The 52,069-nt window shown below is 41.1% G+C and carries 34 protein-coding genes, 1 pseudogene and 3 riboswitches; of the genes and pseudogenes, 29 read left to right on the top strand and 6 right to left on the bottom strand.

Going from position 1 to position 52,069, the window contains the following annotated elements; genetic code table 11:
* Positions 1-253 precede the first annotated feature (253 nt).
* On the bottom strand, positions 254-601 hold the full coding sequence (locus tag ACFRAK_RS23370) for a hypothetical protein (protein ID WP_387604987.1): 348 nt from the start codon (positions 599-601) through the stop codon (positions 254-256).
* Positions 602-1,997: 1,396 nt separating this feature from the next.
* Between ACFRAK_RS23370 and pbp4b the strand changes: the two genes are divergently transcribed.
* The 4 genes from pbp4b (at position 1,998) to ACFRAK_RS23350 (ending at position 7,765) form a co-directional block, all read left to right on the top strand.
* Complete coding sequence (pbp4b, locus tag ACFRAK_RS23365; RefSeq protein ID WP_394572582.1) at positions 1,998-3,371, top strand: penicillin binding protein PBP4B; 1,374 nt, start codon at positions 1,998-2,000, stop codon at positions 3,369-3,371.
* A 593-nt stretch (positions 3,372-3,964) separates the two neighbouring features.
* Complete coding sequence (hutP, locus tag ACFRAK_RS23360) at positions 3,965-4,414, top strand: histidine utilization transcription antiterminator HutP (protein WP_387604988.1); 450 nt, start codon at positions 3,965-3,967, stop codon at positions 4,412-4,414.
* A gap of 115 nt (positions 4,415-4,529) precedes the next feature.
* Complete coding sequence (gene hutH, locus ACFRAK_RS23355; RefSeq protein ID WP_192207589.1) at positions 4,530-6,047, top strand: histidine ammonia-lyase; 1,518 nt, start codon at positions 4,530-4,532, stop codon at positions 6,045-6,047.
* Positions 6,048-6,367: 320 nt separating this feature from the next.
* Positions 6,368-7,765 carry an amino acid permease gene (locus ACFRAK_RS23350; protein ID WP_260288112.1) on the top strand — a complete coding sequence of 466 codons (1,398 nt, stop codon included), beginning with the start codon at positions 6,368-6,370 and terminating at the stop codon, positions 7,763-7,765.
* Between the two features lie 585 nt (positions 7,766-8,350).
* Here ACFRAK_RS23350 and ACFRAK_RS23345 read toward each other — a convergent pair.
* Both ACFRAK_RS23345 and accD read right to left on the bottom strand, forming a co-directional pair.
* Positions 8,351-9,304 (bottom strand): acetyl-CoA carboxylase carboxyltransferase subunit alpha, encoded by a 954-nt coding sequence (locus ACFRAK_RS23345; RefSeq protein ID WP_387604989.1) that lies wholly within the window; start codon positions 9,302-9,304, stop codon positions 8,351-8,353.
* A complete protein-coding gene (accD, locus tag ACFRAK_RS23340; RefSeq protein ID WP_260288113.1) occupies positions 9,301-10,098 on the bottom strand; it encodes an acetyl-CoA carboxylase, carboxyltransferase subunit beta in 798 nt (265 codons plus the stop codon). The genes ACFRAK_RS23345 and accD overlap by 4 nt, the downstream gene beginning before the upstream one ends.
* Positions 10,099-11,868: 1,770 nt before the next feature.
* Between accD and ACFRAK_RS23335 the strand changes: the two genes are divergently transcribed.
* From ACFRAK_RS23335 to cuyA, 11 genes and pseudogenes are all read left to right on the top strand, one after another.
* Positions 11,869-13,074: a quaternary amine ABC transporter ATP-binding protein gene (locus ACFRAK_RS23335; protein WP_192207592.1), complete on the top strand. Its 1,206-nt coding sequence runs from the start codon at positions 11,869-11,871 to the stop codon at positions 13,072-13,074.
* A 4-nt stretch (positions 13,075-13,078) separates the two neighbouring features.
* Positions 13,079-14,806 carry a glycine betaine ABC transporter substrate-binding protein gene (locus ACFRAK_RS23330; protein ID WP_387604990.1) on the top strand — a complete coding sequence of 576 codons (1,728 nt, stop codon included), beginning with the start codon at positions 13,079-13,081 and terminating at the stop codon, positions 14,804-14,806.
* Between the two features lie 836 nt (positions 14,807-15,642).
* Positions 15,643-15,744: pseudogene (locus ACFRAK_RS23325) on the top strand (thioredoxin-disulfide reductase); the annotation flags it as partial.
* A gap of 51 nt (positions 15,745-15,795) precedes the next feature.
* Complete coding sequence (locus tag ACFRAK_RS23320) at positions 15,796-16,137, top strand: thioredoxin family protein (RefSeq protein WP_144553213.1); 342 nt, start codon at positions 15,796-15,798, stop codon at positions 16,135-16,137.
* A gap of 71 nt (positions 16,138-16,208) precedes the next feature.
* Positions 16,209-17,408, top strand: a complete 1,200-nt coding sequence (locus ACFRAK_RS23315; RefSeq protein ID WP_387604997.1) for an NAD(P)/FAD-dependent oxidoreductase — start codon at positions 16,209-16,211, stop codon at positions 17,406-17,408.
* Positions 17,409-17,458: 50 nt separating this feature from the next.
* Positions 17,459-18,871 (top strand): MBL fold metallo-hydrolase, encoded by a 1,413-nt coding sequence (locus tag ACFRAK_RS23310; RefSeq protein ID WP_387604991.1) that lies wholly within the window; start codon positions 17,459-17,461, stop codon positions 18,869-18,871.
* Positions 18,872-19,110: 239 nt separating this feature from the next.
* Entirely contained in the window at positions 19,111-20,286 is a 1,176-nt protein-coding gene (locus ACFRAK_RS23305) for a MalY/PatB family protein (RefSeq protein ID WP_387604992.1), read from the top strand.
* Between the two features lie 55 nt (positions 20,287-20,341).
* Complete coding sequence (locus tag ACFRAK_RS23300; protein ID WP_387604993.1) at positions 20,342-21,787, top strand: sigma-54 interaction domain-containing protein; 1,446 nt, start codon at positions 20,342-20,344, stop codon at positions 21,785-21,787.
* A gap of 182 nt (positions 21,788-21,969) precedes the next feature.
* Entirely contained in the window at positions 21,970-23,448 is a 1,479-nt protein-coding gene (locus tag ACFRAK_RS23295) for an amino acid permease (protein ID WP_387604994.1), read from the top strand.
* Positions 23,449-23,539: 91 nt separating this feature from the next.
* Positions 23,540-23,917 carry a RidA family protein gene (locus tag ACFRAK_RS23290; RefSeq protein ID WP_387604995.1) on the top strand — a complete coding sequence of 126 codons (378 nt, stop codon included), beginning with the start codon at positions 23,540-23,542 and terminating at the stop codon, positions 23,915-23,917.
* Positions 23,918-24,236: 319 nt separating this feature from the next.
* Positions 24,237-25,229, top strand: a complete 993-nt coding sequence (cuyA, locus tag ACFRAK_RS23285; RefSeq protein ID WP_394572581.1) for a D-cysteate sulfo-lyase — start codon at positions 24,237-24,239, stop codon at positions 25,227-25,229.
* Positions 25,230-25,585: 356 nt separating this feature from the next.
* Here cuyA and ACFRAK_RS23280 read toward each other — a convergent pair whose 3' ends face one another.
* A complete protein-coding gene (locus ACFRAK_RS23280) occupies positions 25,586-25,768 on the bottom strand; it encodes a hypothetical protein (protein ID WP_387604973.1) in 183 nt (60 codons plus the stop codon).
* Positions 25,769-26,148: 380 nt separating this feature from the next.
* On the opposite strand from ACFRAK_RS23280, the gene ACFRAK_RS23275 reads away from it, so the two are divergent.
* The 7 genes from ACFRAK_RS23275 (at position 26,149) to essA (ending at position 37,581) form a co-directional block, all read left to right on the top strand.
* Positions 26,149-27,063 carry a nucleoside hydrolase gene (locus ACFRAK_RS23275; protein WP_387604974.1) on the top strand — a complete coding sequence of 305 codons (915 nt, stop codon included), beginning with the start codon at positions 26,149-26,151 and terminating at the stop codon, positions 27,061-27,063.
* Positions 27,064-27,649: 586 nt separating this feature from the next.
* Positions 27,650-27,940, top strand: a complete 291-nt coding sequence (locus ACFRAK_RS23270; RefSeq protein ID WP_034306171.1) for a WXG100 family type VII secretion target — start codon at positions 27,650-27,652, stop codon at positions 27,938-27,940.
* Positions 27,941-28,036: 96 nt separating this feature from the next.
* A complete protein-coding gene (yukD, locus tag ACFRAK_RS23265) occupies positions 28,037-28,276 on the top strand; it encodes an ESX secretion system protein YukD (RefSeq protein WP_387604986.1) in 240 nt (79 codons plus the stop codon).
* A 71-nt stretch (positions 28,277-28,347) separates the two neighbouring features.
* Complete coding sequence (gene essB, locus ACFRAK_RS23260; RefSeq protein ID WP_387604975.1) at positions 28,348-29,679, top strand: type VII secretion protein EssB; 1,332 nt, start codon at positions 28,348-28,350, stop codon at positions 29,677-29,679.
* Positions 29,680-29,710: 31 nt separating this feature from the next.
* Positions 29,711-34,192: a type VII secretion protein EssC gene (gene essC / locus ACFRAK_RS23255; RefSeq protein ID WP_387604976.1), complete on the top strand. Its 4,482-nt coding sequence runs from the start codon at positions 29,711-29,713 to the stop codon at positions 34,190-34,192.
* A complete protein-coding gene (gene esaA, locus ACFRAK_RS23250) occupies positions 34,185-37,112 on the top strand; it encodes a type VII secretion protein EsaA (protein ID WP_394572580.1) in 2,928 nt (975 codons plus the stop codon). Before essC ends, esaA begins: the two co-directional genes overlap by 8 nt.
* Positions 37,099-37,581 (top strand): type VII secretion protein EssA, encoded by a 483-nt coding sequence (gene essA / locus ACFRAK_RS23245; RefSeq protein WP_387604978.1) that lies wholly within the window; start codon positions 37,099-37,101, stop codon positions 37,579-37,581. The genes esaA and essA overlap by 14 nt, the downstream gene beginning before the upstream one ends.
* Positions 37,582-38,422: 841 nt before the next feature.
* Here essA and ACFRAK_RS23240 read toward each other — a convergent pair.
* Positions 38,423-39,373, bottom strand: coding sequence for an ABC transporter substrate-binding protein (locus ACFRAK_RS23240; protein WP_387604979.1), 951 nt, complete (start codon positions 39,371-39,373; stop codon positions 38,423-38,425).
* Between the two features lie 3 nt (positions 39,374-39,376).
* Complete coding sequence (locus ACFRAK_RS23235; RefSeq protein ID WP_394572579.1) at positions 39,377-39,922, bottom strand: hypothetical protein; 546 nt, start codon at positions 39,920-39,922, stop codon at positions 39,377-39,379.
* 157 nt (positions 39,923-40,079) lie between these two features.
* A riboswitch (cobalamin riboswitch) is annotated at positions 40,080-40,299 on the bottom strand.
* A 190-nt stretch (positions 40,300-40,489) separates the two neighbouring features.
* On the opposite strand from ACFRAK_RS23235, the gene ACFRAK_RS23230 reads away from it, so the two are divergent.
* The 7 genes from ACFRAK_RS23230 to ptsG all read left to right on the top strand — a co-directional run bounded on the left by ACFRAK_RS23230 (position 40,490) and on the right by ptsG (position 51,711).
* Complete coding sequence (locus tag ACFRAK_RS23230) at positions 40,490-41,446, top strand: AAA family ATPase (protein ID WP_387706015.1); 957 nt, start codon at positions 40,490-40,492, stop codon at positions 41,444-41,446.
* Positions 41,447-41,478: 32 nt separating this feature from the next.
* Positions 41,479-42,639, top strand: coding sequence for a DUF58 domain-containing protein (locus ACFRAK_RS23225; protein WP_387604982.1), 1,161 nt, complete (start codon positions 41,479-41,481; stop codon positions 42,637-42,639).
* A complete protein-coding gene (locus tag ACFRAK_RS23220) occupies positions 42,636-44,828 on the top strand; it encodes a DUF4129 domain-containing transglutaminase family protein (RefSeq protein ID WP_394572578.1) in 2,193 nt (730 codons plus the stop codon). Before ACFRAK_RS23225 ends, ACFRAK_RS23220 begins: the two co-directional genes overlap by 4 nt.
* 36 nt (positions 44,829-44,864) lie before the next feature.
* Positions 44,865-44,966: riboswitch (purine riboswitch) on the top strand.
* A 142-nt stretch (positions 44,967-45,108) separates the two neighbouring features.
* A complete protein-coding gene (gene guaA / locus ACFRAK_RS23215) occupies positions 45,109-46,665 on the top strand; it encodes a glutamine-hydrolyzing GMP synthase (protein WP_311202594.1) in 1,557 nt (518 codons plus the stop codon).
* Positions 46,666-46,890: 225 nt separating this feature from the next.
* Positions 46,891-46,992, top strand: a riboswitch (purine riboswitch).
* A gap of 106 nt (positions 46,993-47,098) precedes the next feature.
* Positions 47,099-48,430 carry an NCS2 family permease gene (locus ACFRAK_RS23210; protein ID WP_260288108.1) on the top strand — a complete coding sequence of 444 codons (1,332 nt, stop codon included), beginning with the start codon at positions 47,099-47,101 and terminating at the stop codon, positions 48,428-48,430.
* Between the two features lie 153 nt (positions 48,431-48,583).
* Entirely contained in the window at positions 48,584-49,426 is an 843-nt protein-coding gene (gene glcT, locus ACFRAK_RS23205) for a glucose PTS transporter transcription antiterminator GlcT (protein ID WP_394572577.1), read from the top strand.
* A 215-nt stretch (positions 49,427-49,641) separates the two neighbouring features.
* Positions 49,642-51,711: a glucose-specific PTS transporter subunit IIBC gene (gene ptsG / locus ACFRAK_RS23200; protein WP_394572576.1), complete on the top strand. Its 2,070-nt coding sequence runs from the start codon at positions 49,642-49,644 to the stop codon at positions 51,709-51,711.
* The last annotated feature ends 358 nt before the right edge of the window (positions 51,712-52,069 follow it).

Genomic DNA, 52,069 nt, shown 5'->3' with positions numbered 1-52,069 from the left:
AAATTAAAAGGCATGAGCCCGGTAGATTACCGGGTTCATGCCCTCAAGGCTGCCTAAGTAAATAAAGTGTCTAACTTTTTGGGTTCACTTCATTTTGCAGCTCTTTTTCTTATGTAACAAAAGGGGGGTTGAGCGAGACTCCGGGCGGGAAAAGCCTATCCAGGGGAGACCTCAAATGCTGTAGACAAACTCGATTTTCATCGAGTTTGTCTACAGTCTGGAAGCCTCTAATTAAAGAGGTTGGAAATATTAGTTATGGCATTTTAATTGGTACATTTAATTGATGATAATCCCTATATGATCGATAAGATACCATTTTTTTATCCTGATAATGTCCATCCAACTGCAAAATTTTAGATCTATTGGTTTCTAAATAATAATTATACCCGTTTGTTTCTAAGTTATGGAAGGTATAGGGAATTCCAAGCATTTGTTTCTTGGTGACTTTTACATCAGGGTGATGTTGTATATAATAGGCCAATTGTTGTACAGATGTTGATGGATTGTCTGTGATATTAAATAATGTTTCCTTAATATTAGTTTTTAAATTATTCAAAGTAGTTTTTGCTTTATGTTTGGTTTTGTTGGAACGCCTTGTCATAAATATCACTCCCTACTCTGATTTATAGTTAAAAGTTGTATTATGTTATTACCAATCAGCAAACGGAGTAAACACAAATTTGAAACCTGGGGGGAACTTCTGCTAAAAGAGAAAGTCTTGGTAGAAAAGATAATGTTTTTTGGTAGGTTTAATGCCCATTTTAAGTGGTATATGAAGGATATAGTTTTATAGCAGTTTATTCCCCTTACTCCCTTTATTATGTTAGGAATTTTTTACGAAAGAATATCTTTTCAAGAATAATGTCGAACAAGTAGCACATATTCTTCTTTTGATTATTACTAATTATTTCCATATACTAAAGGAGTGATATATCATGAGGCAAATGTGTATTTACTGTTTTAAATGGGCTGACATAGATACGATGACACCAATTTTTGAACAAGGTAGGGAGTTCGTCAATTTTTATTGCGAAGATTGTGTTACTGCTGTTATGGATAACTTATTTAAGCTCCCATACAAACATGGCCGTTCCTATTCCGATGTATGCGAACAATCAAGAATACACTAGCATCAAGCAAAGCCTTTTAAAAGTTAAGCGATTGCTCATAGGCCATCTCAAAAGAGAAGGGCTTTTTTTGTTCGGTTTGTTCTTTTCTTAATAATATTGCATTTGCTTACTTTATTTAATATAAATGGGGTGCATGATACAAACATCCCTAGAATCACTTAATATAGGGGGACGGGGATTCAGAAATGAGTGCTCACCCAACATATGAATATCATTAGAGTTGAAGGCCTCCCACAGTTTATGTGGGAGGCCTTTGCATACTCACCGTTATTGTATTTTCATGGTCGCGTTTAATCGCTAGTTCTCACTTACAACATGTAATGCTTGAAGCACATATCCTGAGGGTCATATTCACTGAAGTACATTGTGCAACGGAAAGCTAGATTTTGATTTGATCTTACTTTCTATTTTAATGAGCGGCATAGGAGGCAAAATTCTTGCTGTTCGATAGGCACTTTCCACAATGCCAACCAGACGAAACGCTGGAATTTCGCCTGCTGTCTTTGTTTCCAGTGTGTTGCTTGCTTTTCCTTGATGAGCGCAAGATTTTAATAATCGATTTTCCTCTTTGAAATGTAATTTTAAAAATATAAATATCAAATTGAAATGATGCTCGAAATCATATATACTGAAAATTGAGAATTATTGGTAAATATTAGCCAGGTTTGGAAAATATCCGCATTTATCAACTTTAGAATAAGATACCCAATCGCTACCCGGAACGGAAAAGGATACACGATTTATTGCATTAGGGGATTGTGATGCCTGGTGAAAAAAGAACGGAATGAGAAATTGTCTTTCGATAGGTGTCAAAAGACAAAGTTGTTCCTTAGTTACTAAAGTGCGATTTTAAAGGGGTGGAAAATGATGAATATATGGACAAGCTGCACACTTAGTTCAATTCTGGCTCTTTCCTTACTAGCGCCATCCGTGTCCTTGGCTAATGAAAATCCAAATCAGGAAGCCGCTGTGAGTAAGGAAACTGCCAGCCAGTATCCCATGTTAAAGAAAGCAAAAAAACCTGAAGAAGCGGGCTTTTCGTCTGAAAAGCTGGAAAAGGTGGATCAGCTTATTGAAATGGAAGTGGCTGCGGGTTTTCCTGGTGCTGCCCTGATTGTCATAAAGGACGGAAAAATCGTCAAAAATGAAAGTTATGGATACAAACAGAAATATAATGAACATACACCTCTTAAGAAGTTTAAGAAAATGGAAAATGAAACGTTATTTGACCTTGCTTCAAACACGAAGATGTATGCAACCAATTTTGCCATTCAGAAATTGGTCAGCGAAGGAAAGCTAAATATCCAGGCAAGAGTCCACCAATACATTCCTGAATTCAAAGACACAAAGGAGGATGTGATCAAAGGAAAGGACAATCTGAGGATTATTGATGTTCTCCATCATACAGCAGGCTTTAGACCTGATCCCCAATACCATAATCCAAAGGTTTCGAAAGAACTCTACTCCCAGGAACGGGATAAAACCATCCAGTTCATTTCCAAAACACCGCTCACATATGTACCCGGAACACAGAATGTATACAGTGATGTCGATTATATGCTGCTTGGCGCCATTGTTGAAGAAATAACAGGTAAGCGGCTTGACACCTATGTTGAAAATGAATTGTACAAGCCGCTTGGTTTGAAAAATACAAAATTCAATCCTCTTCAAAAGGGCTTTAAGCCAATGGATTTTGCTGCAACTGAATTGCTTGGTAACACCCGGGACGGCGTGATAGATTTCCCTAACATCCGCACATACACACTTCAAGGGGAAGTACATGATGAAAAAGCCTTTTATTCGATGGGGGGAGTTTCAGGGCATGCTGGTCTTTTCTCCAATACGCAAGATATGGCCGTCCTCCTGCAGGTGATGCTGAATGGCGGGGGATACGGTAAACATAAGTTGTTTGATCAAAAAACCATCGATGAATTCGTCGCACCTTCCGCAATGAATCCTACATATGGACTTGGGTGGAGGCGAAATGGCGATGCTAGCATGGAGTGGATGTTCAGCCCTTATGCGAGCGACAGTGCCTACGGCCATACTGGATGGACTGGGACGGTCACGATCATTGATCCGGAGAAGGATTTAGGGATTGTGCTACTAACCAATAAAAAGCACTCTCCGCTCGTTGACCCTGTAGCCAATTCCAATCAGTTTTTTGGCGATCTCTTCAAAACAGGAAGCTATGGAAGTGTTGTGACTGCGATTTATGAAGCATTGGAAACGAATGAATGAATATCTCCATAAAGTAAAGGCCTCCGATTAAAGTCGGGAGGCCTTTATTCTTGTTATATGAATGTGTGGATTTCTTTTAGACAAACTTTAATTTTTTACACAGTTTGGGCAAGGATTAGATTTTTGTATGCTCCGTCTTGATGGAGCAAATTATCATGGACACCTTTTTCGATGATTTCCTCATTTTGTACAAACGATTATGCGGTCTTCCTTTTTAATTGCGGTTCTCGTGGCTATACCAGGTGTAAATTACCTAGGTTTAATGATGTTCTCTTTTGTAGGGGCAGGTTTAGGTGCTGCATTGGTTTTCGGGATTACATCGTTTTCGAGAGGTGGCATTATATCTGTAATGCTCGCGTTGGCGGGCTCGGCCGTTTCGTCCTTGCTTAGCTCACTTTCTACCGCTTTCTTGCATTCACTGGTTTTCAAAGAATATTGATGAGGGCTGTATAGGTAGAAAGCTGCATTGGGGAGTGATGAATCATCCCCTGAAAGATTTATTTTCAAAAAATATATTGACTGAATAGCTTGTATCCGCTTACAATAATATTTAGTTATTAGTGTATTTAGAAAATTGTAAAAGAGGTACTTGCATGACAAAGGAATTCGACAGAAGAATCGGGCGCCATGCAATCATGTACGCGTTTGCGGACGAAGAGGAAGAAGCCATATTGATGAATGATCTAAAGCGGATGGATTGGCTTTATGGAAAAGGTAAAGTCGGTTCAATGGAGCTGCAGAAAATAGTTGCGGCCATTGAGACATCAGCGAAAAGACTTGGATTAGTCAATCCCGATATGTATCGTGAAATGCATGCGCTGTATCATGCGATCATCGAAGCACTCCAAGGAGTGACACGCGGCCAAGTCGAGCTTGGCGGCCTTTTGAGGACTGCGGGCCTTCGGTTTGCAATCGTTCGGGGCAGGCCGTTTGAAAACGGGGACGAAGGTGAATGGATTGCTGTCGCAGTGTATGGAACGATTGGAGCACCTGTTCGGGGATTTGAACATGAAGCCGTTGGCTTGGGAATTAACCACATTTAAATAATTAAAAGCCTATAGTTATTTTAGTGAAATAGGGGGCTGTATTGAAAGACTGGATAAGTCTGTCAATATGGCCTCCTTTTGTGTGTTTAAAAAAAGAATAGGGGTGCAGGAAATGATAATGTTAACAGGTCAAACTTTAACGATTGAAGAAGCGAAAAAAGTATTGTATGGAGAGGCATTTGTCTCGGCTTCTGCCGAAAGTGTTAAGAAAGTGGAAAAAAGCCGGGAAGCGGTTGAAAATATCGTGAAACAAAAGAAAGTCGTCTATGGCATCACAACAGGTTTTGGAAAGTTCAGCGATGTATTGATTGAGTCTGAGGACGCAGAGCAGCTACAGTGGAATTTGATTCATTCCCATGCGTGCGGAGTCGGGGAACCGTTTCCAGAGGTGGTTTCGAGAGCTATGGTCCTTCTCCGTGCCAATGCGCTATTAAAAGGGTTTTCAGGTGTCCGTCCTGTCGTCATAGAACGTTTGATCGATCTTTTGAATGCTCATATCCACCCGGTCATCCCTCAGCAAGGTTCTCTTGGTGCAAGTGGGGACTTGGCGCCGCTTTCCCATTTAGCGCTAGTATTGATGGGAGAAGGGGAAGTGTTTTATAAAGGAGAGCGAATGGAGGCCATCGTAGCTTTATCGAAGGAAGGCATTCTTCCAGTGACACTTAAAGCAAAAGAAGGTCTTGCATTAATTAACGGAACACAGGCCATGACGGGGATGGGCCTAGTAAATTACATTGAAGCTGAACAGCTGGCCCATCAAACTGAAGCGATTGCTTCACTGACTTTAGAGGGATTACGCGGCATTGAAGATGCCTTTGATCCGGATGTTCATCTTGCACGCGGTTACCGCCAGCAAACAGAGGTCGCGGAACGGATCCTTCGCATGATCAGCGGCAGCCAGCTCATCACCAAGCAAGGAGAACTGCGGGTACAGGATGCTTATTCGCTCCGCTGCATCCCGCAAGTGCATGGTGCATCATGGCAAACTCTTGATTATGTAAAAGAGAAATTGGAGATCGAAATGAATGCGGCGACGGATAATCCGCTTATTTTTGACGATGGGGAAAAGGTTATTTCAGGGGGTAACTTCCATGGCCAGCCGATTGCATTTGCGATGGACTTCATGAAAATAGCTGTTGCCGAGCTTGCGAACATTTCAGAGCGCCGCATTGAGCGACTCGTCAATCCTCAGCTGAATGATTTACCGCCATTCTTAAGTCCGTCGCCTGGCTTGCAGTCGGGAGCGATGATCATGCAATATTGTGCAGCTTCACTCGTCTCTGAGAATAAAACACTCGCACATCCTGCAAGCGTGGATTCCATTCCATCTTCAGCGAACCAGGAAGATCATGTAAGCATGGGAACGATTGGGTCCCGACACGCACATCAAATCATTCAAAACGTTCGCCGCGTTTTGGCGATTGAACTCATTTGTGCGTTACAAGCGGTAGAATACCGCGGAATCGAAAAGATGGCTCCGTTTACAAAAGAGTTTTATACGGAAGCAAGAAAGCTCATTCCAAGCATTACACAAGATCGTATCTTTTCAAAAGATATCGAAGCAACGGCGAGCTGGTTACATCAAATCGATTGGAATTCATTTATTAATAGGAGTTTGCCTACAACTTAATATGAAGTGCGGAATATCCGAATAAACGTTAGGCTTATAGCCCTTTGACTTGGGTTTTAAGCCTAACATCGTTATGTAAATGCAACATAGATCCCAGAAATCCAAAAAGGTCCCGGCATTAAAATGACCTTTAAATAGTAATAAATGCAGGAAATGACCATTGATGGAATGATCGGCTTTACCTATTCGTGCTCGATTAAATATGCATTTTTGGAGGGGAATCTAATTTGGAAAATCGGCAATTGCAACCACCTGTCATAAATGAACAAAACCAGCCGTCAAATACTTTACAAAGGAAGCTGAAAGCGCGCCACCTTACGATGATTTCGCTGGGCGGTGCAATTGGAACAGGACTGTTTCTCGGAAGCGGGCCGGCCATTCACTCTGCAGGGCCTGGCGGTGCTCTGGTCGCCTACGCCGTAATCGGTATAATGGTGTATTTTATTATGACAAGCCTCGGGGAACTGGCATCATTTATGCCAGTCAGCGGAGCCTTCAGTACCTATGCTATACGTTTCATTGATCCGGCATTAGGGTTTGCGCTTGGTTGGAACTATTGGTTCACTTGGGCGATGACTCTTGCCGCGGAACTATCTGCGGCAACGATGGTAATGAAGTTTTGGTTTCCTGACAGCTCGTCTTTTTTATGGAGTTCTTTGTTTTTAGTTTTGATATTCTTATTGAATTACGTATCTGTTAAAGGATATGGCGAAGGGGAATATTGGTTTTCCCTCATTAAAGTCGCAACCATCATCATTTTTATCGTTGTCGGAATATTGATGATATTCGGAATTATGAATGGAGAAGCGATTGGTTTTAAAAACTTCACAGTTGGTGACGCTCCGTTTGCCGGTGGTTTTTTGGCAACATTGGGCATCTTCATTGCTGCTGGATTTTCTTTTCAAGGTACAGAAATAGTCGGTGTTGCAGCCGGTGAAAGTGAAGACCCGGCAAAAAATGTACCTCGTGCAGTTCGCAGCATTTTTTGGAGAATCTTCCTCTTTTACATCCTGGCCATAGTTGTTATTGGATTGATCGTTCCCTATACGAATGGCAATCTGCAGGGACATACAATCATGGTTAGCCCGTTTACGATGGTGTTTGAAAAAGTGGGACTGGCATTTGCTGCTTCCGTGATGAATGCCATCATTTTGACAGCCGTATTATCCGCTGGTAATTCAAGTCTTTACGTGACAAGCCGAATGTTGTACTCAATGGCAAAAGAAGGCCTGGCACCGCGGATTTTCGGGAAGCTTAACAAGCGTGGCGTTCCCATTTGGGGACTGATTGTCACTTCACTTGTAGGGATGTTGGCCTTTTTTGCTTCTATTTTCGGTGATGGAGTTATTTATATTTGGCTTATGAATGCGGTTGGAGTCACTGGATTTATATTTTGGCTGGGTATAGCGGCAAGCCATTATCGGTTTAGAAAGGCTTACATAGCCCAAGGGTATTCGCTGGACGATCTTCCCTATAAATCAAAATGGTTTCCTTTCGGACCGATATTTGCCTTTACACTTTGCTTTTTCGTTTTATTGGCGCAAAACTATCAAGCCTTTCTTGGCGATGGCATAAACTGGGCAAGTGTGATTGCTGCCTATCTTGGCATCCCATTCTTTTTGATAATGTGGCTTGGATATAAGTTCATTAAGAAAACAAAAGTAATTCCGCTGGAGGAATGCCAAATCGATTTTGATGAACATAGGAATGCAAAATAGACATAAGACTTCTTTAATAATTTGTTAGGATTAATTATTGAAAAATACAGCTTTTCTTTTTTAAGAAAGTTAGCAGCCTTGAAATGACAAGGTTCCTTACCGCCAAAGAAACAAAATAAACAATTATTTGAAGTTGATGCCAGTTGATTGAGCCGAAGTAACTGTTGGAGATGATTGAATCAATACGCATATTATCAATTTCATTTAAGGGATATGCCTTTTTTATCTCCTCCTAGATAATCTACCTAGGAGGGGATTTTTCTATTGGTGAAAAGGGACAAACATTTAAAACGTGAAGTAGTTCGATTAAAGTCGGAGGAGGTTCATTGAATTTATGCTTTGTTAAAAAGGCAAGAGATTTCCTTGATATAGCCTAGTTAACGTTTTTGTAAAACAGAGATAAACCCTGAAAGGGTTTGGAGGGTTATTTGGCATGGCCATGAATAATGTAACAAAAGGATATAAAATAATTCAGGTGTAATTGGGGAGGAAAGAATGGACACTATAATTTGCATTACAAAATGTTGAGTCTAACGTCTATATCAAATGGTCTATGAACATGTTCGGAATTAATTGTTCATCTACTTATTTAAATGTCCTTTCTTCTATATACTCACCGATTTTTCGGAACTTATCAAAACGTTGTTGGCGTAGTATGCGTTTATCTAATTGACCAAGTTCTTGTAATGCTTTTCGTAAGGTTTCTTTGATAAAGTGCGATTGAAGTGGGATGTCAATATGTGCTCCTCCTACAGGTTCTTTGATGATCTCATCAATCACCCCTAGTTCCATCAAATCCTTAGCCGTAATTTTCAATGCTTCAGCTGCTCGTTTTGCTTGTGTGGCATCCTTCCATAATAGTGCTGCTGCTCCTTCAGGTGAAATAACCGAATAAAATGTGTTTTCTAGCATATAGATTCGATTGCCGATACCAAGAGCCAATGCACCACCACTCCCACCTTCACCAACTACAAAACAGATGATAGGCACTCCAAAACTTGCCATTTCACGAAGATTGAGGGCGATAGCTTGAGATTGTCCGCGTTCTTCGGCTTCACGACCCGGGAAGGCTCCTGCCGTGTTGATAAATGTGACGATGGGGCGATTGAACTTATTGGCTTGTTGCATAATTCTTAGGGATTTTCTGTAGCCTTCAGGTTGCGACATGCCAAAACGACGATAGATATTGTCTTTAGTATTTTTACCTTTTTGATTTCCTAAGACAGTTATGGGCATTCCTTCGAAGGTAGCTATTCCTGAAACCAATGCAGGATCTTCCCCATAAAGTCTGTCACCATGAAGTTCAATAAAGTCTTCAAAAATATGGTGGATATAATCTAAAGTAGTAGGGCGTTGTTGAATTCTGGTTAGTTGAATTTTATCCCAAACTTCCATATTCTCGTTAAGATGAATTTTGATTTCATTGACTTTTTGCTCAAGATTATTTATTGCTTCGTTAAAGTCAAGATTATGCTTTGTAGACACCTCTTTCAATTCAGCAATTTGATTTTCAAGTTGTTTTAATACTTGCAAGTTCATCGTTTAAAACACTCCCTGAAGTCGAGATGATGGATTTTTAAAATGGTTGTTAATGATTGTTTTAATTCACTCCTATTTACAACCATATCCAGTTGCCCATGCTCCAATAAAAATTCAGAGGTTTGGAAATTTTCCGGAAGTTCTTCTCTTATCGTCTGTTCAATTATGCGTCTTCCTGCAAAGCCAATTAAAGCTTGTGGTTCGGCAATATTGATATCACCTAATGAAGCGAAGCTAGCAGAAACTCCACCCGTTGTAGGATTCGTTAAAACGGATACGAAAAGGATTTTTTCGTAGTTTAGTTGTTCTAAAGCAACACTCGTTTTAGCCATCTGCATGAGGCTAAGAATTCCTTCTTGCATACGAGCTCCGCCGCTTGCCGAAAACAATATAAATGGTTTTCGTGTTTTTATTGATTCCTCAATGGCTCTTGTGATTTTTTCGCCGACTGCTGAGCCCATACTACCCATACGGAAACGAGAATCCATGACACCAATCACAATTGGATAGCCACCTATGGAAGCTTCCCCAGTAATAACCGCATCATTTAATGCAGTCTTATTCATATCAGAAATTAATTTATCTTTATATTCAGGGAAGTTCAGCGGGTCAACGGAAATTAAACTTTTATTGAATTCCGAAAAAGAACCACTATCTGTAAGCATTGAAATGCGGTCATAAGCTGAAACCGGGTGGTGATAATGGCATTTCGGACATACATTCAATTCTATTTTCATAAGAGATTCATCAAAAGTTTCCCCACATGATTTACAAGTAAAAGGGATTGGAGTCATGCTTTTGTCTATTTCAAAAAAAGAATTCGATTCTAATTTTTCTCTCTTTAATGGATAAATCTCCATCAATCCTCCTTTGGTAAGACCGCTTTTTACAAGTTACGCTCACCGTTGCGTTTTTTAGCTTTTCATTAAAAAGTTTTATACAATCAGCAATCATCCAAGAGAATGAAGATTTTATTTGGTGGGTCTTCATTATGAAATTATCTATTCCTGTATGAATGCATTTTTACTTGGAAAATCAGAACGATTTTATCAGGGAAATACATAGGCTTGTATACAAATCGAGTATACAAACATTAAAAAACACTTATTATCTTCTATATGGAGAACAAAGGTTATCGATTGCTTCACCATTGATCCAGTTTCGATTTACCAAATAGCAAGGGGTCGTTTAATAAAGCGAATACTCCCATTAGTTAGTGTAAGCTCATAATATGCAATTACTAATATAATTGAATGGGTCATTCTTCCATGGATAATATTTTATTGACACATAATATTCAAGAGGACAATCTTGGAATGTAAATGAAACTTTAAGAGCTGTATATTTGTATAAATTGATAGAGATTTAATTGAAAGTAGAATTATCAGACTAATGGAAATTAAAAGAGAAATGAACCAAATGTTTAAGAAGTTTATGGCTAAGTTAGGGAAAAGTGCAGCAACTGTTGATTTACGCTACGAAAAACGTGCTTATTATGCTGTTCATCCATGCTCCTGAGAATCGTTACGTAGTGATCCAGGATGTCAGCCAGGGGCAGCAGGTATTTCATGTCCATGGTTTTTCCCTGCTGTTAGATTAGTGATGATATACAAAAAAAGAGCGACTGATTGTGTCAAATTGTAGCTGGTTTCACCAAGCGAGCCAACGATTCTGTCGTACCGTGCGCTTCACGCTCTTTTTCGTACTTCTGGTTTTGTTCGTAAAGAGTATTCAATTGTGAGATAATTTCACATTTATAAAAAAATGATAAATCGTGTGTCTGGAAATATATTTTCAATATCGCATTTTTTGCTTTAACCGTTGATAAATCAATGTTTATAGAAGGATGGTGCCACTTTCATATGAGGCACGATCTTAACATATATACTCAACAATTCCGCCGCACATCATTTGAATTTATATTCATTGTTTGTTAAGGTAATGAAGTGCTTTAGAGAGAACGGTTTATTCCGTGTGATGGGGATGGCCAAAACTCTAAAAAATAAAAACCATTATATTTCAGTTGATATATGCTGTGCCTGTTAGTTTCCTCAGTTGTATTGCACCCTCTTTCCCTACTTGAAATGCTCAAATTAGACACATTGGGAACCCATAATCATATTTCTATGCGTTTTGGTGTTATACTGCACTGCAAGTATCATTCTACCTGGTTAAGGAAATGAAGTACTTTAGAGGGTAGTCGTATGTCCATCATCCGGACAAAACTCTAAGTGGAAATCGTTTATATTACAGTTGGTATAGGTTGTGCCTGCTAGTTTCCTCAGTTGTGATTGCACCTCTTTTTCCCTACTTGAAATGCTCAATTAATCACACATATATAATCCAAGTAAAGAACTGCTTCTTGGGAATAATAAATATAGATTATTTTTTCTATGCACGTTATGCCCTGTGCCACTGAGTATGTGTCACTTCCGCTTTTAAAAAGATAGGGGTGGAATTTCGTTATTTCAAGGTACTTGTGCATTATTAATCCACTCGCATAAAACGGGGGAATTCAGCAAAACTGAATATCATATGGGCAACTATTAGAATGAGGTGAATTGATGAAGCCGTATGTAGAAGTCAGAAATGTCTCGAAAATTTTTGGCAAATCTCCAAAAGCAGCAACAGACTTATTGAAGCAAGGCAAAACGAAAAAAGAAATCTTGAAAGAAACAGGACAAACGGTCGGAGTGAATAATGTTAATTTCGAGATTTATCCCGGCGAGATTTTTGTTATCATGGGCTTGTCAGGAAGCGGGAAATCCACTTTGATCCGCATGTTCAATCGTTTGATCGATCCGACATTGGGTGAAATCTTAATTGATGATGAAGATATCGTGAAGATGAACGCGGCCCGCTTAAGGGAAGTCAGACAAAAGAAAATAAGCATGGTCTTTCAGAACTTTGCTTTATTTCCGCATAAAACGATATTGGAAAACGCCGAATTCGGGCTCGAAATTCAAAAAGTGGATCCAGCGAAACGTCATGAAAATGCGATGAAGGCACTTGAGGCCGTTGGATTGAAAGGCTACGAAAATCAACTGCCATCACAGCTTAGCGGCGGTATGCAGCAAAGGGTTGGGTTAGCCCGGGCGCTCGCAAGTGATACGGACATATTATTGATGGATGAAGCCTTCAGTGCCCTTGATCCATTGATTCGCAAGGATATGCAGGATGAACTGATCCAAATCCAAGATCAGTATAAAAAAACGATCATTTTCATTACACATGATCTTGATGAAGCATTAAGAATAGGGGATAGAATTGCCCTCATGAAAGATGGAAGTGTAATTCAATTGGGAACCCCTGAACAAATCATGATGAATCCAGCCAATGAATTCGTCGAGAAGTTTGTGGAAGATGTTGATCTATCAAAAGTATTGACAGCGTCTCATGTGATGATACGCCCAGAGAAGATCGCGGTGGACAGAGGTCCGAGGGTTGCCTTGGAAATCATGCGTAAACAAGGGTATTCCAGCATTTTTGTTGTGGATAGAAAGCAGAAGTTATTGGGGGCCGTGACTGCTGAACAGGCTCGTCAGGCAATGAGCAATAACCAATCGATCTCAGAAGTGATGTCAACTGATATCCCAACTGTAAAAGAGGATGAATTACTTGGAAACCTCATGGATGTGATGGCGACTTCAAGCTTGCCAATCTCAGTCATCGATGATCAGAACAGAATTAAAGGAATCCTTCTTCGCGGTGCCGTTATTGGTGCTTTGGCCGGGAATAAAGATTCCTTGAATGAAATGGAGAGTGAATAATTCAATGAATATGCCGAAAATCCCACTAGGAGCTTGGGTCGATTCTTTAGTGGATTGGATAACTATTGTATTTGCTGGATTATTTACATTTATTACGGATGTAATCGAGGGTCTTTTGAATATCTTGGTCGATGTAATGAGTGCAGGACCTTCGATTGTTTTAATCATCGTCCTGACCCTTTTAGTTACTTATACAAGCAAATGGCCATTAGGAGTATTTGCATTCATCAGCTTGCTATTGATTGATAATCTGGGTTATTGGGAATCAAGTATCCAAACTCTGGCAATCGTTATATTGTCAGGAGCTTTAACGATAGTGATCGGGATACCGATCGGAATATGGTGTGCACAAAATAAAACCGTGCGCAATATCGTAACCCCAATCTTGGATTTCATGCAAACGATGCCTGCATTCGTTTATTTGATCCCTTCGATATTATTCTTTGGAATAGGGGTAGTGCCTGGGATCATTGCGTCATTCATTTTCGCTATCGCACCGACGATCCGAATGACCAATCTTGGGATTCAGGAAGTGCCTAATGATTTGATCGAGGCATCGGATGCTTTTGGTTCCACCAGCAGCCAAAAGTTATTCAAGGTTCAAATACCATTGGCTACTCCAACGATCATGGCAGGAGTTAACCAAAGCATCATGCTCGCACTGTCAATGGTTGTTACAGCCTCATTGGTTGGAGCACCCGGACTTGGTGCTGATGTCTACAGGGCTGTCAGCCAAATTAATGTTGGGCAAGGATTTGAAGCAGGATTATCCATCGTAATCATTGCAATCATTTTAGATCGTATCACGCAAAACCTTCGTAAACCAGCTTACGAACATATCGTTAGCAGGAAAATCATTTTTACAATATTGGCTTTACTTGTTGTGGGTACTGCACTATTCGGTGCTTTTACAAAAGAAAAAGCTGTGAACGGGGATGAAAACAGTCTTGCTGCCAAGGCAAATTATGAAATCATCGGAATTGAACCTGGAGCAGGGATAATGAAGTTGACTAAAACGGCAATGGATGATTATAAGCTGGATGATTGGAAAGTGGTTGAAGGGTCATCGGCAGCGATGGTTGCAGAATTGAAAAAAGCAATTGATAAAAAAGAACCAATCGTCGTTACAGGATGGTCACCGCATTGGATGTTCTCGAAATATGACTTGAAATATCTCAAAGATCCGAAGGGAGACTTCGGTAAAGCTGAAAATATTAATTCGATTGCCAGAAAAGGCCTCGAACAAGATGCCCCTGGCGCTTATAAAATTCTTGATCAATTCTTCTGGGATACTAAAGATATGGAAGATGTAATGGTCAAGGTTACTGAAGGTATGACTCCTTCAGAAGCAGCAGAAAAATGGATAAAGGAAAATCAGGACAAAGTATCCGAATGGACCAAGGGTGCTGAATCAGGAAATGGTAAAAAAATCAAACTGGTTTATGTTGCTTGGGACACTGAAATCGCCAGTACGAATGTGATTGGCAAGGTACTGGAGCAGAATGGCTATGATGTAACATTGAGTCAGGTCGAAGTGGGGCCAATGTTTGCTGGCGTTGCAAACGGAAGTGCGGACGCAATGGTAGCTGCATGGCTCCCGGGAACACATCTTGAATACTATAATAAGTATAAAGATGAAATAGTTGACCTTGGACCTAACTTAAAAGGAACAAAGCTTGGTCTGGTCGTACCGGATTACGTCGATATTGATTCGATTGAAGACTTGAAATAAGAAAACGCGGGAATTTGTATGATCCCCTACAGGTAGGCTGTTCTTAACAGTTTACATGTAGGGGATTTTTCTATGGCAAAAAAGCGGCAAAGAATTTATGCGAGAAGTCAAACGTTTTAAGTTGGATTAAGGGTTAGTCATATAGTCAGCTTCGTGAGCGATAAAGAGTGATACCAAAAGGAAGATGTCCAATATAGCTTTTTGAAGATAAAGGTGATGTATGGAAGCAAGTCAGAAGTTAGCCGCAAATTCTGTTCATATAAGACCTATCCAGCTCAATTTTGTCCTGGCTTAGGATTGAACTGAAGGACGACAGTATACATCCAGCTTTAAAATCTACAATACCAGTAACGTTAAATCGCCTGAATAAATTGAGGGCGATTTTTTCTTTCATCAGAAGTAACACAATAACATTGTTTATGTATCCTTTTTCAGTTAAACGATAACCGATATGTTAATGAACCATTTTATACAAGTTGATTTTATTACAGGTGCAAAAGTAGTTCCCATTCTTAAGAAGGCATCAAGCTTGATGAGAAAGTCTTTTTAAGGGGAATGGTGGCAAAATTGAGAATTAATAAAGTGCGGGGTGTGTAAAACAAGCGGTTTTACAGGAGAAATTAGTTGGCATGGTTTTTGCTTATATAAATAAGAGTAAATCAAGAAAGGAGGGAGAGCTGAATAGCCAACTATTTGGTAAGAGTCTCGGAGAGAATGACGACTATTAAAGTACTCTTCTCCATTGTTTCAGGAACTATTGTCGGATTCGTACTAGGTTTGATCTGCGGATATGGATCAATTTACGGACGGTATGGAATATATCATCGTGAATCCTGGTACAAGATCATAAATACGGCCATGCAATTACTGATGCAGGAAGTGGTTGTATGGCTGCTCTGGATTGCGAAAGATATCTTGATGCAAGAGCGATCAAGTAATGGAGACAATCAGTATAACGTTGAGAACAAAATATAGGGAGGATTGTAATAATGAAAGAGATCAAAACTGAGCAAGAGTTTGATGAGGCGATTTTATCAACAAAACCGGTTGTAGCCAAATTTTATGTTGAATGGTGCCCGGACTGTCAGAATACCAATTTATTCATGCCAATTGTAGAAGAAGCGTATAAAGAAAAAATAGATATGATCGCAGTAAATCGAGACCATTTTCCGGAACTATTAGAGAAGTTAGATGTGTATGGAATCCCAAGCTTCATTGCTTTTCAAGAAGGGAAGGAACTTAATCGCTTTGTAAGTAAAATCGGAAAAAGCCAGGAAGAGGTTGAACAGTTTCTCAATCAAATCGTAGAAAGTGGGAAATTAAAAAGATAATCATTAATGCTGAAGGGTTAGATTGGTGAGCTACTTTATAAAATTGAGATGAGGTGCTTAGAATGGCAAAGATGAAGGATGAAATCCATTACAAAATTTTGATTGTAGGGGGTGGCAGTGCCGGGATTACGGTCGCAGCTCGTCTCTTGCGTGAATCACGTACTCTGAGCGGAAACATTGCAATCATTGATCCTGCGACGAAACATTATTATCAGCCATTATGGACACTTGTGGGAGCTGGCGTAGCTGACAAAACCGTAACACAAAGGGAGGAAGCATCCGTTATTCCGAGCGGAGCAGTGTGGGTACAGGATGCGATAACCACTTTTGAGCCCGATGAAAATGCTGTTGTAACAGCATCCGGAAAGAAACTGCACTATGAATATCTAGTTGTCGCAGCCGGGATTCAAATTGACTGGCATAAAATTAAAGGTTTAAAAGAGAGTATTGGAAAGAATGGTGTATGTAGTAATTACTCTTATGATTATGTTGATGGCACTTGGGAGGCGATCAGAAACTTCAAGGGGGGGACTTCCATTTTCACCAACCCGAACACGCCGGTAAAATGCGGTGGTGCTCCTCAAAAAATTATGTATATGGCAGAAGACTATTTCAGAAAATCAGGAGTTCGCGAGCAATCTTCAGTTATTTTCGTTTCAGGGAACCCATCCATATTCAATGTAAAAAAATATGAACAGGCACTTAATAAAATAATTGAACGCAAAGAAATAGAGACATATTTTATGCATCATCTTATTGAAATTGATGGTGAGAAGAAGCGAGCGACATTTGAAAACCTGGACACGGAAGAGCGCGTGAATATGCATTATGACATGATACATGTGGTACCACCGATGAGCGCTCCTGATTTTATCAAGAATAGTTCGCTCGCGGCAAGTAATGGGTGGCTGAATGTGGACAAATATACTCTTCAGCATCAACACTATGACAATGTATTTGGCATAGGGGATTGCACAAACCTGCCTACATCGAAAACGGGGGCTGCGATTCGCAAACAAGCGCCCGTGCTTGTGAAAAATTTGCTTCATCGGATGCGTGCCAAACTTATGGTTCATAAATATGACGGCTATACATCATGTCCGCTTGTTACCGGATATGGGCGGCTTATACTGGCTGAGTTCAATTATGATTTACAGCCGCAAGAAACCTTTCCCATCGATCAATCCCGTGAGAGGTTCAGTATGTATTTATTGAAGAAAAACTTGCTTCCCGTTATGTATTGGAACGGAATGCTTAAAGGAAAGATGTAAAAGCCATAACAAAACATAAGTATCCGAGGTGCTTGAAAGGAGAAGGATTCATGCTATTAAAGTATTTTTATGATGAGAAACTGGCTCAAGCTTCATACCTTGTGGGATGTCAGGCTACCGGTGAAGCGATCATTGTCGATCCGTCACGTAATATAGAACCTTACATAAAAACGGCAAGAGCACATGGTGTGAGAATCGTAGGCGTAACGGAAACACACATCCATGCAGATTTTTTGTCTGGTTCGCTGGAGCTGGCTTCCAGGCTTGAAACGACATTGTATTTGTCTGATGAAGGGAGGCCGGACTGGAAATATGAGTACGCAACTGGGTATGACCACCGCTTTCTGAGAAATGGAGATGTATTTGCCATTGGAAATATCCATTTTGAGGTGGTACATACGCCAGGACACACACCTGAGCATATATCGCTGCTCGTAACAGATGGGGGTGCATCTACCAAGGATCCGCTCGGCATATTTACCGGGGACTTTGTATTTGTGGGTGATGTGGGGCGTCCCGACTTATTAGAAAAAGCCGTAGGGGTACATGGTTCCTCAGAAAAAATGGCACGCATGATGTATCGGTCATTGCAACAATTTAAAAACTTTCCAGATTATTTGCAAGTATGGCCAGGGCATGGGGCGGGCAGTGCCTGTGGTAAAGCGCTAGGTGCGATCCCGTCGTCAACCATCGGATATGAAAAACGGACAAATTGGGCACTGCAATATAATGATGAAAATCTCTTTGTTGAAGCGCTGTTGGCTGGGCAGCCTGAGGCGCCCCCTTATTTTTCAATGATGAAGCGGTTGAATAAAGATGGAGCGCAACAAATCCGAAGGATATCAGCGCCACTTCCTATGGTGGGGTCAATAGATATTGTGCAGGAATGGTCGGAACAGGGAATAGTCTTGGATACGCGTCCGGCCAGTGCATTTGCCTCCAAGCATATACGAGGCTCAATTAATATCCCATATAACAAATCATTTGTAACGTGGGCGGGGTGGCTGTTGGATTATGACTTGCCTATATATCTTCTGGCAAGCAATGATGATGTTGCAGGTATTGTAAAAGATCTCCAGTCTATTGGCTTGGATCGCGTCATTGCAACATTGGATCCATATATCATTGAGCAGGCTGGCGATTCTGATTCACGTGTTATGAAATATGAAGAAGTGACAATGGACATGATAGATGACGCCATTCAAACAGAAAGCATCTATGTGCTAGATGTCCGAAGCATGGCCGAATGGCAGGAAGGCCATTTTCCACAAGCTAATCATGTCATGCTTGGCCATTTACAAGAACAGGCATCTAACCTCCCGCATGATAAACCAATTTTGGTTTATTGCAAATCCGGAGGAAGATCAGCCATAGCTGCAAGCCTTCTGCAAGTTCATGGTTTTAAAGAAGTACAAAGCCTTGTAGGTGGGTATGAGGAATGGCGGAAACGGAAGAAGTTGTGACCTACCAGAAATCTTGATGAAATGTTTTGATTTTATCATCTATAAGAAAATATTTCCTAAGATTGCAAAAGTGCTAATGTTTAGGATGAAAGGGTTTAAAAAAATGACCGCGGTATTAGGGAATTCAAATAAGATATTCTATGAAAATAAGAAGATTTTATAAGAGAAATGAGTTGGCATGACAATTGCTTATATAAAAGGCAGGATACACAAGCAAACATGAGAAGGAGAGATACTCGATGAAATATAACTTTGACCAAGAAATCCGTCGACTGGGCACTGACTGCGAAAAGTGGGATGATCTTGAAAATCATTTCGGCGTAAAGGATGTTATACCGATGTGGGTGGCCGATATGGATTTTCAGTCTCCACAACCTATCATCGAAGCATTAAAACAACGTGTGGAGCACGGTGTTTATGGCTACATGCTTAGACCGGAATCATATATAGAATCCATTGTTGGTTGGCTGAAAAGAAGACATCGATGGTCCGTTGAGAAAGAATGGATTACCCACAGCCCAGGTGTGATTCCAGCCCTATCGTTGGCGATTCAGTCCTTCACGCAGACAGGGGACAAGATTATTATCCAACCGCCAGTTTACCATCATTTTGCCCGCGTTATCAAAGCGAACGGCCGTGAAATTGTAAACAACCCGCTTAAGCTTGAAAATGGGCGTTATTTAATAGATTTCGAAGACCTAGAGGCAAAGATGGATTCAAAAGTGAAAATGTTGATTCTATGTAGTCCCCATAACCCAATCGGAAGGGTATGGAGCAGAGAAGAATTGACGAGACTGGGGCAGCTTTGTATGAAGCACAACATTCTCGTTGTCGCAGATGAAATTCATTTTGATTTTGTTTATAAAACACATACCCATATTCCTTTTGCCTCTATTTCAGAAGAGTTTGCGAATCATTCTCTTACCTGCATTGCTCCAAGCAAAACTTTTAACTTAATGGGTGTGCAGACGTCAAGCATCATTATTCCAAACCAGCAACTGCGTGAAAGGTATGACAGAGAACTTAATACATTATCCATTGGTTCACCGAACATATTTGGTGTTGTTGCGTTAGAGGCTGCGTACCGCCATGGAGAAGAATGGCTGGATCAGCTCCTCGAATATTTGCAGGGGAATCTGGAGTTCACTCTGAGTTATTTCAGCAAAAACATCCCGCAAATCAAAGTCATTCAGCCTGAAGGCTCATACCTTGTATGGCTTGATTGCCGAGAATTGGGAGTTGAAGAAATGGATCAATTTATGTTGCGCCAAGCAAGGGTTGCGATGAATGAAGGGCAGATCTTCGGTATGGAAGGTGAAGGGTTTATGCGACTTAATATAGCTTGCCCGCGTTCGATGTTGAAAAATGCGTTGGGTGGTATAGAAAAAGCTGTTTCCTCTTTGTGCAAAGCGTAGAAATTTATTTTATTATAGAATTATTTCATATAGCACTATAGCAGAGGAGGATAATATGGCAGGCTTTATCGGCATACAAGAATTTATTCAAGATTACGCTGAGAACACGGCAGGAATCCTTGGTCTGGATATAACGGTGCTTGATGAAAAGGGCGTTCGCATTAGCGGAACCGGCTACTATAAAGACCTCATTGGCAAAACGGCTCCGGAAGGCTCCTTTTTCAGAATGATATTGGAAACAGGGGAGCCTGGAGTGGTTTACGATGTGAAAAAAAATGAGTCGCAATGTAGGAGTTGTAAATTCGTGAATCAATGCAAAGAGCTCGCGACCATTGGGTTTCCTATTGTAAAGCAAGATAAACCGGTTGGCGTCATCGGCATGATTGGTTTTTCCCTTGAACAAAAGGAGAAAATGGTTTTAGAATCAGAGAACCTAATACAGTTTTTAAGCAATGTTAGTACATTGCTGGTCAATAAATTAGCAATGCTGGACCTTGGTAAAGAACAGGGTTGCAAAATTCAAGAAGATATACCGACGCCCCCGAAATCCATTACTTTTGAACACATTCTTGGTAAAGATTCCGGGCTTCAAGATGTTATTAAAAAAGCAAAAAGGATTGTCAACAGCCCATCCACAGTGTTGATTAGGGGAGATAGTGGTACGGGGAAGGAATTATTGGCTAAGGCGATTCATTTTGAAAGCAAGCGCCGAATGCATTCTTTTGTAGCAGTTAATTGCGCTGCCATACCTGAAAGCTTGTTAGAAAGTGAATTGTTTGGATATGAGGGCGGATCATTTACTGGCTCAAGGCGGAATGGGAAAATGGGGAAATTCGAATTAGCGCACAACGGAACCATTTTTCTTGATGAAATTGGAGATATGCCGCTTTTCTTGCAGCCAAAGTTATTACGGGTTTTACAGGAAAAAGAGATTGAAAGAATCGGTGGTAATAAAGCGATCGAGATTAATGTACGGGTGATTGCGGCCACTCACCGCAACCTGGAGGAAATGGTGAAAAACGGAACCTTTCGCGAGGATTTATATTATCGTCTCAATGTCCTCCCTCTCCATACCAAACCATTGAAAAAGCGGCGTGATGATATTGCTTTGTATCTCGAACATTTCATTCGTAAACATTGTATGATCATGCAAAGGAATCCACTGAGACTTGACCCCATGCTGGAACGGTGGCTCATTCGTTATGATTGGCCTGGGAATATACGGCAATTGGAAAACGCAGTTGAATATATGGTGAATATGGCCGAATCGGATATTGTGGGCTTTCAAGATTTACCTGACTATCTCTTTCAACAGGATCATCTCTCTGTTGAGTGTAGTGGATTAAGCTTAGAACAAATGATTTCAGAATATGAAAAAGACGTAATCCAGAGCTATTTCCTGGCTGAAAAATATCGAGATGACAAAGAACAGATTGCCAGGGAACTACAGATTAGCCTCTCTACTCTATATCGCAAGTTGGAAAAGTATAAATTATGTTAACTTCATCTTTACTCAAATAATATTAATGCGGGGAAGTGCTTATAGCATTTTCTCGGCTGAATTATAAGTGGAAGGCAGAGGTATTTTGTTGGTTGACAGAAAATTTTAAAAATTAAAAAGAACAACAAGGTGAGCCTGCATACCAATTGTATGTGAACTATGAGTAAACAGGGGGATACACTATGGGGAAATTAGAAGCGGAGATAAGCAATACCCTAGAAGGTCGAAATCAAAAATCATCATTACAAAGGAAGCTGAAATCCAGACATTTAACGATGATGGCCATTGGCGGCGCTATTGGAACTGGATTGTTTGTATCCAGCGGATCGACGATTAGCACTGCGGGGCCGGGAGGAGCGCTTGCTGCATACATACTGGTCGGTATCATGGTCTATTTTGTCATGAATAGTTTAGGGGAGCTATCGGCCTTCTTACCGGTCCCGGGGGCCTTTGATATATATGCATCAAAGTATATTGATCCTGCGTTAGGCTTTGCGTTAGGTTGGAACTATTGGTATACAACTGCGATAACGGTTCCTGCAGACTTGGTGGCCTCTACCCTTATTATGAAGTATTGGTTTCCAGACTCACCTTCCATATTGTGGAGCGCACTATTTCTCGGTTTGTTGCTAATCTTAAATGTTTTATCAGTCAAGGCTTATGGTGAAAGTGAATACTGGTTTGCCGGTATTAAGGTCATTTCGATCATCGTGTTTCTCGTTATTGGGGTTGCCATGATTTTTGGAATTATGGGAGGGCATGCGGTCGGGTTCAGTAACTTTACCCAAGGGGATGCTCCTTTCCATGGCGGGCTTATATCTATCTTTAGTGTAGTGCTCATCGCCGGCTTTTCGTTCCAGGGAACAGAAGTGATTGCGACGGCCGCAGGTGAAACCGAAAATCCATCGAAAAACGTGCCGAAAGCGATCCGGTCAATCTTCTGGCGCATCCTTATTTTCTACGTGCTGACGATTTTTGTTATCGGTTTGATTATCCCTTATACGGATCCAAACCTGCTTAAATCCGGCGTTGAAAATGTATCTATCAGCCCTTTCACGCTCGTTCTTCAGAGAGCTGGGTTGGCATTTGCCGCTTCCGTAATGAATGCAGTGCTTCTTACCTCTGTATTATCAGCTGCAAATTCAGCAATGTATGCTTCTTCACGTATGCTTTGGGCTTTAGCAAAAGAAGGGAAGGCACCACGAATCTTTGCTAGTCTTAATCGGAAGGGAATTCCCATGTTGGCGCTCTGTGCAACGGCAATTATAGGACTAGTCTCTTTTTTGGCTTCCCTTTTTGGAAATGGTTCCGTTTTTATTTGGCTGATAAATGCTTCAGCCCTTACCGGATTTATCAAATGGTTCGGGATTGCCGCTAGTCATTACCGCTTCCGTAAAGCATATGTAGCACAAGGCCGAGATCTAAATGAATTGCCGTTTAAAGCCAAATGGTACCCTCTGGGCCCGGTTATCACACTGTTATTTTTTGTGGTTTTCATTCTTGGACAGACTCTTTTTTTCGGACATCAGATTGGCTGGGCGGAAATACTGGCTACCTACATTGGTCTACCTATTTTCTTACTTCTCTGGTTGGGTTATAAAATCATTAAGAAAACAAAAATGGTGCCGCTTATGGAGTGTGATTTTGAGCGAAAAGAATAAGCGGGAAGGCTGTGTCATGTAAGCGTGGCATTCAGAGGGATATTACATTCAAGTCCGTTTTAACGGGATTACAAAAAAAGAGGTGGTTTATATGATAAAAGAAGCAGTCATAACAAAAGAAGCCCCCATGGCTATCGGTCCTTATTCACAAGGTATTAAGGCAGGAAATATAGTGTACACTTCAGGGCAGCTCCCAATTGATCCTGAGTCTGGAGAAATGCCAGATGATATTGAAGAGCAAACAAGGGTGTCATTGGGGAATCTTGAAAAGGTTTTAGAAGCGGCGGGATCAAGCTTACAGCAGGTAATAAAAACAACGGTTTTTTTAAGCGATATGGATCATTTTGCCGTGATGAATCAAGTATACGGAGAGTTTTTCCCTGATAATTATCCGGCAAGAAGTGCGGTTGAAGTTGCTCGTTTACCTAAAGATGCTCTTATTGAAGTAGAAGCGGTGGCTATTATTTAATGATATATAATTGAAAAGGGAAGGCAGATTGATATTCAATTTTCTTTAATGTAAATATGGCCATTCTTAAACAAAGGCTCTTTTCGTAAAGATTGTTGTTTTTAAAAACTAAACGATTTAAGGTTGATGGAGCGCAAGTGTGAGACTTCTGCGGGAGCAGCGGGACAGGTGAGACCACACAGGCGGATACGCCGATCACCGCCCGCCCCGCGGAAAGCGAGCATCTGGAGGGAAATCAACCACAGCGCTTTACTTGGTAAACAGCAACAAAGTATGCGAAAACAGCCAAAACAAAAAGCATCAGGAGGAGTTTTTAAAAATGAATTTAGCACAATTTCCCAGAAAGCGATATACACCAACATATACACCGATTGAAAGGTTAGATCATTTTTCTGAAGTTCTTGGGGGCCCATCCATTTATGTTAAACGAGATGATATGCTTGGTTTGACGGCTGGGGGAAATAAAACAAGAAAACTGGAGTTCCTTGTTGCCGATGCATTGGATAAAGGCGCGGATACGTTAATTACATGTGGAGGCATCCAATCCAATCATTGCCGTTTAACATTAGCGGCAGCGGTTAAAGAGAAAATGAAATGCATTCTTGTGTTGGAAGAAGGTCTTGCAAATTCTGAACCAGATTTTAACGGTAACTATTTTCTCTATCATTTATTGGGCGCTGAACAAATCAAAGTAGTGCCTAATGGAGCGGACTTAATGCAGGAAATGCAGAAAATAGCTAAAGAGGTAACAGAGAATGGACATAGCCCGTACATCATTCCGGTTGGAGGATCGAATGTCATTGGTGCAACGGGATATGTGGCTTGTGCACAGGAGATCTTGGCACAGTCCTTTGACCAAGGAATTGATTTGAAAGCAGTTGTTTGTGTAAGCGGCAGCGGAGGAATGCATGCTGGTTTGGCCGCAGGATTTCATGGAAATCAAAGTGGAATATCAGTAATTGGGATAAATGTAAGCAGAGGAAAAGCTGAACAAGAAGAGAAAGTTCATCAGCTAGTTAAAGAAACGTTAGCACACATCGGGATTCCACATTCAATTCCTCGTGAGGAGATTACGTGTTTTGATGAGTATGTCGGACCGGGTTATGCTTTGCCTACACCTGAAATGGTGGAAGCAGTCAAGCTAATGGCAAGAACGGAAGGGATTTTGCTGGATCCGGTATATACGGGTAAAGCGGCAGCGGGACTCATCGATTTAATACAAAAAGGCACCTTTAAGCCTAAGGATAACATTCTATTTGTTCACTCTGGCGGTGCTTCATCGTTGTACGCCAATACTTCTCTCTTTTATTGAATTATATGGCGATAGTGTGAAGCAAAAAACAATAGAGCTTCTGTTCTAAGTAGAGGTATATAGAATCAGCCCAATGAAGCTGTACCATAGGAATGAACTTATCTGATTTGCTATAGACTTTAACAATGCTTTCTCCTGGTGTGGGATAGAATATGATGAAGTTATCCCGTAAATAGACCATTAAATAAGGTTTGTTATGTGGTTCGTTAAAAATGAGCTGGCTGAAAATTTCCGGCTCATTAGAATCATAGTTTTTAGGAAAACATTCACCATAATGTACATGTCCTTTCCTTCCACATATTCAGTTTTTTAGTCGCTGGTTCGATTCCATCGGCTTCCAAATGGAGCTTTTTAAATCAATGGATGGAAACGAATTTACTCCTCAATTCCTCTTCCGTTACTTCGATCTTTCCTTTCAAATCTTCAGCCAGTAATACATAACTTTTCACGCCAATGAATTCTGAATGTGATATTAAAAAGAATTTTGTTCCTTTTTTATATACAGAAGGAACATCTTCAATCAACTTAAACATTTTCATCCTTTTTCCACCTTGGATATCATAAATTCGAAACGCGAGTATTCATAACTGCTTTTGTAGTAGACGTAATAGCATTGAACAAGTTGATGAGGAATTGGTCACAACTAAGATATAATTTCTTCTTTTCCCTTTTTATATCATTGATATTTATGAGCGGTCAACTATTATTTCCGGTCGATACAAGAAGTGGCTGGCATTGCCAACTGTTTGCGAATTAAGAGTATTCCTAACTTTCTGTGGAACTGCCTATCGTTGAATGTTAAAATTCAATTGGAAAACAGTGTTTCCTGATACATAAGAAAGAGAAAAGAGAGGGCAATCAATTTGTTATTTCTCTATGGAAAAGCTCTCAAAAAGTGATTTTGGAAGGTGTGGAAATATTGAAACCAATCATATTTGATGTTGATACTGGGATTGATGATGCCATGGCAATGGCATATGCTTTAAATTCTCCGGAATTGGAAGTGCTCGGATTCACCACTTGCTTTGGTAACGTGCCCGTTGTTGAATCGACCCGCAATACACTTGCCGTTTTGGAAAAATTAAATAGGCGCATTCCGGTTTTTGAAGGTGCTGACCAAACCTTGGTGCGTGGAAGGAAGAAGAAATATCCGAAGCATGTTCATGGGGAAGACGGGTTAGGAAATACTCTTCAGTTTGAACCAACCATCAAAGCATCACAAGGAAATGCAGTAGATTTCATTATCGATCAAGTGAAAACCAGACCGCATGAAATTACGATTATTGCAGTTGGACCACTGACTAACATCGCATTGGCGATTAAAGAAGCCCCAATGATCATGTCATTAGTAAAAGAGGTCGTTATTATGGGCGGTGCCGTAAACGTACCAGGAAATGTAACGCCCTATGCTGAAGCGAACATAATATCAGATCCTGAAGCAGCTGATCAGGTATTTGCTTCAGGACTGCCAATCACCCTAGTGGGGCTTGATGTGACACTCCAAACATATCTGTTGAAATCGAAGCTCGATGATTGGCGGGCCACTGGTAAGGAAAGCGCCAAATTTTTAGCGGAAATGACCGATTATTATATGAAAGCATATGAAAATTCCCATCCAGGCTTAGGCGGTTGCGCCCTTCACGATCCGCTTGCTGTCGGGGTTGCGGTTGATTCAAGTTTTGTGAATGCAGAACGGATGAACGTCAAGGTGGTGACCGAAGGTGAAGAAACAGGCAAGACAATTGGCCAAAAGGATGGCGAATCTAGAATCCGCGTCTGTACAAATGTTGAAAGTGGTCGGTTTTTGAAACATTTTTTGGAACGGGTTATATGACTAAGCAACGTAATTGAATCATGTATTAAGTATAAAGGCCATCACTTTTCCAAAAACCTATGGGAAGAGATGGCCTGTTTCTGTTGGATAGACCCATTCTCGCTATATGACGTATTCCTACGCCGAAATAATAGACCGAAAAAAGAGGAATCAGTTCAAAATATCTTTGTAAAAAAGGTCCCCCGTTCAATCGGATGTCCATTTTTGAATGATTTGGGGTCGATCATTTCTAAAGGCGAACAGTATGGAAACGTTTGATTTTCAGGCTTTAATCAAACGTTTGATTAATTGACTAAAAGAAGTCTAAAGTCCCTATCATTAGGGTGTAAACCATATTATTGGATAATGGTTCGGGAATATTAGGTATAAGGAACCTTTTTTACCATAAAAAGTAAAAAGTTAAAATAAAACTAAAAAACGGGTTTAAAGATTTGTAAAAACAGGTACATAGACTTTCGTAATGCCATATTTAGGTTTTTTTGTATAATCATAATTTACCATTTTTCGACTTTGCGCTTATTTATATGGCAGAAAATGTATGGTTCTATTAAAATGTACTATATAAGATAAAAGGAGGGTTTTTTCTATGTCACAAATTCGTGTAACACCTTCGGAACTGAAAGATGTAGCTAGACAATACGATAATGAGAGCCAACAAGTAACGGATATGATTGGTCGTTTAGATAGAATGAGAGATCATTTAACTGGTATTTGGGAAGGTTCTTCCAGTGAGGCTTTCGTAGGCCAGTACGAAGAATTAAAGCCTTCATTCATGGATATGGCACGTTTGTTGAATGAAGTTTCTCAACAATTGAATAAATCAGCTCAAATCCTTGAAGACACGGATAATCAGATTGCTAGTCAAATTCGCGGATAATCATTAGGTCAATGAGATAAAGAATTTTCTAGGAAAAAGCGCCGCGACTCTTTATGAAGATCGTGGTGTTTTTTTGCTTTAAAAGAGGTGGTTTCCATATATATTCAACTGACGATCGATTTAAAAAGGTATACAGGGGAAGTGTTTGATTTGCAAGTGTCGAATTACCGCTCCATCAAGAAGGTTGTGGAAATAATATGGCAGGTAAAGGGTATTGCCAGTGCACCTAAAGAAGGCTATTGGGTGCGGGTCCAGAATAAAGAGTTCGTATGTTCAGGTTATGAAACCCTGCTTGATAGCGGAATTACGACGGGGGACCGCCTTGAGATCCTCTAATGGATTAAGTGTGGACTCTTTATAGGAAAAAAGTCTAAAGCCCTTTAGCAGGGGTAAAGGAGTTACATATAATGGATGAGAAAAAATCCTCATATCTGAAGAAAAAAACAGAAGCTGAAATGATGAGGGATGATAAGGGGCATTCGTTCGTTTTCCAACGGGCAAAACTATCGATGCAAGACCCACTGGAATTACAGCTTATTCATGAAGCGGATGATGCTCTCCAGAAACATATAGAAGTGACAGAGGACGAGGTGCAGATCAGAGTAAATCCACCAGCCTCTTTTTTTGTTTTTTCAAAAGCTAAAGATAAAAATCCATTGAGTAGATGGTTAGCGTCTTATCAAATCTTGAAGAAAACCAGGAATCATGAATTGAGTCGCCTGCAACTAGTCGTCTGTCCAGAAAATATCATCTTTGATTCAAGCTTGGCCCCATATTTCCTGCATTATGGCGTAAAAGACAGTTTGCCTCCTTATGAGAATGATCAAGATGAGCTATTTAAAGAAACGAAGGCAACGATTTCAGCGCTTGTGGATGGGCAGTATACATTCGAAGAGTACCTGCATTACCATAAAACACTGAAACTATCGAATGAATCACAAAGTATATTGTTTTCGGGAACTTGGGATGAGCTTTCCATGGTCATTCAAAATCGGATAGATGCTTTAGAGAAGGAAGAAAAAGCATTTGTGCATATCCCTGAAAAGAAGTGGAAAACGGGCTGTTATACACTTTGGGGTACGGTGATCGTTCTAGTGCCACTGCTGTTGTTCACGATTTACACACTATTTTTCTCCCACCCTAAGCAGGAAGCATATGTAGCAAGCGGTGAAAGCTTCTTAAAACAAAAATACAGTGAAGTCATTGACCGTTTGGAAAACTATGATCCGAAAAAAATGCCGTATGTCGTTCAGTATGAACTGGCGAAGTCCTACGTCACTTATGAGCCGTTAGATGATGTCAGGAAGAAGAATGTAGAAAATGCAATCACATTGCAAACCGATAGTCAGTATCTTCTATATTGGATTTATATAGGCAGGGGCATGAACGAGGACGCGATCGATTTGGCGAGAATCATGGAGGATCGTGAATTGATTATGTATGGGCTGGTAAACCAGAAAGAACAAATTAAGTTGGACGATAACCTTTCAGGGGAAGAAAAGGAAACGCAAATTAAAGAAGTTGATACTGAGTTGTCCCAATATGAAAAGGAAATAAAGGAATTGCAAAAGCAAATGGAGGAACAGCAAGATCAGAACCAGCCTTCAACAGAATCGAAACTAGAGGATAAAGGCGCAGCGGAGGCAAAACCTGCTGTAAAAGAAGAAGCGGAAAAGGAATCTGCTTCCAAGGATTCCTCCAATAAATCATCTGAAGAAAAAGAGAAAAGCAAAGAGTGAGCAATGGGCCTTTTTGCGGAGGTGAGATTTAATGAGTTTATTATGGATTTATTCTAAGGAGACCTACCAATCCTTTACGATCAAGGACGATCATAACGGTCCAATTACGATTGGGCCATCAAAACAGGATACGATCACGGTTTATTCCATTCCCTTTGAACATGGTTCCATCAAGCTAAAAAAACAGGAAGGACTTGATGGATATGAGGTGTTTAGAGAGGACAAGAAGCTTGGCGATGTAAAGCCATTCCAAAGCTTCACCTTTCATGAAGGAGAAGAAACGGTCGGGATTTTTTATACAGCAGGGGAATTGGAAGAAAGCCTCTATTATATAGGCAATTTGAAAGAAATCACTTTATCGGCCAAGGTGGGGGCGACTATTTGTAAAGAAGGACCAGTTTCAGGCAATGGATTTTCCTTTTTGCTTCATAAAGGGCAGTGGCTTCTCAAGCCAAAGGAAAATAGCACGATATTCCTGAATGGTGAAAGGGTGACGAAGACTGTTCCCATTCAAAATGGTGACCTGATTTGCTGGCCGAATATGGCGCTGAGGTTGGTTGAAGGCGACTTATTGATGATTCACTGTGCCGAGAGCTATGAAACATCTTTATCTAAAATGAAGAAGCCAATTTCTGAAATGAAAAAAAACTATCCACAATATCGCAGGACACCAAGGATGATCTACGAATTGCCGGATGAGAAAGTGACAATATCTTTTCCGAGCCAGGAATCGGAAGATAATAATAGAGGGTTATGGCTAATCCTTATGCCGCCTTTAATGATGTTAATCGTCATGGGGGTCATCACGGTCATTCAGCCTCGGGGCATTTTCATCATCATATCGATTGTGATGTTCACAACGACTTTAGTTACCTCGACTGTACAATACTTTAAAGACAAAAAGAAGCAAAAATCCAGAGAAGAAAAACGCCAACGTGTATATACCAGGTATCTAGAGCAGAAGAGGGAAGAATTGCAAGAGCTGTCTGAGACACAAAAGAATGTGCTTTTCTATCATTACCCTTCCTTTGAAAGGATGAAGCTTCTCACTGAAAGTATCAGCGACCGTATATGGGAGCGAACTTTGGAAAGTGAAGATGCCCTGCACTTTAAGATCGGAACGGCGAAAATACCCTCAAGTTATGAGGTATCGGTAAATAGTAGCGATATGTCCAATCGGGATATAGATGATTTACTTGAGCAGTCGCAAGAACTTGTGGATGTATACAAAAACCTGGAAGATCTTCCGTTATCCATCGATTTATCAAGCGGATCGATGGGCCTGGTCGGAAAGGAATCGATTGTTAAACGGGAGCTGCAACAATTGATTGGGCAGCTGGCCTTTTTTCATAGTTATCATGATGTTCGATTTGTGGCCATTTTTCCGGAAAAGGATTACCAAGACTGGGAATGGATGAAATGGCTCCCTCATTTTCAATTGCCGCATGCCTATGCAAAAGGCTTTATATATAATGAGCAATCACGTGACCAGATACTGACCTCGATTTATCAGCTATTGAGGGAAAGGGATTTGGATGAGAACAAAGGGAAAGTGAGATTTACTCCCCATTTTGTCTTTATTGTCACGGATCGTAATTTAATTGCGGAGCATGTCATATTGGAATATTTAGAAGGTAAAACAGACGATTTAGGTATCTCGACGATTTTTGCAGCGGATGCAAAAGAAAGTTTGACTGAAAATGTCCATACGCTTGTGAAGTATATAAATGATCTTGAAGGTGAAATTCTCATCCAGCAAACGAAGGCGGTTCATACTCCTTTTAAACTTGATGCCCATTCAAAAGAAGGGAATGAGCGATATGCACGTACGCTGCGTTCACTAGATCATCAAAAAGGCATGAACAATTCCATACCGGAAACGGTATCATTTCTGGAATTATTGAAAGTTCGTGAAGTGGAAGATCTGCCTATTAGCCAAAACTGGCGGACCAATCAGTCTTCCAAATCCTTGGCTGTTCCCATTGGATTGAAAGGGAAAACGGATAGGGTTGAATTGAACTTGCATGAAAAGGCCCATGGCCCCCATGGATTGGTTGCTGGGACGACAGGGTCGGGGAAAAGTGAATTACTGCAAACCTACATCCTATCATTAGCCGTTCATTATCATCCGCATGAAGTTGCTTTTTTGCTCATTGATTATAAAGGTGGGGGAATGGCACAGCCATTCAGGCAGATTCCGCATCTGCTCGGAGTCATTACGAATATCGAGGGAAGCAAGAACTTCAGTGCCAGGGCACTAGCCTCCATCAATAGTGAATTGAAGAAACGCCAGCGCTTGTTCGATCGATATGAAGTCAATCATATCAACGATTACACGGACTTATACAAAGAAGGCAAAGCGGATGAACCGTTACCGCATTTATTTTTGATATCAGATGAGTTTGCGGAACTTAAAAACGAAGAACCGGATTTCATCCGTGAATTAGTGAGTACGGCGCGTATTGGACGGAGCTTGGGAGTTCATTTAATTCTTGCTACACAAAAGCCGGGCGGTGTAATTGATAACCAGATTTGGAGCAATGCCCGTTTTAAAATTTCCTTGAAAGTGCAGGATGCCAATGATAGTAAGGAAATTCTTAAAAATAGTGATGCAGCAAATATTACTGTCACCGGACGGGGATATTTGCAGGTAGGAAATAACGAGGTTTATGAATTGTTCCAGTCTGCGTGGAGCGGTGCACCATATTTAGAGGATACGGTTGGATCTGAGGATGAAGTGGCACTTGTCACGGACCTCGGCCTTGTTCAAATCTCAAATGTATCGGAACAGATCACTAATAAGAAGAGAGAAAAGATTAGTGAAATTGAAGCCGTGGCAGATCGAATTGTGGCGACACAGGAAGTAATGGATATTAAGAAGCTGGCAAGCCCATGGCTGCCGCCTCTTTCAAATCGTTTATCGAGAAATGCTGAAAGAAGCTTGACGAGCAATCAATTCCACTTGGGAATGAAGGATGAGCCCGAATTGCAGCTCCAGACAAATTATGTATATAACTGGATTGAAGATGGAAATGTTGGGGTTTTTGGTTCTTCCGGATACGGCAAATCAACCACCGTTTTGACACTTCTTTTTAGTTTTGCAGATCAATTCAGTCCAAAAGAGCTGCATTATTATATTTTCGATTTCGGGAATAGCGCTCTATTGCCAATGCGACAGCTGCCTCATACAGGGGAATACTTCAGGTTCGATGAGTTAAGGAAAATTGAAAAGTTCATGTTATTCATGAAGGGGGAAATGGAAAGGCGTAAGCAGCTTTTTTCAGAAAAGGAGCTTAGTAACATAAAGCTTTATAATGCATTAGTGGAAGATAAATTGCCGATTATTTATATCGTGGTCGACAATTTCGACTTAGTGAAGGATGAGATGCAAGACCAGGAAGCGCAATTCGTTCAGTTTGCACGTGATGGACAATCACTTGGAATATTCATGATCTTAACGGCAACGAGAATCAATGCGATTCGCCAGCCGTTAATGAATAGCCTTAAGACGAAGGTCGTCCATTACTTAATGGACAGTTCGGAACAATATTCAGTTTTGGGGAGAACCCCTTATGAAAATGAACCTGTTCCGGGTAGGGCGTTGGTGAAAAAGGACCAAACCTATCTAACGCAGGTTTATCTACCGGCCGATGGTGCGGATGATATAGCCGTCTTGGAAGAAATGAAACAAGCCGTGGCAGAACATAAGGTTACATATAAGGAAACAGCCAAACCGCCGGCGATTCCGATGTTACCGGCACATCTTGATTCCAGAAGCTTCAAGAGTTACTGCTCACAAGCCATTAAGAAGGATTCCATTCCAATCGGGCTTTCAGAGGAAAGGGTTGCACCTGTTTTTGTGGAGATGAATTCCAATCCATTCCTGCTTGTCGTAGGACAGTCACGTAAAGGGAAAACGAATGTCCTTAAAGTGCTCTTGGAATCGATGCTTACACAGGAAATTGGGGAAATTGGTTTATTTGACGGAGTTGACCGGGGTCTATCTTCTTATGCTTTAGAGGAGAAGGTGAGCTATGTGGAAACAAAAGATCAGATAACCGAATGGCTCGACCATATCTCTGAAATATTTGAAGAACGTGAACGAAGTTATCTAGCGGCATTGGAAAATAAACCGATGAAGCAACTGGAATTCCCTCGGATCTTGTTTGTCATAGACAGCATTTCAAGGATCCAGCAAACGATAGACGGCAGGATTCAGGATAAGATCAGCAGTTTGATGAAACAGTACAGCCACCTCGGGTTTAGTCTGATTGTCGCTGGAAATGCCAACGACTTCACGAAGGGGTATGATTCTTTGACAACCGAACTGAAACAAGTCAGACAGGCTGTTTTGCTTATAAAAAAATCGGACCAAAGCTTGTATACCCTCTCCTATTCCAGAAAAGAAGAAGAAATACAGCCGGGTTACGGATACTTTGTGCTGAATGGCCAGGAGAGTAAAATCCAAATACCACTAAGTGAAGAAAGAAGGAGAGTGCAAGAGAGTGTCTGAAAAAATAAAACCGATGCTATTAATCGGTAAAATACTGGTGATCTTAGCGCTGCCGATCTTGTTTTTTTCTTATATTGGCCAAAATCCAATGAAAAAGACAGAAACGGCTTCTCGTGAAATCGCCATTGTAAATGAAGATAATGGCACTGAATTTAATAATAATCCTATTTTCGTGGGCTCAGAGCTTGTTACTACATTGGACAAGGATTCTGAATATCAGTGGTTTGTGGTTAATAGAAGTACGGCGGAAAGTGGGCTTGCAAATGAAAAGTATGATGCAGTAATATATTTTCCATCCGATTTTTCAGAGAATATTTATACGTTCGATGATGAACAGCCTGTCAAGGCGGGGATAAAATACAAGGTACAACCTAGTTTGAATGCAGAGAACATGGAAAAGGTACAAAAGGAATTAGAGAAGACAAAGAGTAAAATGAATAAGCATATTTCAACACAGTATTGGAGCTATGTTTCCCAATCGGTAGAGGACATCCGTAAGAAGTTCGATAATGTCCTTGCTAAAGAAATCGCTTTTCAAAACACGATGTATGAGTTTTATACTCCAAGCTCGGAAAGCCTTGCCGGCGAAATCAAGCAGCATAAGGACATGCTTGAAGGAGTCTTTGCCCAAACGAAGGATGCTGGTAAAACGAGTAATGAAACAATGGATGAAATAGGGAACACCAAGACTCAAATGGCTTCCTTTGTAGAAGATGTAGTTTCTTTTGAGGAATATCAAAAAGCTCAAAGTATTCTTTTTGAGAAGGCTTCGGCTCAAAATCAGCAACTTGTCAATGAGAGTGTTCAATCATATGACAAGGTGCTGAATGAAGGGAACCAGTCGATACCGGAGATTCAGCAAGGGATGAATACGAAATACAGCCTTAATGATCAAGGCATTAGTGAGAATGTTGGTATCATGCAGCAGAAGATTGATTCCAGCAGTAATGAATTGGAACAATTTTCGACAAACATGAAAGACAAACAAGTAGAACAAATTGCGAAAATCACCCAAGATCAACAAAGCTCGATTGAACGATTGAAACAATCGGAAGAGGCGGGTCTTGATAACCTTCAGTCTACCTTGCTTGTGCAAAGAGGGAATCTTGCAAGCAGCTCTGGTGATGGGGAAGTCATTGGTGAAGGAACGACGCCTATAGAAGATATCGAAACGGAAACGGGCAAAGATGAATCGGTTGCTGCACCTGAAAAGAAGGACCCGATTGATGAACTGTCGCTACAGGTACTGCTGGATCAAATCACTGGGATCAACACGGCACTTGAAAGTTTGGTGCCGGCAGAAGGAAGTGAAGGAGCTGCTGAACAAATCAACATCCTTACAGCAGAACTCCAAACGGAAATCAATAATCTCAGCGGAACGGTAAACGGAAGGACAGGAAATTATAACCAAGTGATAACTGAGTTCAATACACTGGTAGATTCGTATAATGAGCTGCTGGCACAGTTTACGCAATTACAAGCTGATTATAATGAACTCGGCACGAATTATAAGGATTTAGGTGACCAATGGAAAAAGTCACAGGAAGATATTCGAAAATTACAGGACATCCAGAGTATGACAATCGATGAGGCCATCGCAGAAATCAAGACTCTCGAACAGTCACTTCTTGGAAAAGTGGGGGGAGAAAGGCGAGCGGTGCTGGTGAGGGCCTTTGAGAATCCTATCACCAATCGGGATTCAACTACCCTCCTTGCCTATTACGGTTCACTCTCATCTTATGGGGAATTGGCTGAAAGAGTCACGGAAGCAAATGTAGATAAGGTATTTGCAGCCAATATAAAAGAATTGGAAAACTTGAAAAATGGGGTTTCCGGAAACGTAGATGAAGAAGCGAAACTCGTTAAAGCCAGCTTAGCAGGAGTCAATGAGAACTTCGGCATGTTCTCAGAGTCCATTAAGGGCTATATGAAAGAATATGATGCCAACGTTGAAACGGGGCAGAAAGCCACTTTAGCTGAATTAGCGGCAATTACCGGCAAGGCTCAAGAAGTGTCTGCCAATTTGTCAGATCATATGGAAATTCCTGAAATGGAGGCTGAACCTCCAGTTAATCTTGATGGAGAAATGTTTGTATCACTTCAAGACAATACGGCAACAACTGTCGGCTTCATTTCCGAACTTGTCAATTCTGTAGCGGAACGACAGGACACGGTCACGAAGGATACAGCTGACCTGCAAGCGAAAGTGGGGTCAGTACAGGAAAGGGCCGATCAGCTTAATGACAATTGGTCCCAAAATGTAGACTCAACCGAAAGAATCAAGACGGATGTATATAGTGTCTTGAATAATACTCTAGTCGATGATCAGCAGAATGGGTATGTGTACGAATATTTAGCGAATCCCGTACAAATCAGCGGGGAAGTCCTTCATCAGGAAAAGGTTAATATCCCGCCGATCGTCATGTTGGTGATCATTCTCATCTCTGGGTTATTGATTGGTTTCTTCCTGCATCATTACGAAACCATTCCAATGATGGTCCATGCGGCCTTGTTTACCTTATTGAACCTGATCGTAGGTTTAATCATCAGCATGTATGGTTTGAAGATCTATCCGCTGGGAGATATGCAGGAGATTAAATGGACCGTATTCACCGTCCTGCTTTTATTCTTCTGTGCAGCGTTTACCCGACTAGCGTTCTCGATTGGGCCGTTTGTCGGGGCTATCCTGGTGATTGGTTTGATCAGTTTCTTTACCATTCCATTATTGGATTTAATCATGCCTAATTTCAATGTAGACCACCCGGTTGCGGACGTATACATGTCCATACAATTCGGTAATCAGTCGGCATTCATTCCGGCTAGTATCATCTTGATTGTGCTGACGCTTATTGCAACGATCATCCCATATATGGTGAAGCGTCTTACAGAAAGAAGAGCAATGGCCCATGAAGTGGAATAAATATGTAGTGCCTGTCTTGCTCATCCTGTTTTTTAGCCATGCACCTCATGGCGGGGCGGTAGAGGAACCCATGGTGGAGCCTAATGAATATCATGAAAAGGATATTGATATTCAAACGGAGTATTTCCATGAAGAAGGATTGTTGGAACAGAAGCGGAAACTGCCTGAAGAACAAAAGGACCTCACTTTTGAAAGAGGGAAATATGATGCCGTTGACTCGGTGAAGGACTCACTGTTTCTGTCTCCTGTAACGGAGAATCAGAATAATACCATCGCTTCAAAATCAGAACAGCTTGGATTATTCTCGGAAGCCGCCATTCGAACAAGAAGCGAAAAAGAAACAGAGCCTTCCCTTAATTTTGACCTGACGATATTGCTCGGCATCATTTTGGCACTTTTGGTCGTTTGTTTGTTTTTTATCCTTATCCCGAAAATGGGGAAGCTGAATGGTGATGTTAATCGAAAATGAAAACAGCCCGATTCCTGGCATAAGTCAGGAATCGGGCTGTTTTGCTACATATCCATAACGGTTTTAATAAGCCCTAAAAGAAGGGCGGCTGCGAAGATTAAAATGAAAAATTTTTTATACATGATCAGTACCTCTTATATCTTATGAGTGGATTGCATTCATTTTAGCATAAACAAGACAGAAAGGAGGTCTCCTTAAAATGTACTGATCGGTGGGGCGTGGCTTCATTGCCTTGATGATCGGTGCAGAAAATTATGAAAAGGTGGACCATTTATTGGAGTTTGCCTGCCGTTTTTTTATGGCTTGTACAATTTGGACGTTGATTTCCGCTCAAGAAACTCGCTTTCCGCGGGTGGTCAGGGAGCCTCCTCGGCTTGCGCCTGCTGGGTCTCACTAGACCCGCATTTCTAAGCAGGAGTCCCGTACCTTTCTCTTCAATCGACTTTGTTATAACAATTAGATAGTAACCATACCTGAGGACTGGCGGGCATATGTGTCAGATGCATATCATCTGCGCAGTCATCATGGTGTAAAAAATAGATATCCGAAATACAAAAAACGATTTGGCATGTATTCGCAGATGCAAATGAAAAGTAAGGTATTCGTTGGACTACATTAAGGGGACTCAAAAATAGTCGATACAGACGATGCTCATTTCGCTTTTAATAATTAAAAGAAGATGGCCCATAGGGCATGGCTTAACATAGTCGATCGTAGAGCCTATTTCTCTTAAACCTGGCCAAAATTGTGTTTCAAAAAGGGGTTCGGAATTTTTTAATTCCGAACCCCTTTTGTCTACAAACTTAGATGCGCCGATTAATTGGCGTATCCTCCTATCGTGTTATTTGAACAAGTCAGGATAAACAGTCTTTGCTGCGAGTTCAACAGCTTCCCCGACCCTTGGTCCAGGACGTGACATGATATTTTCATCAAGTAAATGGACATCATCGTTCTTCACCGCATCGATATCTTCCCAGCCCTTACGCGATTTAATTTCACCAACAGCATCATCTGCATACGTGGCGGTGGTGATGATGGATTCAGGGTTCCTTTTGACGATTTCTTCATCAGATACTTTAACCCAGCCTTTTTGGTCATCAAAGATGTTTTTTATGCCGGCAGTGTCCATGATTTCATTTTGGAAGGTCTCCGATCCTGTTGTATAGATTTCCGGAGCAGGGCTAATCTCAAAGTATGTTTGCTCCTTTTCATCTAAGGTTTTCACTTTTTCTTCGACATTTGTAATTTGGGATTTGATATCTTTCACTAATTCATTCCCTTTTTCGGCGACACCCATCACTTTAGCAATCTGCCCGATATCACCATATACATCATCGAAATTTGCCGCAGATTTAATGATGAATACAGGGATACCGGCATCTTCAAGTGGTTTCAGTGCCGTTTCATCCCCAATGGTATAAGCAATGATGGCATCAGGTTTCAAGGCAATGATTTTTTCTGCATTAATGTTAACGGAGTCTGAAACATGTTCGATATCCTTCGCTTCCTCTGGATAATTATCGAAGTCTGTCACGCCAACGACTTTATCACCCTGTTCAAGGGCAAATAAGATTTCCGTATTGCTTGGCTGAAGTGAAACGACCTTTTCCGGGATTTTCTCGAATTTTATTTTCTTACCAGTATCATCCGTAACGGTATAATCCTTGATTTCTTCGACCTTTTTACTATCTTTATTATCCTTTGAGGATTGATCATTGTTCACTCCGCATCCGGTGAGGAATAGCGTAAGCATCAGCATGGAAATCCAACTGAATCGTAGGGTTCTCTTCATTATTTATTCCTCCGTTTTCTTTTTCATTGGTTTGGTTGGGTATGATTTACTTATAAAAGGAATCTCCTCGATCCCCTGTTGCTTATTGACGTAGACTGCCATCACGAATAATACATTTGCAAGCAAGTGAGCGTAATCAAAAAGAATTCCTGGAATTTCCTTTTCTAGACTTACCTTGTGTAAAGCTCGCACGGACTTTTTGGCCTCACTGCGGCAAGTATGCAAAGTACATGCTGCGGTTGATCCTTGTGGAAGGACGAATGTTTCGATTCGATCCCTCACTTCAGCGACATACCGGTCGTAGATTGCACTTAAACGGTCGAGATCATCGCCGGTAATGGCTAAATTCCCACGGACTGAGCCGTTTAAATGGTAAACCATGGGCAATAATTCCATTAAGTCACGGTATACATCGGGGACGTCCTCAGTAAGCGAGGCGGCCAAGCCGATCTGTGTCGTCAATGAGTCTGTGCGGATTTCAAAATCGACGGTCGATACGGACTCACGCATGTATGGGTAGCATAAAAAACGAAAGTCTTTCTTTGCCATAAATCTTCCTCCTTTTACGTATTGGGTGAATGACCTCCGTATTGCTTTTCCCAGCAAGACAAATAGCCGACCAAGAGTTTTGGTCGGCTTCGGGCATCTATGTATCTGTAGTAGAAAAAGATGGGAGGGCCGTACAATCTCCTATCTTCCGAAGAGCATAATACGATGAAAAAAGGCAGGTCTCCTGGCTCGTGCGTCATTTTACTCTAAGAACCTTCCCATTTGGGTTAAATGGCCGGTAATCGGCGAGCGATTACAACCTCAAATAGTGGTAAACATCTTATTTCATTAGCACTTACAGTTGCGGAAACAGCTTCGGTTTTAAACCGAATTCCCTATTAAGCTGACAATGCAGCACCTTTTTCTGCAAGATTCATATTCACTTAGCAACAGTTTACCATACCTTTTTTCAATAGACTGCATTAATATTTTTGGACAAATTCGTTTATGGTTTACCGAATATCTAGTAAACTTACAATGTAAGGTTTAATTGGAGCTTAATGTAAAATTTTGATATAGAAAAAGGTATGAAATCATGGTGATACTGTGAATCCCGGGAGGTAGAGAATGATTTATAAGCAGGTCAATCAAAAACTGGAAATGGTTCTGGGGAACATCGAAAAGGTGATTATCGGAAAACGGGATATAGCAGAACTAAGTATCGTGGCACTCCTTTCCGGTGGACATGTTTTATTGGAGGATGTTCCGGGCGTAGGGAAGACAGTCATGGTAAGGGCACTGGCAAAATCTATAGGTGCAAGCTTTAAGAGAATTCAATTCACACCTGATTTACTTCCTTCTGATGTTACTGGTGTTTCGATCTTCAATCCTAAGGAACAAGAATTCATTTTTAGGCCAGGTCCGATAATGGGACATATTATTTTAGCCGATGAAATTAACCGGACCTCGCCGAAAACTCAGTCTGCATTACTTGAAGCCATGGAAGAGGCAAGTGTGACGATTGATGGTGTCACAAGGAGATTGGAGAAGCCGTTCTTCGTAATGGCGACACAAAATCCGATCGAATACGAGGGGACGTATCCGCTTCCGGAGGCTCAATTGGATAGATTCCTATTAAAAATGAAAATGGGCTATCCGGGTGTGGAAGAAGAGATAGAGGTTCTTAATAGAGCTCAATACACGGTACCGCTTGATGAGCTGGAAGCCGTCATCACCTTGGATGAATTGATAGAATTACAGGCTGAGGTAAAAGCTGTGATAGTGGATGACACAATAAAACGATATATTGTTGAATTGGCGAATCGAACACGTACGCATGAAGGGGTCTATTTAGGTGTAAGCCCGCGTGGATCGATAGCCTTGATGAAGGCAGCCCAGGCTTACGCGCGGGTCCAGGGCAGGGACTATGTTCTGCCGGACGATGTTCAATATTTGGTGCCATTCGTATTTTCCCACCGGCTTATTTTGAAACCTGAAGCGAAGTATGAGGGCTTCGATGCTGGAATGGTGATACATGAAGTTGTGGCGACAACACAGGTGCCTGTAAAGCGGGCTATGACCTAATGCGCAAATTCATCAACATTTTAAGGGGAAATATGAGTGTGGTCGGACTTGTATTACTCTTGACGGTTTCCTTTTGCTATGCAATGTTTCAAGGTGGTTTTGTCAGTTGGTTCATTTTTTATTCATTTTTGCCGTTTTCTGTGTACGCTTTGATTCTGCTGTTTTATCCGCTGCATGATTTGATCGTTGAGAGAAAGATCAATAAAAGGGAATGCCAGGCCGGCGAATCTGTTGAAATAGCATTGACGTTTACCCGTAAAAACCGGCTGCCCCTACTATTTATGGTGGTAGAGGAGGAATTGCCTCAGCGTCTGGAAGATAGGGGATTTCAAAGGAAAATCATTATCTTTCCGGGATTCAGGCGTACCTTCTGCATGTCATATACCTTGGAAGACATGGAGCGTGGAGAGCATTCGTTTCAATCGATCCGCTTTTGGGTTGGGGATTTTTTCGGGTTAGTCGAAAAGGAAGCGATATATAGTTCACCTCTGAAAATAACTGTTTTTCCTCGTTATCATGAGCTTGCCTACAGTGATCTTGATCGAGTGTTCAATCAGGGGGCAGTGGTTTCAACAAAGAAAACACAACGGGAACATTCAGTGGTATCCGGAGTAAGGGAATATCAGCCAGGCGATCAGTTGTCATGGATTAATTGGAAGGCGACGGCCAGAACGAGTGAAATCATGACGAAGGAATTCGAAGTGCAGAAAAACCGGGATGTATTCATCATGCTTGATGAAAAGCCGTCGGATTTATTCGAAGAATCCATTGTGATGGCTGCTTCCGTTGCTCACGCCATGTTAAAGAAAGGCATGGAAATTGGGTATGTGAGTATGGGGTCGAGGATGATCATACCGGCAGCAGCGGGCAATTACCAGAAACGAAGGATTTTTTACAGACTTGTTAAAGAAGAGCCGAGTGCAGTAAACGCATTGAATGAAAATGTCAGGAAGGGAATTCTTCCGGCAAACGCTGCTGTGATATTCATCGTTTCAGACTTAACTTTAGAAAAGGTGGACATATTGAGTGCTTTCCAACCTAATCAGGGATTAATGTTATGTGTTAAGAAACAGGCAAATCTTACTGATGAGGAAAGGTTGTCAAGTTCTGCAGCTGTTTCGAGGGGGATGAAGGTTAGCTTTTTTGAACAGGGCCAACTAAAGTTTGATAGATCAGAGGTGATGGCAAAGTGAATGTCACCACCGAAAAGTTGGAAAGGTTCATGCATGTCTTGATGTATGTATTTGGTCTGTTGTTGATTACTGAATGGTTAAGGCCTGTCGATAAACTCACCGATACAGGTAATATCATCATTTTTATTTTATTTTTGCTCTATTCCCTGCTGCTGCATTATTTCCGCCTACATTGGTCAATCCGAGTTATTCTCAATAGTGCTTATATAATGATTTCATTACAGTTCCTCCATTCAATAGACGCTTTATTTCAATTGTCATGGCTGAAAGGATTTCTAGCGGATTTTAAGGGCAATCTTGGTTTTATATATGATGGGAATTGGGAGTTGATCACAAATCCATTTCGAACGATGTTATTTTTTGTCCTTCTTTGGCTTGTAACATACTTGATCCATTACTGGGTGATGGTGAGGCAAAGCATCTTTTTCTTTTTTATGTTAACGGTGATTTTTATATCTGTACTTGATACATTCACTCCTTATGCGGGGGATATGGCAATGATTAGAATAATCATCATCGGCTTCTTGATGCTAGGCCTGCTGTCCCTGCTGCGTCTGACGATACAGGAGAGGATCAAGTTTCAGATGGCTTCCATCAATAAGTGGATCTTGATGCTGACCGGCATGATATTGGTAAGTGTCCTTGTTGGTTTCGCTGCCCCGAAGCTCTCTCCGCAGTGGCCGGACCCGGTGCCTTATATTACTTCTTATTCTGATAAAGCGGGGAAAGAAGAAGGAGGTTCGAAGCGTAAAAGTGTGGGATATGATGAAGACGATTCGGAGCTTGGCGGTTCGATAGAGCCGGATAGTTCCATCGTTTTTTATAATAATGCTCCTGCAGGACATTACTGGAAAGTCGAGAACAAGGATATTTATACCGGCAAAGGGTGGGATTCCATACTGGAAACGGACTTTCACACTTTTTCCAACGGACAGGATATGGCATCTTTAGGTCTTCACGACGTTACTGAAGTGGTGAGGACAGAAGGAATGACGGCAAATGTGTCCATGATGGAATCATATTCCCATATCCTTCATCCGCAATCCGGGTATTTAAAAAAGATTGAGGCCAAAAACGGGAAGGATTTCAAATATTATCAGGGAATGGACAAAGTTATTTCCGAACAGGATACTGGCGAACGACTTTCCCTGAAAGAGTATGAGCTTAGCTATGATATGCAGAGTTTTGATATAGCTGAGTTAAGGAAGGTAACGGATCCCGACGGGTCGATGGATTTAATAATGGAAAAAAACACTCAGCTTCCAGAGGGATTGCCAAACCGGATATATGAATTGGCATCCCGGCTTATAAGGAATGAAACGAATTGGTACGATAAAGCAAAAGCTATTGAGGATTATTTTGACGGACCTGAATTCAGTTATTCTAAGGACGATATTCCCTATCCGGAGAGCAATCAAGATTATGTCGATCAATTTTTATTCGAGACACAGATAGGGTATTGTGATAATTTTTCAAGTGCAATGGTCGTTTTACTAAGAGCCGCCAATATGCCTGCAAGGTGGGTAAAGGGTTATACGGAAGGGGAAAAATCAATCCTTGATGGCGAGTCCGTATATAAGGTGACCAATAATAATGCACATTCCTGGGTCGAGGTTTATTTTGCAGGGATAGGCTGGGTTCCCTTCGAGCCGACAAAGGGTTTTGATGGGGAAGTTGAATTTTACGATTCGGAATGGAAACAGGAAGTGAAGAACACTGAAGAAACCCCAATTAATAAAGAGCAAACAAGGAAAGAGGCCAAGGAACTCCATGATACACCTGATAGGGAAACTCGATCACCCTTGAAAACAAGGAACATGGAATGGTTCTTAAAATGGACTGCCATCATACTGTCAGGTGTATTGATACTTGCTTCTATTGGTTATTTCTTCAGAAGGAAGTGGATTCCCCATCTGCAGATTCTTCGTTATAGAAAGAAAACCGGTGCTCATTTCTCGACCGCCTATTTAATATTATTGAAACAGTTAAAACGAGCTGGTTTGGTTCGTCCGGAGGGGCAAACTTTAAGGGAGTACGCCGCCTATGTGGATGCAGTGTACGATACGGATGAGATGAGTGAATTAACGGCTAAATACGAGTTAATGATATATCGTGGAGACGTGGAAGATGGCGATTGGAAACACTTTCAAAAGGGTTGGGAAAGTTTAATGAGAAAAACTAGCTCTTGACCAGGTTTTTATTATATTGATACAATAACAAAAACTAACTTAAACTAATATATCCTTCATATATCCTCGATAATATGGATCGAAAGTTTCTACCGAATCACCGTAAATGATTTGACTATGAAGGCGGATTTTAACAGGAAAGCTGAAAATCTGCCTTCGTCTATACTTTTTCTGTATTTTTGAGGGTGGATTTTTAGTTTTTCTTTTTTTATGATAATATTTTTTATAAGAAATTATCACTCGATTTTATGAGTGAATTACATTGATAGAGGTGACGTTTGTGCCGGGGAAAACAGAATTGCAAAAAAACCAGGAAATGATCGTAGTACTTGATTTCGGAAGCCAATATAATCAATTGATCACTCGTCGTATCCGCGAATTTGGTGTGTACAGTGAGCTTCATCCTCATACAATTACTGTAGAAGAAATCGAGAAAATGAACCCAACGGGAATTATTTTCTCAGGTGGTCCGAACAGTGTTTATGATGCAAATGCATTTGGTTGTGATGAACGCATATTCGAAATGGGCCTTCCGATTTTCGGTATTTGTTATGGAATGCAGCTTATGACTAAACACTTTGGCGGTAAGGTGGAGCCAGCGAAAAACCGTGAATACGGAAAAGCGACACTTTCCATTCAAAATGAGTCTAAGTTATTCAGCGACCTGCCGAAAGAACAAATCGTCTGGATGAGCCATGGTGATTTAGTGGTGGAAACGCCTGAAGGTTTTAAAGTTGATGGGACAAACCCGTCTTGCCCAATTTCGGCTATGAGTGACGAGTCACGTAAATTGTATGCCGTGCAATTCCATCCCGAAGTCCGTCATTCGGTATACGGGAATGACATTTTGAAAAATTTCGTATTCGGCGTTTGTGGCTGTAAAGGTGACTGGTCGATGGAGAACTTCATTGAGATAGAGATGGAGAAAATCCGCCAAACGGTCGGAGATAAAAAAGTGTTATGCGCATTGAGCGGCGGTGTGGATTCATCCGTAGTTGCTGTATTGATCCATAAAGCGATTGGCGACCAGCTGACATGTATTTTCGTTGATCATGGATTACTTCGTAAAGGGGAAGCCGAAGGTGTAATGGAAACATTCAGTGAAGGCTTCAATATGAACGTAATCAAGGTTGATGCAAAAGACCGTTTCCTATCGAAACTTGCAGGCGTTTCAGATCCGGAACAAAAGCGGAAAATCATCGGTAACGAGTTCATCTACGTATTCGATGACGAAGCAACGAAGCTCGAAGGAATTGATTTCCTTGCACAGGGTACACTTTACACAGACATTATCGAGAGTGGTACGGCCACTGCACAAACAATTAAATCGCATCACAACGTTGGCGGTCTGCCGGAAGATATGCAATTTAAATTGATTGAGCCTTTGAACACTCTATTCAAGGATGAAGTGCGCGCACTTGGAAGTGAAATGGGCATTCCGGATGAAATCGTTTGGCGTCAACCATTCCCGGGTCCAGGTTTAGGTATTCGTGTATTAGGCGAAATTTCAGATGAAAAACTTGAAATCGTTCGTGAATCTGACCATATCTTACGTGAGGAAATTAAAAAGAATGGTTTGGAACGTGAAATTTGGCAGTACTTTACAGTGCTTCCTAACATTCGAAGCGTTGGGGTAATGGGCGACGCGCGTACGTATGATTATACAATCGGAATCCGTGCGGTTACATCCATTGACGGAATGACGTCCGATTGGGCAAGAATCCCATGGGATGTACTTGAAATCATCTCAACGAGAATCGTTAATGAAGTAAACCATGTAAACCGCGTCGTGTATGACATTACGTCTAAGCCGCCTGCAACGATCGAGTGGGAATAGAAGATTAAAATCATCCAATCAGTGAAGGAATTAACCTTCACTGATTTTTTTGGTTAAAATAATTTTTTGAATATGTAGATTACTTACATTTCCCGTATATTGGCGAATATATAGCCATAATAAGTAAGAGATATATAGCGAAAAGCGAACATTTCCTAAAATTGCATAAAAAATATTCGTTTGGTATATTGACGATTAATTTAGTGATTGGTACACTATACCTATAATAATAAAAAACATAATTGTCGTATAATATTGGGGATATGGCCCAAAAGTTTCTACCAAGCTGCCGAGAACGGCTTGACTACGATGTGTATGGATTGGCGAGTATGGATAAACCGCCACTTCTTTACATGACTGCAGTCAAGCCCCGTTCAAAAGTGAATGGGGCATTTTCTGTTGGCTTATGATTTTATGATAGGGGAGACTCATAATGAAAAATTATTTTCGGTTTAACGAGCTGGGAACTAATTATCGCCGTGAAATACTTGGCGGACTAACTACATTCCTTTCAATGGCATATATCCTGGTTGTTAACCCTGTGATGCTGACTTTACAAAGTATCGAGGACTATCCGGATGAATTGAGAATGGACTACGGAGCGGTTTTTGCAGCTACCGCTTTAGCAGCCGCAATTGGCTCGATATTGATGGGGCTTATAGCCAGATATCCAATCTCGCTTGCCCCGGGCATGGGATTGAATGCTTTCTTCGCTTTTACCGTTGTACTTGGTTTTGGGATTCCTTGGCAGACAGCTTTATCAGGGGTATTGATTTCAGGTATAATCTTCGTTTTGCTTTCCCTATCGGGAATACGTGAGAAAATCATTAATGCAATTCCGGTCGAATTGAAATACGCAGTTGGAGCCGGTATTGGTTTGTTCATTACCTTTGTAGGGTTTCAGAATGCTGGAATCATAACGAATGATGACAGCGTTCTTGTCGGACTGGGCGACTTGACATCAGGAAATACTTTATTGGCTGTGTTCGGAATTGTCGTAACCGTCATTTTGATGACGAGAGGCGTCAAAAGCGGCGTGTTCGTAGGTATGGTCATCACGGCCATTGCAGGAATGATCTTTGGGCAAGTTCCGGTGCCGGAGAAAATAATCGGTGCCGTTCCTAGCATAGCGCCAACATTCGGGGTTGCGTTCGATGCCTTCGGAAATCCCGGTGATCTCTTCACTGGTCAAATGCTAATCGTGATATTGACCTTCTTGTTCGTAGCTTTCTTTGATACAGCCGGGACGTTAGTGGCTGTTGCGCAACAAGCTGGACTAATGAAGGATAATGTTCTACCTAGAGTGGGAAAAGGATTACTTGCTGATTCATTATCCATCGTTTCAGGTGCAATTCTTGGTACATCCACCACGACATCATATGTAGAGTCTACATCAGGTGTTGCTGCTGGTGCTCGAAGCGGTTTCGCTGCTGTAGTGACGGGCTTACTGTTTGTCCTATCCCTTTTCTTCTTCCCGCTTCTTTCAGTTGTGACATCTGCGGTGACTGCGCCGGCATTGGTTATAGTCGGAGTATTAATGGCATCATCACTTAAAAATATTGACTGGCAAAAGTTCGAAATTGCGGTTCCGGCCTTCTTTACGGTCATCATGATGCCTATGACATATTCAATTGCGACAGGTATAGCTTGCGGATTCATATTCTATCCAATCACCATGTCGATGAAAGGTAGAGCTAAAGAGGTTCACCCGATCATGTGGGGTCTTGGAGTCGTCTTCCTGCTATATTTCATTTTCTTGAAGTAATAATGCAAGTAAGAAAGAAGAGTCCCGATTTCGGGGCTCTTCTTTCATGTTGTAAGAGAAAGCTCATATCGTGTATAGTAAAAGGACTAAGTACTAAGTACTTTATCCTGTATGGGGTATAGGGATGACTTTGAGAAAAAAAGAGGGAGAAAAATGAATGGTTTTATCGTTGAAAAGGTTTTGAACAATAACGTGGTGATTGCCACGCATCCGTCGTATGGAGAAGTCGTTTCTATTGGAAAGGGCTTAGGCTTCAACCGAAAGAAAGGCGAAGAGCTAAGTCCGGAACTTGCGGAAAAAACGTTTGTCCTGAAAAATGTTAAGGAACAGGAAAGTTACAAAAAACTTTTGCCGCAGATCGATCAAAATCTTCAAGCTGCCATTATAGAATCCATTCATCTCATTAACGATCGGGTAACTGGGAAACTTAATGAACATATACATTTCGGTTTAACTGATCATTTATTGTTCGCCCTTCAGCGAGTTTCACAAGGAATGACTATCAAAAACCCATTCTTGAAAGAAACGATAACCCTTTATCCTTTTGAACATGATATTGCTGTTGATGTAATTGAATTAATCCAAGATAAGACAGGCATAGGCCTGCCCCAAGGGGAAATCGGTTTTATTACGCTTCATATTCATAGTGCAATATCAAATAAAGACTTATCGGAAGTCAATCAGCATTCGCAGTTAATCTATCATCTTATCCAAGTCGTTGAGGAACAGCTCGACGTACAAATTAATAAGGATAGAATAGACTATTCACGTTTGGTCCGTCATTTAAGATTCATGATAGACAGGGTGTTGGCTGGGGAAAAAGTTGAGGAACCCGAAAAAATAGCAATGCTATTGAAAGAAGAATATCCTCTGTGTTACAATATCTCTTGGAAGCTAATAAAAATTATGCAGCAGAAATTAGGCAAACCGGTTTGTGATGCGGAAGCTGTCTATTTAACGATGCATATCCAACGATTACAAAAGAAAATAAAATAAAAGAACATTAACTTACGTGTTACTGATTCGATCAGGCATAAGTGAGGAGAATGATTGTTATGAAAGAGGGTATTATATACCTGAATTTTCATTTCAATCCTATCTTTGCTTATGCCTTTTTTGTATTTGAATTCTGATGCGTGGGAAGGTGAATACCATCGTTTAATGTAACCGTTTTATTAGCGTGGAAAAAACAGTAAAGAGGAGGAAAGCCTATGTTTAAGAAGTTGTTTGGTGTTTTGCAAAAAATCGGAAAAGCTTTGATGCTTCCTGTAGCCATTTTACCGGCGGCCGGAATTTTGCTTGCGTTTGGTAATGCATTGCAAAACGAAACTTTGTTGGATATCGCCCCGTTTCTTGCGAGTGGCGGAGTGGAAATGGTTGCATCGGTAATGGAGAATGCCGGAAATATTATTTTTGGGAATCTTCCCTTGTTGTTTGCTGTTGGGGTCGCGATTGGGTTAGCTGGCGGAGAGGGTGTTGCCGGCCTTGCTGCGATTATCGGGTTCTTGATTATGAATGTAACGATGGGAACCGTTCTCGGGATTGACGCAGTCGACATTGAGAACAATGGTGCGGTGTATAGCAATGTTCTGGGAATCCCGACGTTGGGAACGGGCGTGTTCGGCGGTATTATTGTCGGTGTCATGGCTGCTGTTATGTATAATAAATTTTATGAAATTGAACTGCCCTCTTATTTAGGATTCTTTGCAGGTAAACGTTTTGTACCAATTGTAACGGCCGCCAGCGCAGTTATTCTTGGGTTATTGATGATTTTGGTTTGGCCGACGATTCAATCGGGGTTAAATTCATTTTCTGAAAATATGTTGGGTGCTAACCTGACTCTGGGAGCTTTCGTGTTTGGGGTTGTAGAACGTGCGTTGATTCCTTTTGGATTGCATCATATTTTCTATTCGCCATTCTGGTTCGAATTTGGCAGCTACATCCCTCAAGGCGGGGGAACGCCAGTCAGAGGAGACCAAGCCATCTTCATGGCACAAATTAAAGATGGTGTACAGAATTTAACGGCAGGTACCTTCATGACTGGTAAGTATCCATTCATGATGTTCGGGTTACCAGCTGCGGCTTTGGCCATTTATCATGAAGCAAGACCGGAAAGAAAGAAAATAGTCGGGGGCTTGATGGCATCTGCGGCACTTACATCTTTCTTGACGGGGATTACTGAGCCACTTGAATTTGCATTCTTATTTGTTGCACCGGTACTTTTCGGGATTCACTGTTTGTTTGCGGGTCTATCATTCATGACCATGCATTTACTGGACGTAAAAATCGGGATGACGTTTTCAGGTGGGTTGATCGACTACGTACTGTTCGGTTTAATTAATCCTCAAACCAATGCATGGATCGTTATTCCGGTTGGTTTGGTCTTTGCGGTTATCTATTACTTTGGATTCCGATTTGCGATAAGGACGTTTAACCTTAAAACTCCTGGCCGTGAAACGGAAGAGGATGAGGAAGCTGAAGGATCTGCAAGTACAGCTGGAAGTCTTCCTGGAGATATTTTGGATGCTATGGGCGGAAAAGAAAACATTTCTCACTTGGATGCATGCATTACCCGTCTTCGTGTATCAGTCAATGACATCGGTAACGTTGATAAAAATAGGTTGAAGAAACTTGGTGCTGCTGGAGTTCTGGAAGTGGGCAATAACATCCAGGCAATCTTCGGACCGCGTTCAGAAACTATCAAGGGGCAAATGAAAGATATCATCGATGGAAAAAGGCCTCGTAAAGTTGAAGCGTCTCCTGAAGTAGGAGTGGAAAAGCAAATTGAGGATGTCGTCCCGAAACCTTTACGGACGGATGAAGTTTCCGAGCGTTTTGTTTCTCCTATTAAAGGGGAATTAAAACCGATCACGGAAGTGCCTGATGCAGTTTTTGCTGAAAAAATGATGGGTGATGGGTTTGCAATTGTACCTGAGGAGGGAGTGGTTGTTTCTCCTGTAGACGGTACTATCGTTAACCTATTCCCGACTAAACATGCAATAGGTATCGTTTCCGAAGCTGGACGTGAAATCTTGATACATGTCGGGATCGATACAGTTAAGTTAGAAGGCAAAGGTTTCGAAGCGCTTGTTGCTCAAGGAGATAAAGTGACAAGTGGACAGCCGCTGCTTAAAGTTGATATAGAGTATGTCAAAAACAATGCCAGCTCTATCATTACGCCAATCGTCTTTACTAACCTTTCCGAAGGTGAAACTGTGAAGATTGAAAAGGCCGGAAATGTAAATAGGGAAGAAGCGGACGTAATTTCCATCAATAAATAATCATTAATAAAAGGAGGGGGGCTATAATCAGCTGCCCTCCTTTTTTGATAATTCATTAGCAGGGTCCGACTTCTATAGAAAGAAAGTGGTTCATGAAAAAAATGAACGGAATTTTAAAAGATTAAATTGACTTATCTATTTGCAAGTGCTAATATATTAAATACACCGCTTGAGATAAAAAGGATAAACAAGCAAATGATAACTTGTTGTTGACTTTATGTTTGAAAGGTGTTACAATAAAAGAGTCGCTAAAGAAGCGATGGAAGATATTGCTCTTTGAAAACTGAACAAAACAAAGCGCCAACGTTAAATTTTAAGTGAGCACACACTATCAAAAAAGCAAATGAGCAAGTCAAAC

The organism is Peribacillus sp. NPDC056705 (assembly GCF_043656335.1).
The sequence above is the reverse complement of the archived record's forward strand: the minus strand, read 5'-3'. Positions and strand labels throughout refer to the sequence as shown.

Excerpts from the sequence above, each read along its gene's own strand:
- ACFRAK_RS23370 (WP_387604987.1), bottom strand. The coding sequence starts at position 601 with ATGACAAGGCGTTCCAACAAAACCAAACATAAAGCAAAAACTACTTTG.
- pbp4b (WP_394572582.1), top strand. The coding sequence starts at position 1,998 with ATGAATATATGGACAAGCTGCACACTTAGTTCAATTCTGGCTCTTTCC.
- hutP (WP_387604988.1), top strand. The coding sequence starts at position 3,965 with ATGACAAAGGAATTCGACAGAAGAATCGGGCGCCATGCAATCATGTAC.
- hutH (WP_192207589.1), top strand. The coding sequence starts at position 4,530 with ATGATAATGTTAACAGGTCAAACTTTAACGATTGAAGAAGCGAAAAAA.
- ACFRAK_RS23350 (WP_260288112.1), top strand. The coding sequence starts at position 6,368 with ATGATTTCGCTGGGCGGTGCAATTGGAACAGGACTGTTTCTCGGAAGC.
- ACFRAK_RS23345 (WP_387604989.1), bottom strand. The coding sequence starts at position 9,304 with ATGAACTTGCAAGTATTAAAACAACTTGAAAATCAAATTGCTGAATTG.
- accD (WP_260288113.1), bottom strand. The coding sequence starts at position 10,098 with ATGACTCCAATCCCTTTTACTTGTAAATCATGTGGGGAAACTTTTGAT.
- ACFRAK_RS23335 (WP_192207592.1), top strand. The coding sequence starts at position 11,869 with ATGAAGCCGTATGTAGAAGTCAGAAATGTCTCGAAAATTTTTGGCAAA.
- ACFRAK_RS23330 (WP_387604990.1), top strand. The coding sequence starts at position 13,079 with ATGAATATGCCGAAAATCCCACTAGGAGCTTGGGTCGATTCTTTAGTG.
- ACFRAK_RS23320 (WP_144553213.1), top strand. The coding sequence starts at position 15,796 with ATGAAAGAGATCAAAACTGAGCAAGAGTTTGATGAGGCGATTTTATCA.
- ACFRAK_RS23315 (WP_387604997.1), top strand. The coding sequence starts at position 16,209 with ATGAAGGATGAAATCCATTACAAAATTTTGATTGTAGGGGGTGGCAGT.
- ACFRAK_RS23310 (WP_387604991.1), top strand. The coding sequence starts at position 17,459 with ATGCTATTAAAGTATTTTTATGATGAGAAACTGGCTCAAGCTTCATAC.
- ACFRAK_RS23305 (WP_387604992.1), top strand. The coding sequence starts at position 19,111 with ATGAAATATAACTTTGACCAAGAAATCCGTCGACTGGGCACTGACTGC.
- ACFRAK_RS23300 (WP_387604993.1), top strand. The coding sequence starts at position 20,342 with ATGGCAGGCTTTATCGGCATACAAGAATTTATTCAAGATTACGCTGAG.
- ACFRAK_RS23295 (WP_387604994.1), top strand. The coding sequence starts at position 21,970 with ATGGGGAAATTAGAAGCGGAGATAAGCAATACCCTAGAAGGTCGAAAT.
- ACFRAK_RS23290 (WP_387604995.1), top strand. The coding sequence starts at position 23,540 with ATGATAAAAGAAGCAGTCATAACAAAAGAAGCCCCCATGGCTATCGGT.
- cuyA (WP_394572581.1), top strand. The coding sequence starts at position 24,237 with ATGAATTTAGCACAATTTCCCAGAAAGCGATATACACCAACATATACA.
- ACFRAK_RS23280 (WP_387604973.1), bottom strand. The coding sequence starts at position 25,768 with ATGAAAATGTTTAAGTTGATTGAAGATGTTCCTTCTGTATATAAAAAA.
- ACFRAK_RS23270 (WP_034306171.1), top strand. The coding sequence starts at position 27,650 with ATGTCACAAATTCGTGTAACACCTTCGGAACTGAAAGATGTAGCTAGA.
- essB (WP_387604975.1), top strand. The coding sequence starts at position 28,348 with ATGGATGAGAAAAAATCCTCATATCTGAAGAAAAAAACAGAAGCTGAA.
- essC (WP_387604976.1), top strand. The coding sequence starts at position 29,711 with ATGAGTTTATTATGGATTTATTCTAAGGAGACCTACCAATCCTTTACG.
- essA (WP_387604978.1), top strand. The coding sequence starts at position 37,099 with ATGAAGTGGAATAAATATGTAGTGCCTGTCTTGCTCATCCTGTTTTTT.
- ACFRAK_RS23240 (WP_387604979.1), bottom strand. The coding sequence starts at position 39,373 with ATGAAGAGAACCCTACGATTCAGTTGGATTTCCATGCTGATGCTTACG.
- ACFRAK_RS23235 (WP_394572579.1), bottom strand. The coding sequence starts at position 39,922 with ATGGCAAAGAAAGACTTTCGTTTTTTATGCTACCCATACATGCGTGAG.
- ACFRAK_RS23230 (WP_387706015.1), top strand. The coding sequence starts at position 40,490 with ATGATTTATAAGCAGGTCAATCAAAAACTGGAAATGGTTCTGGGGAAC.
- ACFRAK_RS23225 (WP_387604982.1), top strand. The coding sequence starts at position 41,479 with ATGAGTGTGGTCGGACTTGTATTACTCTTGACGGTTTCCTTTTGCTAT.
- ACFRAK_RS23210 (WP_260288108.1), top strand. The coding sequence starts at position 47,099 with ATGAAAAATTATTTTCGGTTTAACGAGCTGGGAACTAATTATCGCCGT.
- glcT (WP_394572577.1), top strand. The coding sequence starts at position 48,584 with ATGAATGGTTTTATCGTTGAAAAGGTTTTGAACAATAACGTGGTGATT.
- ptsG (WP_394572576.1), top strand. The coding sequence starts at position 49,642 with ATGTTTAAGAAGTTGTTTGGTGTTTTGCAAAAAATCGGAAAAGCTTTG.